Genomic DNA, 56,135 nt, shown 5'->3' with positions numbered 1-56,135 from the left:
GACCCATGTAGCGACTGCCTCTCAGGCAGGTCATGCGACAAAAATCATTTCTGCGCCGGTTGCGTTTTCAGCATTGATTGCTGCTAGCGTCGGATTTGCAGTTCTGGCGACTGCTTTTTATTACACGCCTTTTCACTCTGGCTTGCATGAGGACGGCCCGGTTGAGAAAGTCTCGGCCGCGCTTTGGGCGTTGTGTGCCATCATGGTGTTCTATTTTGCCACGCTGCCTGGACTGCGAAAGCACTGGCAGGTTCCGATGTTGTTCTCGCTATTGTGCGCCCGTGAGTTGGATTTCGACAAGCGGTTCCTAAGCGAAGGCATTTTACAGCTACGCCTCTACTCGGGGGATGCGCCGCTTTGGGAGAAGGCCATCGGAGCTACTGTCATTCTCTTGGTGCTGATCGTTCTGTGGCGATTGCTACGGGTAAACGTGCCCATTCTGATGTCGGGTCTGCGGCATCTGAGTGCTTGGGCGTGGGGGGGCGTATTCGCTGTTGGTTCCATCGTTGTGGCCAAGAGCATCGACGGCATCGGGCGTAAATTTGCGGATTTCGGTGTGACGCTCGACCCGCAGCTTATAGAGACCGCGATGGTCTATGAGGAGCTGCTGGAGCTCTTCGCAGCGGCAATCGTGGCATGGTCAATCTGTCTCGTTGGGGCGCAAATTTGGCGAGATAAGAAAGCATGATCACGCCTTGTTGTCGGTGAAACTTTGTCTAGACTGCCCGCATATTTCGACAGCAGAAAGATAGCGACATGCCCGTATTACGTGAAACCAAGTTCTCGGGTGAGATTACTTGGTTGGGTATGGTTCCCGCAAATGCCGGTATTCAAGCCGAGGCCCGCGACATGTTGGACTTCGGTTTCAGCGGTGTCGCGGGTGAGCGGCACGAAGGAGCCCAGCGGCCGTCCTGTGTGCGGGTGAAAAATCTCTACACACCAGGCACCGAAATTCGTAACACCCGTCAGGTGACCATTGTCTCGGAGGAAGAGCTTGCTTTGATCGCCGCGGATATGGGCCTAGCGCAGCTTGATCCGCGACATCTGGGAGCGACCATCGTGTTGCGTGGCATCCCCGACTTTACACATGTGCCGCCAGCGGCCCGACTGCAGGGGGCTGATGGGGTGACGCTTACGGTTGATATCGAGAATCGTCCTTGTGTCCTGCCGGGCCGGGAGATTGAGAAAGATCACACCGGGTTTGGGCCAAAGTTCAAGACCGCAGCCGAGAATCGGCGCGGTGTCACCGCATGGGTTGAACGTCCCGGACAGCTGAAACGCGGTGATAGTCTGCGCCTGTTTGTGCCCGATCAACCAGCCTGGGTCGGCGAGCACTGAAGACCCGGCATGGCATCTCGGCCTGTTTCGATAGTTTCGGGAAAAGGGTCCGCGACGTTCTGGATCGCAATTATGTCGGAAACCAATGGCGCGGTTTGTTTCAGACTCGCTAATCGTAGAGTCATTCTCGGTGTCCGCCACCGGGCCCTGCAACTCCACATCTAGGAAACTAGGCTATGAGCTATAAGAGTGACATTGAGATCGCCCGCGCGGCGAACAAGCTCCCGATTCAGGAAATCGGCGCCAAATTGGGTATGAAAACCGAAGACCTTCTGCCCTATGGCCACGACAAGGCGAAGGTGAGCCAAGAGTTCATCAACTCCGTGCAGGGCAATCAGGATGGCAAGCTGGTCCTCGTGACCGCGATCAACCCGACGCCAGCAGGCGAGGGCAAGACCACCACCACCGTGGGTTTGGGGGATGGCCTGAACCGTATCGGTAAGAACGCAATGATCTGCATCCGGGAAGCGTCCCTCGGGCCGAACTTCGGCATGAAGGGCGGCGCAGCTGGTGGTGGCTACGCGCAGGTTGTGCCCATGGAGGAAATGAACCTCCACTTTACCGGTGATTTCCACGCAATCACCTCGGCGCACTCGCTGCTGTCGGCCATGATCGACAACCATATCTACTGGGGCAACGAGCAGGACATCGACATCCGCCGCGTTGCCTGGCGTCGTGTGGTCGATATGAACGACCGCGCCCTGCGCCAGATCACCGCGTCGCTCGGCGGTGTGTCCAACGGCTTCCCACGCGAAACCGGGTTTGACATCACCGTGGCCTCTGAGGTTATGGCGATCCTCTGCCTGGCAAACGACCTGAAGGATCTTGAAAAGCGTCTCGGCGACATCATCGTGGCCTATCGCCGCGACAAGACCCCGGTCTACTGCCGCGACATCAAGGCCGAAGGCGCGATGACCGTTCTCTTGAAGGACGCTATGCAGCCGAACCTCGTGCAGACCTTGGAAAACAACCCCGCCTTTGTACACGGCGGCCCGTTTGCCAACATCGCACACGGTTGTAACTCTGTCATCGCGACCAAGACCGCGCTGAAAGTCGCCGACTATGTTGTCACCGAGGCAGGCTTTGGTGCCGATCTTGGCGCTGAGAAGTTCATGAACATCAAGTGCCGCAAAGCGGGCATCGCTCCATCTGCGGTGGTGGTTGTCGCAACTGTACGCGCAATGAAAATGAACGGTGGCGTGGCCAAAGCCGACCTTGGTGCGGAAAACGTCGATGCGGTCAAGAACGGCTGCGCGAACCTTGGCCGCCATATCGAGAACGTCAAATCCTTTGGCGTGCCGGCGGTTGTCGCGATCAACCACTTCGTCACCGACACCGACGCAGAAATCAACGCGGTGAAGGAATATGTGGCCTCCCACGGCGTTGAGGCGGTTCTGTCCCGTCACTGGGAACTGGGCTCTGAGGGCTCTGCACCGCTGGCGGAAAAGGTCGTGGAACTGGTCGAAGGCGGCTCCGCCAACTTCGGTCCGCTCTATCCGGACGAAATGCCGCTCTTCGAGAAGATCGAAACCATCGCCAAGCGCATTTATCGCGCCGACGAGGTTCTGGCTGATGCCAAGATCCGCAACCAACTGAAAGAATGGGAAGAGGCGGGCTACGGTCACCTGCCGGTCTGTATGGCGAAGACCCAGTACTCTTTCTCGACTGATCCGAACCTGCGCGGCGCACCCACTGGTCACTCTGTTCCGGTGCGTGAGGTACGTCTTTCGGCAGGTGCTGGCTTCATCGTGGTTGTCTGCGGCGAGATCATGACCATGCCGGGTCTGCCACGCACCCCGGCGGCGGAAAGCATCCGCCTAAACGAAGAAGGTCTGATCGAAGGCTTGTTCTAAGGCTCGAAATGGGCAATCTGCGGCCCGGGGCAAATGCCTCGGGCCGCAGGAGTTTTGAAAGAGAGATGACCCACCGCAAACCGCCGCAAGACTGCGCCGACATGTCCGAACTGCGTCAGGCGATCGATGCCATCGACGTAGAGTTGGTAAAACTGCTTCGGGATCGCGCCGATTACATTGATCGCGCCGTGACACTGAAACAGGCAAATGGATGGCCTGCGCGTATCCAGTCCCGGGTGGAGGAAGTCATCGCCAATGCGTGTCGCGTGGCCGAGGCCGAGGGCCTCGATCCTCAGCTGGTCGAATGCATTTGGCGCGATATGGTGGATTGGTCGATTTCGCGTGAGGCGCGTGAAATCCCAGAGACTTGAGCTGACCCACCCCTGAGGTCGGCACCCTGAGAAGGATTGATACAATGGCAGCAGAAATCATCGACGGTAAGGCCTTTGCGGCCAAGGTCCGCGGTCAGGTGGCCGAACATGTGACCCGCCTGAAAGAAGAGCACGGCATCACCCCCGGTCTTGCTGTTGTGCTGGTGGGTGAAGATCCCGCCTCTCAGGTCTACGTGCGATCGAAGGGAAAACAGACCGTTGAGGTCGGTATGAACTCTTACGAGCACAAGCTGGATGCCGACACCTCAGAGGCTGATCTGCTGGCACTGATCGGCCAGCTCAACAATGACGCGTCAGTGCATGGTATTCTGGTTCAATTGCCGCTGCCTAAACATCTGGACGAGGACCTGGTGATCAACTCCATCGCGCCGGAAAAGGACGTCGATGGCTTCCACATTTCAAACGTAGGCCTGTTGGGCACCGGGCAGAAATCCATGGTGCCCTGTACACCGCTTGGGTGTCTGATGATGTTGCGTGACCATCATGGGTCTCTGTCTGGCATGGATGCGGTTGTTATTGGGCGTTCCAACATTGTCGGTAAACCAATGGCGCAGCTTTTGCTGGGCGACAGCTGCACCGTAACGATTGCTCATTCGCGCACCAAGGATTTGCCGGATGTGGTGCGTCGCGCGGATATCGTTGTGGCCGCCGTGGGCCGACCCGAGATGGTGCCGGGCGATTGGATCAAGGAAGGTGCGACTGTTATCGACGTGGGCATCAACCGGATTGATGCGCCTGAGAAAGGCGAGGGCAAGACCCGGCTTGTCGGGGATGTGCACTACGAAAGCGCAGCCGCTCGTGCCGGGGCGATCACCCCGGTTCCCGGTGGCGTTGGTCCGATGACCATCGCGTGTCTGCTGGCCAATACGGTGACTGCGTGCTGCCGCGCGAACAACCTCGCGGAGCCTGAAGGGCTGACGGCATAAATCGGAGCCAGATCGCTCAACGCTAAACTCCCGCCGGATGCACCGAGCGGGAGTTTTTTTGTTCAAATGGGAGCGTAGACGGATGGCTAATCAGAGTGCGACGGGGACCATAGTGCCTTGCAGTATGGCGATGAGTTTCTCCTCCTCGTCCGTAACCGCGTGGACTTCGGCGGTTACGACAATCAATCGACGACCCGGTTTTATCACACGGCCCGTCGCGCGCAGGTAATCCCCAGCGCCGGGCGCAAGTAAGTTGATCTTGATCTCGGCTGTCATGACCTCGTGATCATTGGGCATTCTTGTAAGCGCGGCGTAGCCTGCGGCAGTGTCGCCAAGCGCAAACGTGAGCGCAGCATGGGCGACTCCGTGTTGTTGGCGACTGCCGGGCAGAACCGGCGCAGTGATTTGCACCTCACCCTCTGTGACGCGCGTTAGGTCTGCACCAAAGGTTTGCATCATGCTCTGTTTGGCGAAGCTCTGACGGATACGTGTTTCCATTTCCTGCCCCTGTGTTTTCAACTGCTGATCTTATCGATCAAAGAGCAGGAGGTGGCGCATAACGTTGCGACCACCCTGCGTGCACATGAAAAGGCTTACTTCACGATCACTTCATCCTTGACGAACATATTCGCCCAGGCGCGATCTATCAGTTCCGGCGACATCTGATAGGGGATGCCCTCAAATTCACAGATCGAAATCATCTGGTCGATCAGGAACACAGGCTGATAGTTCGCATAGACATTGTTGATGGTTGGATACTTGCTCTTGAGGAGATGCACCAAGGTGGCCTCGTCCAGCGGCATGCCTTTCTTGCGGGCCACCATCGCAAAGATCTTGAGAAAGTTTTCCTGATCCGGGCCGTCGATTTTGATTTTGAAGAAGATCCGGCGCAGGGCCGCTTGGTCAAAGATCTCGTTGGGATGGAAGTTGGTTGAGAAGATCACCAATGTATCAAAGGGGACTTCGAACTTTTCGCCCGATTGCAGAGCAAGAATATCCTTATTTTCTTCGAGCGGCACAATCCAGCGGTTAACCAGCGCTTGCGGGCTTTCGGCCTGACGGCCAAGGTCGTCGACGATAAAAATACCGCCAGTGGATTTGAGTTGCAGCGGTGCCTGATAGGTCCGTGCGGTCGGGTTATAGACGAGATCCAACATCGACAGGGATAGCTCACCACCGGTGACCACCGTGGGACGCTCACAGCAGACATAGCGTTCGTCAAAGCGGCGGCGCTTTCGCAGGGCGTTGGGGTCTTCGGGTTCGGCTTCGACCTCGGTGTGGACAATCGGATCGTAGACCGTGATGACCTGACCTGCGTATTCAATGGCGCGCGGGACATAGACCCGATCGCCGAGCGCGTCGCGAATACCGTTGGAGATAGAGGATTTCCCGTTGCCGGGCGGGCCATACATCAGGATGGAGCGACCCGCGCTGACGGCGGGGCCGAGGTGATCCAGCAGGCTATCCGGCAGGATCAAGTGGCCCATCGCGGATGTAAGCTGCTGGCGTGTCACCATAATGTTGCGGATCGACTGGCGTTTGACCTGCTCACGGTAGACATCCAAGGGGACCGGCATTGCGCCAAAATACTCCGACTGTGACAAAGCATCCAGCGCGCGCGCCTTGCCTGCGTCGGTCAGTTGATAACCCATCTCATTACCAGAGTTGGCGTTGAGCGTACCTGTGGCTTCGAGGAGCTTTTGCTCACGCGCCATGTCCACGAGTTCCTGCGTGACCGAGGTGGGCAGGCAGATCGCGCTCGCCAGTTCTGTTACCATGTCAATGTTCTTGCGGAACATCGTCTTAAGCAGGATATCCCGCATCATCACCAGTGGCAGGCGCATTTCTGCCAGGCCTTTGGGGGCAGGGGGCGACATGACGGTCAGATTCTGCATGTTCATTGGGCGAGCCTCTTTCGCGCGATCAGGACGGCGCAGCCGTCGTTCAGGTCTTGGAAAGAGAATATTCAATACTGTGGCAAGACCACGGCAGGCCTGCAGCATTTCCGCGAAGGACCGAGGTGATTTTCAGGAAATTTCCGCCACATGCGCAGGGTGCGGAGGCAGGTCTAGATCGTCACGAATGCAGCAAGGCAGAGGTAGATCGCAAGCGTTGCACCGAGGCACAGACCCATCGGAAATTTGACGCCGACGTTCCAGCTTTGCCAGTCGGGCGCGAGGCGTCGTAGCGGGGTGTGGCGGGCGAGGCGATGTGCCAAGAAGCCCGACAAAAGCGCGGCGGCAAAGATGATGATGATCAGTTTAAGATCGGAAAATGCCACGTAAGGCGCTGCTGCACCAGCAAATTTCGCGTCCCCCGCACCAACAAGGCCGCTGGCATAGAAAAGATATCCAATAGCGATACCCGCAGGAAGATGCAGCAATTGCCAGCCGTAATCTGCCCACGTTGGCATCACGAGTAAGCCAAGGAAGATGTAGATCAGCGCAAGCGTGTCCACCGTCCAATTGGGGATGCGCATGCTCCGCAGATCCGTGAGGGCCACCACGTAGCACAACGGCAAAACAAAAGGCAGGAACCACAAAGCAGCCTGAGGTGGGAAATGCATCTGCTCAGGCTCCGATCAGCCGTTTTCAAGCGCTTCCAAGGCGCGTGCGGCGGCATCGAAATGCTGCGGGTGGGTCTCAATCGCTTCGCGCAACAGGCCCTCGCCTGTGCTGACATCCCCCTGTTTCACCGCAGAAAGCGCCATTGTGTGCAACAGCTGTGCACGTTCTGTCTGCGTCATGCTGATAACGGGCAGGCTGTAATTGCGCTGTGCACCCCGTGCGAGCACGAGGTTGTTTTTTGCTGTGAACAGATTTGGGTCCTGACGCAGCGCTTCGCCAAAGAGCCGCTCTGCACCGCTGTAATCGCCGCGTGTGAGCTTGGAATAACCCCAGTTGTTAAACACGCCTGCAGGCTTGGTCGTCAGGCCGACCGCAGTGTCATAAAAGCTGTCGGCCGCTTTCCAATTCTGTTCGGAATCGGCGATCATCGCTTCGAGACGGTAGCGTTTGAAGGTCTCATGCGTCGGTGGCACAGTATCGAGCACCTTGCGAGCCTTCTCCCATTCATTGTTGCGAATGAGCGCATCGGCCAGTTCCACACTGTCGGCGCTTTGCGCGTCAGGCAGGTCGACAACGCGTTGCCACGCGGCTGCGGCCTCGGTGTAGCGTTTGGCCCGAATGAGCGAAGCGGCAAGACCACGGTTCAGATCAACCCGCTCAGGCGACTGCTTTACGCTGCGTTGAAAATAGGAGACGGCCTCGTTCGGATCAGCGCTGTTCAGCACCACACTGTTGAGGTTGCTTTCATCGACGACATTGACGTCCTGAAGCGCGCGATCGACGGCTTCTTTGTCAATTTCCTTGCTGCAAGACGCAAGGGCCAGCGCCCCGATCAGCCCTGCGGACAATAGAACCATGTGGCGCATTTTGCTGCGTCCTCTTCTGCTCTGCCTCTGGCGTTACGGTGTCGTTTCGATGCGGTATACGCCGCCACCTTTTCGCACCAGTTTATCTTGTTCGCCTGTGGCAACACTATGCCCTGTGTTGTCAAGATTTTCGAGTGCGATGCGCAAATTATCGCGGATTGCGTCACTTTGGCCATTGTCCAGCGCATAGGCGCGGCGCAGTATCTGTTCGGCCTCGGCGTATTTGCGTTGTTCCAGCAAGACCGTGCCCAGATTATTGAGTGCTTCGGGCCATTGTGGCTCTTTGTCAACCGCTTGACGCAGCAGGGTTTCTGCCTGCCCAAGCCGTCCCAGGCCGAGACTGGCTGAGCCAAGCCCCGAGAGAACTTCTGCGGTGAGACCCTCTTCTAATGCGGCACGGTTGAACGCGTCCATGGCGAGTTCATATTGACCCGCGGCAAGCAATCTATGGCCGACTTCCAAACCGCTGACAGTGTCGCCACGCCGGTCAACACCGGGCGCCCATACGCCATCGGGGCCAACGGGAGAAAGTCGTTCACCTTGTCCCGACACACAAGCCGCCACCAGCGCGACGGCACTGATGGCGGCTGTGGGTGAAACAAGGCGAATGAGGTAATGGCGCCTGTTTCGAAAGTTCATTGTGCGAGGCCTATTTTCCTATGTTTCCCAGCCCCTGGACAGAAGGTGCAATCAAGATTGCCAGCAGAGGCGGAACCGTAAGGCCCATTGTGGCAAGGGTCATTTTCGTTGGCAACTTGTTTGCGGCCTCCTCGGCGCGCATCACGCGCTTGTCACGCATTTCCCCGGCATAGACCCGAAGGGCATCCGCGATCGATGTACCAAAGGCCGCCGACTGGATCATGACAGTGACAAAGGATGCCACATCCTGCACGCCACAACGGGTGCCCATGTCTCGCAGCACCTTATCCTTTTCCTTACCGGCCTTCATTTCGTAAGCGACAATCTCGAACTCTTCTGCCAGTTCGGGATAGGATGCACGCAGTTCCTTACCGACGCGCACAATGGCCTGATCAAGCGATTGCCCGGCTTCGACACAGACCAACATCATATCGAGTGCGTCAGGGAAGGCGCGGGTAATGGCTTGTTTGCGTTCCTCAATGCGCCGCGTGATCCAGTAGCGTGGCAGGTAGTAGCAGGCTGCACCCGGGCCGAGCACACGCATCGCCATTTGGTTCGTGGTATAGTCCACATCTGCATTCATCACATAGACGAAGAACAACCCAAGGCCCAAACCGCTTAGACCCAACGCAAACTGCAGGAAGTGGAACAGGCGCACCGCATCCTTGGATTGATAGCCGGCCTGACGCAGTTTCAGCTGCATCGCTGACAGTTCTTCGGCGTCTTGTGGTTCCAGAAAGTTTGCGAACTTCTGGAGCTGTTCGTTGCGGCTTGCCTGGCGCAGGCGCTCGTTCTGAGGTTTGGCGCTATGGTTGGATGCCAGATCCCGCTGTAGTTTCTTGAGCGGATCTTCTGGTTGGTTGAGGGCGAAAACAACCGCGACGATGATCAAAACCAAACCGATAAAGCCAACGGCCAGAAGCGGCCCGAAATCGCCAAGGTAGTGGATCAACAAGTCCTGCACATAGGTCAACGGGTTCATAGCTGCCTCCTCAGACCTGAATATCTGTCAGCTTGCGCATCACAAAGATGTTCGCTGTGAGCATGCCGCCCACAATGAAACAAGCTGGCATAAACCACGGATGGTCGAGCACCGAGTCGTAGTAATTCGGATCCATCACCAATGTGCCGCCAAGAGTAAACAGCGGGAAACCCGACAAGAACTTGCCCGACCACTGTGCTTCGGCAGTGATCGCTCTGACACGGCGGAACAGACGGAACCGGGCGCGGATCACTTTGGCCAGTCCGGCCAAAACCTCGGCGAGGTTACCACCCGATTGCTGTTGAATGGTCACGGCCACGGCGAGGAACCGCAAGTCCTGCATATCTAGACGTTCGGCCATTTCCTTGAGGGCTTCACCCACGTCACGACCATAGGAGCATTCATCTGCGATGATCCCGAACTCTGTCGCCAAGGGGTCGTCGACTTCTTTGGCCACGATCTGCACCGCCGACGAAAACGGATGCCCAACCCGCAGTGAGCGGACCATGAGTTCCACCCCATCCGGGAGTTGTTCTTCCAATTTGGCCATGCGTTTTTTGGCTTTGGAATTTACCCAGAAGAACACCGCACCAACGCCGATGATGACCGATCCAAGCACTTTGACTGGCAATGCGGCCTGTGTGCCGATGCTCAATCCCACAAAGGCAACCGCGCACAAGACACCCATGATCATGATCAACTGAACAGGTGTAAACGCGATGGCCGCCTTTTGCGCTTTTTCTGCCAGCAGCGAATAAAGCGGGATGGACTGTGAGTTCAGGTGCTGCTGCATTTCCTTACGGAGTTGCTCCAACACTTGTTCGCGGTTGCCACCTTTTTCCAGCATCTCCAGACGGCGATTCACCCGGCTGTTGAGGCTGATGGATTTGCCGAACATGACCAGGTAGATGCCCTCGACAAGCACCAGAACGCCGATAAAGATCAGCCCATAGATGAGTGGCTCAATCCCAAACTCCATCAGCGTGTCTCCATCACGGTTGGCTCATAGATCGACGACGGCAGGTCGTAACCCCAGAGGCGGAAGCGCTCGGAGAAGTGGCTGCGCACACCTGTCGCGGTGAAATGGCCGATAATCTTATTGTCTGGTGTCAAACCAACGCGCTGGAACCGAAAGATCTCTTGCATGGAGATCACATCCCCCTCCATCCCGGTAATTTCGGTGATCGAGGTCATCCGACGCGACCCATCCTGCAGACGCGAGGCCTGCACAATCAGGTTCACAGCCGATGCAATCTGGCTGCGCACGGCTTTGATCGGCATTTCGATCCCGGCCATGGCGATCATGTTTTCCAGACGCGAAATACCATCGCGGGCAGAGTTGGCGTGGATCGTGGTCATGGATCCGTCGTGGCCGGTGTTCATGGCCTGCAACATGTCGATTACCTCAGCGCCACGGGTCTCACCCACGATGATCCGGTCCGGGCGCATCCTGAGAGCGTTCTTCAGACAGTCGCGCGGGGATACTTCACCCTTGCCTTCGACGTTGGGTGGACGGCTTTCCATCCGGCCCACATGGGTCTGTTGCAATTGAAGTTCCGCTGTATCCTCAATCGTCAGGATACGTTCCGCGTTATCGATAAAGCTCGACAGTGCGTTGAGTGTTGTCGTTTTACCCGAGCCGGTACCGCCAGAGACAATGACGTTCAGGCGGGTCGACACGGCCGCCTGCAGGTAGGCCGCCATTTCTTCTGTAAAGGCACCGAAGTTGACCAGATCATCAATCTTCAGCTTGTCCTTTTTGAATTTCCGGATCGAAACCAGCGAGCCATCCACCGCAATAGGCGGAACCATGGCGTTAAAACGTGAGCCATCCTGAAGACGAGCGTCAACGTAGGGGTTGGACTCATCGACACGACGACCCACGGCTGAGACGATCTTGTCGATGATCCGCATCAGGTGCTTTTCATCCTTGAAGGTGATGTCGCTGAGTTCCAGCTTGCCACCACGTTCGATGAAAATCTGTTGCGGACCGTTCACCAGAATATCAGAGACGGTATCGTCTTTCAGGAGGGCCTCAAGCGGGCCCAGGCCTGTCACCTCATCATAGAGTTCTTTGATAAGCTGTTGGCGGTCCTCGCGGTTGAGGACAATGCTCTTTTCCTGCAGGACCTCACCAGAAATCGAAGCGATCTCTCCGCGCAGTTCCGCCTCAGAAGCTTTTTCAAGTGCTGCGAGGTTCAGGTTTTCCAGCAATTCCCGGTGCAGATCGATCTTGATCTCACTTAGCCGCTCTTTGCGCTTGCGGTCACGATCCTGCGGGGCAGGGGCGGCGGCTGTGCGCTGATCCGGGCGGCGCAGGATCGTTTTGACCCCTGCTGCCGGGGCGCTAGGGCTTGCAGCCGGTTTTGCGCTCGCGGCCGGGGCTGCAGCGGCAGGGGCGGGGCTTTGCTTCTTGTACTTGGAAAACATGTCGATACCTTCAGGTGCGCACGCGTGGCGGCTTAGGCGGCTTCAGCTTCTGCACGTCCCAGTTCATGCAAGTTTTTCGCCAACTTGGCGATTTCCTTGCGCAATGGGTTCTTGGGCGCAGAGATCGCCAGCGGTTGCCCGTGATCACAGCTGTGCAGAATGGTTTTTCCCCCATCCGGCAGTTGCACGTCGATAGAGATGCCAAGACTTTCAGCGAGGCGTTTAACCCGGCTTTTGCCGTTCAGGTCGGTGAATTTCGGAGCGCGGTTGAGCAAGAAACGCAGTTTCTCAAACGGCAGATCCTCAGATTGAAGAGCCCGTTTGACCCGAAGTGCATTTTGCGCCGAACGCATATCCAACTCGATCATGGCAAAGTAGACATGCGCGAGGTTCAGCACCGTTTCAGTCCACTGCACCATCGTGTGCGGCATGTCGATCACCACGAAATCGAAGTGGCTGCGCGCCATTTCAACCACGCGCAAAATATCTTCGGGCGTGATGAACTCCAGTGGCACCATGTCGGCGGGAGACGTCAAAACCTGCAGCTTATCCTGAAATGACATCAGAGACTGACCAAAGATATCTTCATCCATGGCTTCGGTTTCGCTCAGCATCTCCATGACCGCTTCGCGGCGCGGCAGGTCAAGGTATGTCGAAACCGAGCCTGTTTGCAGATCCAGATCGAGCAGGCACACAGATGGGCGCTCGGTGGTGTTGAGCTCGGCCAACTCCCACGCAAGGTTCACGGCAAATGTCGATGCTCCGGTACCCCCCGCAAGGCCCTGTGTAACAATCACCGCGCCTTCGCGTTGGCTGTCAGCATGTAGCTTGTGCGCGCGTTGCGGTGCCGCCGCAGGGGCGGCGCTTTCGGTGGGTTCACGCAGGCGGTCAATTGCCGCCGCGAGTTCCTGTTCCGGGAGCGGGTAGGGAATGAACTCATCTGCGCCCTGACGCAACAACTTGTGCAGCGCTGCGGGGGTGACGTCCTCGGCGACAAGGATCACCTTGATGTTTCGCGATTTCGCTTGAGTGATGATTTCAGTCATCAACGGCAGGTTTTCTTCATCCTCCGCATCGATGGCAAGAGCCACGAACTCCAGGGCTTCAGCCTCGGATTGGTAGAAGAAAGCCAGCGCTTCGGTAAAGCCAAGGTCGCCCCAAGCTTCGCCCATTGCAGATTCCATATCCTCAATCAGAAGATCGAAGTTCTGAACGTCCCGACTGATTGTACAGGCTGCGATCGGCACAGCCTCCGTTTGCGAAATCCCACTTGTCATCGCCAGTATCCCCACATTGTTTGGTCCCGGCACCCAGCCGATGTTGGACCAGCGCCGGTTCCATCACAAGGTACACGGCGCCTATGGGATCAGTGTCGTTCTCAATGTGGGCGAGATTGGGGCCAAAAAACTCCGATTGTTGGGAATGTTAATCATGCCTAACAATTTATTACCATCTGGCGGAGTGGCCGGCTGCTCGCCCAGATCGGGCGAGCAGAAACAAAACAGAATCAGTTTTCCGACAGTTCAGTTTTTGCAGAGAGCGAGGTGGGGGCCACAGCGCTTTCGACGTAATCGCGATAGATGATGGCGGCGTATTTACCATCCAGCTCATTGACGCGGGCGGCAACGAAACCGCTGACCTCGGTGACCGTCCGCCGGTTGCGGCGTTCGCGTTGATCGGTCAGCACCAAGGGCTGAGTTTCACCAAAAGAGGCGACCGCTTCAAGCCGATTGCGAGCGATTCCGCGTGCAACCAGGTAGTTGACCGCCGCGCGCGCCCGGCGCAGGCCAAGCCGCTTGTTGTAGGATTGGCTACCGACGGCGTCTGTATGGCCGTAAACCCGGAAGCGCACTTCTGGAAACTGGCGAATCCAATCAGCCTGCGCATCCAGAACCTGACGTGCATTCCCATCCAAGCGGGCGCTGTCAAAATCAAAGTTGATCGTTGTCGGTACTTCGTTTGCAAACCGGGTCGCCAACTGGATCCGGTAGCTGCGATCCCCAGAGAGCACCGCCGTGTTGTTTTCGTTCGCCGCGCCAAGGTACTGCGAGCCGTGAGGCGCACCCGCTTCTTGGTAGGCGCAGGCCCCGGTGATCAGGGCCAATCCGAAAATTGCTGCGTGTTTCAACATCTGCGCCACCGTGTGTCAGGGTCAGTCAAGAAGATAGCCATAAGAGCCGTTGAAGTCTTGGTTGGCAACCTCCCCAGCCGCGCCCGATTGCGCGCGCTCGGTACGTCCAAACAAGAACAGGTTCTTTTCGCTTGGCGGACGAATGCGATCGGTTGGCAGGGCCAGTGCTTCGCCACGGGTCGGCGTTACAAGATGTGCCGAAACGATGATGACCAGCTCACTTTGATTGCGTTCGTAATCCGCGCTGCGAAACAGAGCCCCAAGTACCGGCACATCACCAAGCCAAGGGACTTGTGCAGCACCGTCGCGGAATTCATCCTCGATGAGGCCCGCGATGGCAAAGCTCTCGCCGTCACGCAGTTCCACCGTTGTCGCCGTTTCGCGGCGGGAGAAGGCGTTAATCGAGAAGCCATCAAACGTCGCTGAATTGGTGGGGTCGATGGCCGATACGGCTGCTTTGAGTTCGAGATTGATCAAATCTCCGTCGACAACACGCGGGATAAAGTTCAACTCGATACCAAAGGGTTTGAATTCAACGGTTACAACGCCTTCTTCCTGAGCAACGGGAACTGGATATTCCCCGCCCGCGAGGAAGCTGGCTTCTTGTCCGGAGAGTGCAGACAGATTGGGTTCAGCCAATGTGCGCACAAGGCCTTTTTGTTCAAGTGCTTCGAGCAGGACGTTGAACTGTACCGCGCCAATGTCGAAACCAAAAATGGCAGCTCCCAAGGTATCACTATTGAGGCGAGCGGAATTCGTGCCCGCAGATGGTCCAAACACATTCCCGCCTTCGGGCCTGTTGAGGAATGTACCGGTGGAAATACTGCCATCCGAAGATCCGATCAGCATGGAACCACCAAGCGACTTGCTCACAGAGCGTTCCATCTCGGCAAAGCGGACCTTCAGCATCACCTGCTGGATACCGCCTACAGTCATAAGGTTGCTGACACGATCCGGCGCATAGCGTTCCGCCAGATCAAGCGCCCGCTGGAGGCGCTGCGCACTTGATACCGTGCCTGACAGAACGATGCCGTCATTGGCCGTGCGAACCTCAATCTTCTCGTTCGGAAGAATTTGCTGCAAGCGCTGTTTGAATTCACTCACATCTGCCGCGACGCGTACATCCACGTTGGTGATCAGCCCGCCAGATCCATCCAGAAGCGTGAGCGTGGTCATGCCCGGAGACTTGCCCAGCACATAGATTGTACGATCCGACAGGGAAGAGATATCCGCGATGCCCGGATTGGCGATGCTGAGTTCCGCAAAGGGCACATCCGCCTCAACCACCACAGCGCGGTTCATCGGCACATCAAGAACGGCGTTTGTGCCCTTCTTCAACACACTGATCCCCTGCGCCATGACCGGAGAGGGGGCATAAGATAATAAAAGGGTCAGCCCAGTAAGGGCCGCCGCACAATAACGTCTAACTGACATGTGACCTGCCTTTCCGATCACGCCTCTGAAGTGGGGTCTTAGCGCCCCGAATTTGCGCCTAATGTGCGCGAGTTCTTGTTTCATTGCAAGAATCAATGACTTCGATGTGTTTATTAACAAATTGGGTGAGGGTGAGCGGACACAACGCAACAGGCCCGCAAGATCGTTTCGATCTGCGGGCCCGCTATAAATGTATGTTCCTATTCGGGAATTTTAATCTGTGCAGGGGATCGGAATTTCGATCACTTCTGCGCCGCGTCGGTTGCGGATGGTACAAACCCTGTTCTCTTTAACAGGTTCAGGCGCTTCGACATCACCCAGTCCAAACAACGACCGTTGATCAACTTCGACCAAAGAGGCGATGGTGTCATCCTGTGCGCCAACCAATGCAAGCGACAAACGGCCAGTGGATTGAGCCTGGGCGAGCCGTGCCACTTCTTCGGGCTGGGCTTTCACGGTAACCGTGCGTGCGATGATGGCACTGCTGAAGTCGCCGCCCGACATCTGATCAACTGCGATCAATTCGATATTGCTTTGGATCAGGCGGGTGACTTCACCGCTACGCTCTTGGCCGCTGCGCGCAGGCGGCTGGCCACTCCAATAAACATCCACCCGATCACCGGGTCGCAGGAAACCGGAGACACCGCTGGCAACGTCAACACGAATGGCGAAGGCGCGCATGCCCTTCTCCAGTCGGGAGGTGATCCCAGCATCTTCACCGGGAGCGGTAATCTTCACAGCCAAGAGGGGCTCGTTCTTTTCCATCGTACGCAGCACGTAGCGTGCATCTTTCGGGCTATCCGATGGAAAGAGGTCGCTCTCTTCGCTGAATATCCCCTCGGGAAGGGCGTTCTCCGGCCATGCAACCGCGCGCACATTCTCTTTGGTGAGCTCTTCACCATAGGTCAGCGTTTTATTGGCTACAAATACATTGACGGTCGGAACTGCAGCTTCGCGGTTCGACCGTTCGTGTGCCAACGCATTCTGGTAGGCTTCGATATAGTTCTTTGCCATCATGACGGCGCCGCCGGCCAAGGCGACACCCACGACGAGCACAAGTCCGAATACGGCTCTCATGTTGGTCCCTTTCAGTGATGCTCAGGGCGTAAATGCACCGAGGGCGGGAGGTGATTAGGTACTGTACGGTTCTCTGACGCGACGCCTGGTTTCAGTAGCAACTGAGACGCCCAATTGGGCACAGTGCATTGCAGTTCGAGAAACATATTTCGTTCAGTTTTCGTTCAAGGCCTTACTCTGGCGATCACTGTGTGAATGTCCTGCGCCAAGTTGCTGAGGGCTGTGGAAACCTCACCATTCATAAGCGTCGCGGCCAGTACACAGAGTGCGGCGATCATAGCCGCCAGAACGACCCAATCGACCGTGACAGCTCCGTCTTCGCTGTCTCTGAATGTTTTCAGTGTCTTCATGGGTGTACTCCATCAAAAGTACCTTGAGGTGGGTTCTGGGCCATTCAAGCGATCGGCCCAGAACACTATTCTTAGGGATTTTATCCCGTTCGCAAACTTGTGCGATTGACCTTAGTAGCTGGTGGAGCCGTTGTCGGTCAGGAACGTGCCGGTCGCGGTGGTCGCATTTTCGATGCTGCCGGAGATCTGGCTGTAAACCAGAGTGCCGAGTACGGCGACAGCAGCGGTCAGCACAACCCAGTCAACAGTCACGGCGCCGGATTCGTCATTGCGGAAGTTTTTGAAGAATTTGATCATGGTTCGTCCCTCCTGAGGATCGGTAAATGTTGGCATCCAGCGGGGCGTTTCGTTCATCTGCTCTCTCACCTTCAGATGATGTCCCGCTTTGGATGAGCCTGTTATCCCGAGTGAGGGTGGCAGGAATTGGGCCGAAACCCGGAAATTCGCCGTTAAGATTAAAAAAAGGTTAGCAAGATGGGTAAGGTTATATTCTTAAATGATATTTTAGGTATCTTTTGCGCGTTGACCCTGCGCAAACGCGTCAATTGGGGTGCAAATGTGGCGAAATGGGCCAAATCTGCACCGTTGGTCTGGATTTTCGGGGTCTGATCGCAGAAGATTTCCGCAGATAACAGGCAGTGAGCGGGCGGAATGAGAGTGAAACGGGGGCTGGCGATGTTCTGCGGTCTCGTGATCGCGGTTGCGGGACATGCGCAAGAGAGCCCTGCGCCTTTTGCGGATTTTGAGGCCAAGCGTGTGCGACCGCCCACCCCTGGCACGCATAAGCGCATTACCGTGCAGATTGACCCGCAAGCCTCCCCCTCGTCGCAGGGTACTTCTGATGTCGAAGCCGCCGAGGATGGTTCGATTGATGTGCCCAAGCCGCCAGCGCGGTATGAGTGGTTCTGGGAAGAGGTTGGCTCTGATCTGGCCGGTGCATCCCCCGGGCGTCTTCAGGACGGGCTGGCAGTACTCGAAACCCGTAGTGATATATCGACGCCACGCCTGCAAGATTTGCAGGACATGATTGCGGCCTACGGTGTTCAGATGTTGACCTCAACCATCGGCACAGAGGTTTCGCCTGCGCTGGTACTGGCCGTTATGGCAGTGGAGTCCGGCGGTAAGCCTGATGCAATCAGCCGGGTCGGAGCGCAGGGCCTGATGCAGTTGATGCCCGATACTGCATCGCAATACGGTGTTGTCGACGCATTTGATCCTCAGCAGAACATTGCCGGAGGCGTGAAGTTCCTGAATCAGTTGGCGAGCGACTTTTCAGGCGATCCGATATTGGTGTTGGCAGGATACAATGCAGGCGCAGGTGCTGTACGCGAGCATGGCGGGGTGCCTCCGTTTGCTGAGACACGGGACTATGTCCCGAAGGTGCTGGCTGCGTATCGCATTGCGCGGAATCTTTGTACGACACCACCGATCATGATCTCTGACGGCTGCGTGTTCGAAGCAATGAAATAGAGCAACGGCACAGTCACCAATCCTAATTTGCAAGCTGCGCAATGCGGTCACTTGGGTGACCGGATCGGATCGCGTTGCGATCCGACCGGGGCGGTGGCGCGGAGGGCATTTGCCCTCCGCGCCACCGCCCACCTCCTCGAAGAGGGAGGTGAAGAATTTAGTTGACGATTGTTGCCGCAGTTGCGGCGCGCAGTTCGTCTTCGGTGACACCTTCGGCCACCTCCACGATCTTCAATCCACCTTCTACAACATCCAAAACGCCGAGGTTGGTGATGATGCGGTCCACCACGCCCTTGCCCGTCAGGGGTAGGGTGCACTCTTTCAAGAGCTTGGATTCGCCGTGTTTGTTGGCATGGTCCATCACCACGATCACGCGCCCTACACCGGCCACCAGATCCATAGCACCGCCCATGCCTTTGATGAGCTTGCCGGGGATCATCCAGTTCGCCAGATCTCCGTTTTCCGCGACTTCCATTGCACCAAGGATCGCGGCAGCGATCTTGCCACCGCGGATCATGCCAAAGGAGGTCGCACTGTCGAAATAGGCCGTACGGCGCAGTTCCGTGATGGTCTGCTTGCCAGCGTTGATGAGGTCCGGATCTTCTTCGCCCTCAAAGGGGAAAGGACCCATGCCCAGCATGCCGTTCTCCGATTGGAGCGTGATGTCCTTGTCGCCCACATAGTTGGCCACCAGCGTCGGGATGCCGATGCCGAGGTTCACATACATGCCGTCTTCGAGTTCCTGTGCCGCGCGTGCGGCCATCTGGTTGCGGTCCCAAGCCATGGATCAAGCCTCCTCACGCGGGCGGGTGGTCACTTTTTCGATGCGTTTTTCATGCTCGCCTTGGATCAGACGGTGCACGTAAACGCCGGGCAGGTGGATGTGATCGGGGTCCAGGCTGCCAGTGGGCACGATCTCTTCTACCTCGACCACGCAGACCTTGCCGCACATGGCCGCAGGCGGGTTGAAGTTGCGGGCAGTCTTGCGGAACACGAGGTTGCCGGTCTCATCGGCTTTCCAAGCCTTCACAATCGACAGATCCGCGAAGATACCGCGCTCAAGGATGTATTCCTCGCCGTCGAACACCTTTACCTCTTTGCCTTCGGCAATCTGGGTGCCAACGCCGGTCTTTGTATAAAAACCGGGGATACCGCAGCCGCCAGCGCGCATGCGCTCCGCGAGGGTGCCTTGCGGGTTGAACTCCAGCTCCAACTCGCCAGACAGGTACTGACGCATAAATTCCGCGTTTTCGCCCACGTAGGACGACATCATCTTCTTGACCTGTTTGGTCTGCAGTAGGATGCCGATGCCAAAGTCATCGACGCCCGCATTGTTGGACGCAAAGGTCAGATCCTTGGTGCCCGCCTGTTTGATCGCCTCAAGCAGCAGTTCGGGAATGCCGCAGAGGCCAAAGCCGCCGGCTGCGATGGTCATGCCGTCGAACAGCACCCCGTCCAGGGCCTCGGCGGCAGAGCCGTATACCTTCTTCATGGAACTCTCCCTTCCATTTCCTCTGGGTCAAGCTAATCACCCCAGTCGCAATGTCGAGTCAACGAATACGGAACGTTCTGCGTATTTCTACCGATGGCGAAACGGGACCGGGTGGCCCCGCGCCTCCGGCGGGAGGTATTTGATAAAAAGGTGAATGGATCAGCCGGGCAGGGCTTCGGTACTGTATTGCGCGGCGAATTCGGGGCTGGGGGCGATGGGGGTTATGACATCAATCAGAACGCCATTGGGATCTTTGACGATGAAATGACGCTGACCAAAATCCTCGTCGCAGAGCGGTTTCACCACCTCTAGGCCGCGGCCCGTCAGGCGGGTGTACTCCGCGCGTGCATCCTCGACCTCGAAATTCAGCAACAGATGGCTGGTCAGGCCCCGCCCGGTTTCGGGGATTGTCTCATGCCCGCCGTCGAGAATGGCGAGGTTCACGCTTGGATCGGCATCGCATTGCAGGTGGACATACCAGTCCGATGTAAAGGCGGGCGAGAAGCCAAAGTTCTGTTGGTAGAATTGCGCCGTGGCCTCGACGCTCCGCGTCTGGATGACCGGGTAGAATTGAGTGGGTTTCATTTGTCTCTCTCCGTGAGTAACATACAGGCAGTATGTTTTTAATAAATAAACAGGCTGCATGTATGCAAGAGAAAAGTAAATCCACCCCGAATGCGAAACGCCGCGCGCTGATGCGGGCGCGATTGATGGCGGCGGCGCGCGCGCTTTTTGTGGAAAAAGGCTATGCCGAGGCCAGCACACCAGAAATCGTGCGCGCGGCCGGGGCAACGCGCGGCGCGCTCTACCACCACTTTGAGGACAAGCAGGCCCTGTTCCGGGCGGTGGTGGAAGCCGAGGCAGAGGCCGTCAGCACCGCCATCGACACCGCCGGGACGCAGGCGGATGAAACGCAGGCATTGGCTGCGGGGAGCCGCGCGTTCTTTGCCGCGATGCAAAGCGAAGGGCGTGCACAGCTTTTGTTGATCGATGGCCCGGCGGTGCTGGGTGCGATGGAGATGGACAGGATTGATGCCGGCGGTGGCAGGGCGGCATTGCGAGCAGGGCTTGCCGCGGCACAGCCTTCACTGTCCGACCCGGAGTTGGAGGCTCGCGCGCTGGTTCTGTCTGCAGCGTTTGACCGCGCCGCTCTTGCGATCGCACAAGGGCAGGGGCGCGCGGACATCTTTGAGGACGCGATGTCTGCGCTTTTGCGCACTACACTGATGTAAAACGCCAAACGCCAAACGCCGCGCGTCAGCGCGGCGTTTGGCCCAACGGGAGGGCCTGCATATTCATGCAGGTGCGACGGGCGAGAGCGCCCCCGCCTCGCGGTTACTCGCCTGACGCTTTGGCCGCTTTCTTTTTTGCGGGTGCTTTTTTCTTCGCAGTGGTCGTTTTGGTCGCCGCTTTTTTCGCCGGGGCTTTCTTCTTGCCGGACTTGGCAGCCTTCTCGTTCAATAGCTCGACTGCCATGTCCATGGTCACATCCTTGGCCTCGGTGTCCTTGGGCAATGTGGCGTTCACCTTGCCCCATTTGACATAGGGCCCGTAGCGCCCATCCATGATGTTCACCGGCGCCTTGTCGTCGGGATGCTCGCCCAGCTCGCGCAGCGGTTTGGCCGCGGCAGATCGGCCCCGACCGGGATTGGCGCGTTTTTCCGCCAGCAGTTCCACCGCGCGGTTCATACCGATTTCAAAGACGTCGAGCGTTTCCTTGAGGTTCACATAGACGGGTTTTTCCTCGTCCGGGCGCTGATGCATGATGTAGGGGCCAAAACGACCGAGGTTCGAGGACACTGCGCCCCCGTCCGGATGTGCGCCGATTTCGCGCGGCAGCGTCAACAAGGTCACCGCCTGCTCTAGCGTGATATCGTTGGGCCCCCAGCCCGGCAGGTAGTCCTTGCCCTGTTTCGGCAGCGATGAGCGTGGCGGTTTCTTGTTTTCAGGCGTCGCCTCGCCGCGCTGCACATACGGGCCGAAGCGACCGGATTTCAGATGGATCTCATCGCCATCATCCTCGCCCAGAATGCGCTCGTAGCCTTCGGCGCCTTCACCAGAGATCGGGCGGGTGTAGTTGCACTCGGGGTAGTTGCCACAGCCCACAAAACCCCCGGTGCGCGAGGATTTCAGGTGTAGCTGCCCCGCGCCGCATTTCGGGCAGAGGCGCGGGTCGCCGCCATCTTCGCGCGGCGGATAGAGCTGGGGGGCAAGCGCCTCGTCCAGGATGTCCAGCACCTCGGAGATGCGCAGATCGGATGTCTCGGCAATCGCCGCCGAGAAATCGCGCCAGAAGCTATCCAGAAGTTCCTTATAGTCCTTGCCGCCTGCACTCACATCATCGAGCTGGTTCTCCAGCGCCGCGGTGAAGTCATACTCCACGTAGCGCTTAAAGAAGTTCAGCAAAAAGATGGTCACGATCCGCCCCTTGTCCTCGGGGAACAGGCGGTTTTTATCCTTGCGGACATATTCGCGGTCCTGGATCGTGGTGATGACGCTGGCATAGGTCGAGGGGCGGCCAATGCCCAATTCTTCCATGCGTTTGACCAGCGTGGCCTCGGTGTAGCGCGGCGGCGGTTGAGTGTGGTGTTGCAGCGCCAATGTCGCGCCATCCTGCGACAGGACAGAGCCGTCTTTGCCCGCTTTTTCAGCCTGCGCTGCAAGCGATCCTGCAAATTTCAGCGCCTCGCCCTGCATGATCTGGGGCAGGCGCTTGTCGTCCTCGTCCACCACATCGTCGCGGCCTTCTTCGTAGACGCGCATGAAACCGTCAAACAGCACCACCTGACCGGTGGCACGCAGCACTACCTGTTTGTCGTCAGAGCCGATATCGACCGTGGTGCGCTCCAACCGGGCACCGGCCATCTGGCAGGCCAATGTGCGCTTCCAGATCAGATCATAAAGCTTGCGCTGATCGTCCTCGGTCACTTTCAGGCTCGCGGCGTCGCGGCTCATGTCGGTGGGGCGGATACATTCGTGCGCCTCTTGAGCGTTCTTGGCTTTGTTTTTATAGATGCGCGGCTCGCCCGGCACATAGTCCTTGCCGTAGCGTTTTGCGATTTCGTCACGCGCGGCAGTCACGGCCTCTGGGGCCATGTCGATACCGTCTGTCCGCATATAGGTGATCAGACCGGCCTCATAGAGGCGCTGCGCTGCGTTCATACATTGCTTTGCACCCATGCCGAATTTACGGCTCGCTTCCTGTTGCAGGGTCGAGGTCATGAACGGCGCAGAGGGGTTGCGCGCAGCGGGTTTGGCCTCGACCGACAGCACCGACATCTTGCGGCTTGTAACAGCCTGCACCGCAAGTTCGGCTGCAGTGGAATTGGCGAGGCTGAATTTATCGAGCTTCTCGCCGCCCAGAACTGTCAGGCGCGCCTCAAAAGACTGACCGCGCGGGGTGGTGAGATTTGCACGTACCGACCAGTATTCCTGAGGGTTAAACGCCTCAATCTCCATTTCACGTTCGACGATCAGGCGCAGGCAGACAGATTGCACGCGCCCGGCAGAACGCGCGCCGGGCAGTTTGCGCCACAGCACGGGTGACAAGTTGAAACCCACCAGATAGTCGAGTGCCCGGCGGGCCAGATAGGCCTCCACCAGCGGCATATCCACATCGCGGGGATTTTTCATCGCCTCAGCGACGGCATCCTTGGTGATCGCGTTAAAGGTCACGCGTTTGACATCGGTGTCTTTCTTGATCGACCGGCGCTTGGTCAGCGCTTCTTGCAGGTGCCAGCTGATCGCCTCGCCTTCGCGATCGGGGTCAGTCGCGAGGATCAGTGCGTTGTCATTTTTGAGCGCCTCGGCAATGGCGCGCACATGTTTCTTAGAGTCGTTGCCGACCTCCCAGGTCATGGCAAAATCATCATCCGGTTCGACCGATCCGTTCTTGGCGGGCAGGTCGCGCACATGTCCGTAGGATGCCAAAACCGTGTAGTCGGAGCCCAGATACTTGTTGATCGTTTTGGCTTTGGCCGGGGATTCGACGACGACGACTGGCATAAAATTGGGCACCTTTCCATACGGGTTCAATCGGCTCTATGGCCGGGCAAAATGTGTCGCGCAAGGGGAGAATGTCAATCCACGCGAAGAAAACAGCCTGTGTAGCCATGGCTGATGATGATGTGTTGCAGGGGTGGATTCAGCGTTTTTTGATGATCACGCCGCCCGGCCCACGACCAATTTCGCCAGAGAGTTCAAGGTCGGTCAGCACGGTACGTATCTTTCGAGCGGGGGTATCGAGATCATCGATCAGCTGTCCTTCCGGGGTGGGGGCGACGGCAAGGCGGTCTAGGATTTGTTGGTGTAGCGCGGCGGTCTGACGCAGGCTGCGTCGCTCTGGTGGCGGCGACGGGAGGTCGTTGGCGTGCGGACGCCGAACGGCGCGTTCCATCTGCATCGGCGGCAATGCGTCAATGATATCACGGGCATCGCGCACTAAGGTTGCACCGTCTCGGATCAGGAGATTGCCACCACTGGCGCGCCCATCGCAGGGGTGGCCGGGTACGGCCATCACATCACGCCCCAGATCCAAAGCGTCTCTGGCGGTGATCAGGCTTCCGGATTTTATCGCGGCCTCTACCACGATTGTCGCAAGGCCTAGCCCTGCGATGATACGATTGCGAGGTGGGAAATGTCGGGCCTGCGGTTGCAGCCCCATCGGCTGTTCTGAAAGACGCAGGCCTTGCTCTGCGAGTGCTGTGGCAAGGCGTGCATTTTCACTTGGATATATAATGTCTACGCCGCCGCCCTGAACCGCAATCGTTCCACTGCCAAGTGCCCCCTCATGGGCGCTGGCATCAATGCCTCGGGCAAGGCCGGATACAACGAGGTAGCCCGCTTCTCCGAGATCCCGCGCCAGCCCATAGGCCATGCGCCGCCCCAGTGAAGAGGCGTTCCGCGCACCTACAATCGAAATCGCGGGCCGTGCCAGAAGCGACAGATCGCCGATCGCCCATAGTGCCGGGGGAGGGTTGGGGATGTTGGCAAGCAGGTTGGGATAATTGGCATCTCCATAGCACAAAAGCCGCGCGTTGGCGGCTTTTGCGTTCTCAAACTCGGCGTCCAATGCATCTTTTGAGTATGTTTTATACCCTTTGACGCCTGAAGTCGCTGCCACTTCAGGCAGCTTTTCAAGCACGTTCTGTGCTGAACCATACTCGGCCAGAAGCCGGTAGAAGGTCACGGTCCCGATGCCTCGGGAGCGCAACAGGCGAAGCCAGGAAAACCTTTGATCTTCCGTGGTGGGTGGGAGTGGGGGGTGAGTGGAAGAATATGCTTCTCCGGTCATGCCCTCGCCTCGCCTTGTTGCAATATTAGGATTAAGGCCTGAGAGGTTAACAGGTGGTGAACATCGCGAAAGTTTATCGAGATTTTTCGGTACTTTTGGCTATGTCATTGAAAACAAAGGGTCGTGAAATATTGCACGATGATGGGTGACCGCGATTTGCCGTAAGGTTCATGGTAAACACAGGCCGGTTTTCGGACTCAATAGGGCCAAAAAACCGTGATTTGTTAAAGAGCCGTGAGCGCAGGGACTTCCCTTGGGTCACCTAGAGGGCTGAAAAGAAAAGACGACTCGCCCAGATCGGGTGAGTCGTCTTATGCGTGTGCTGTTTTTGAGGGCAGGCGGTCAGGTTGCCGAACCCCCAACCGTCAAGCCGCCCATCAAGACACTGGGTTGACCCACGCCAACCGGCACCCATTGGCCCTGTTTGCCGCAGTTGCCCATGCCGGGATCTAGCGCCATGTCGTTGCCAAGGCCTCGGATCTTCTGCAAGGCAGTTGCCCCATCGCCGATCAAAGTGGCCCCCTTGACCGGTGCTCCGACCTTGCCGTCTTTGACGCGGTAGGCTTCTGTGCAGGAGAAGACAAACTTGCCATTGGTGATATCCACCTGTCCGCCGCCGAATCCCACGGCCCAAATCCCGTCCTTGATGTCCTTGACCAGATCTTCAGGCACGGCATCACCGCCGAGCATATATGTATTGGTCATGCGCGGCATCGGGGCGTGAGCATAGCTCTGACGGCGTCCGTTGCCGGTTGGCTCAACTCCCATGAGGCGCGCGTTCTGGCGATCCTGCATGTAGCCCACGAGGATGCCATCCTCGATCAATATGGTTTTCTGGCTTGGCGTGCCTTCATCGTCGACAGTGATAGAGCCGCGCCGGTCCGGAATGGCGCCATCGTCCAACACTGTGACACCGGGCGCTGCGATGCGTTGGCCCATGAGCCCGGCAAAAGCGGACGATCCTTTGCGATTAAAGTCACCCTCAAGCCCATGACCGATGGCCTCATGAAGCAGGATTCCCGGCCAGCCGGGGCCAAGCACCACATCCATTTCCCCGGCAGGGGCAGGCTCGGCCTCTAGGTTGACCAAGGCGATGCGCAGGGCTTCGCGGGCTTTGGCCTGCCAGTCTTGCGGTTCGATCAGCCCATCGAGCCCAACACGCCCGCCGCCCCCGGCGCTGCCGCTTTCACGCCGCCCGGCATCTTCCACAATTACTGAGACATTCACGCGCGTCATCGGGCGCACGTCGCGCACGCGGGTGCCATCAGAGCGCAGAATTTCGATTTCCTGCAGGGACGCGGCAAGCGTTGCCGATACCTGAACCACACGCGAATCCAGTTCGCGGGCAAAGCTGTCAATCTCGCGCAGCGTCTCTACTTTGACCGGGAATGCTTGTGCTGCGATTGGGTCGAGATCGCCATATAGCTTTTGATTGGTCGCCTGCGGGGCAGGGGCCATGGTGCCGCCACCGTCCCCCACGGCAAGCCTTGCGGTTTCGGCTGCGCGCTGCAATGCAGATATGGACATGGTGGTCGAATGAGCGTACCCGGCCACCTCACCACGTACGGCGCGCAGGCCAAATCCTTCTGCTGCATCGTAGCTGGCGGTGCGCAGACGGCCATCATCAAACACCAGCGCTTCGGATTTTGTACGCTCGGCAAAGATCTCACCATCGTCGGCGCCAGCCAGTGCTTGGCGCAACAACGGCAGAGCCTCATCCTCGGGGAGGGTGGTTTCAAACGGGGAAAATGCGGTTGTATCCATCAAATCGGCCTCGATTTTTTTGATCTAAGTCAAGAAAGAGACGCTATGACGCGCGCTACCCTCTTTATAACCTCCCGAGAATATGATTTTTAACGGCAACAAAGACAACGGGCGCGGTAGAGTTTTTCGAAACGATTCCGCGACCCCAATCCATGCAACGATCAAGCGATCAGGAAACGACATGAAGAATGCTTTGACGCTTTCGGGCTTTATCGCCGCCCTTTCTAGCCTTCCAGCCATGGCGCAAGAAGGTCTGGAAACCATTGGTAAGCCGACTGACGGTAACCTCGGTTTTCAGCCGGCGGCGTCCGAACTTGCAGAAGGCATTCACCAGCTGGATCACATGATTCTCATCATCATCACCGCGATCTGTGTGTTCGTGGGTGGTCTGCTGCTCTACGCAATCTTGCGGTTTAACCGTCGTGCCAACCCAAATGCGGCGAGCTTTACCCACAACACCCCGATTGAAATTGCATGGACCGTGGTTCCGATTCTGGTGCTGATCGTCATCGGTTCCTTCAGCTTGCCTGAATTGTTCCGCCAGCAGGAAATCCCAGAAGGTGACGTGACCATCAAGGTCACCGGTTACCAGTGGTACTGGGGCTATGAATATGTCGATCACGAGTTCGCGTTTGACAGCTATCTGATTGGTCACCCGGCGACGCTTGACGAAAGCGCACGCCCAGCGGATGCAGATGTGACTCCCTTCGTTTACAACGACGCGATGAAGCTGAAACTGGAAGAAGCGGGTTATGCGGGCGATGAATTCCTGCTGGCAACCAACACCGCAGTGGTTGTTCCTGTGAACAAAACCATCGTGATGCAGGTCACCGCCGCAGACGTGATTCACTCCTGGGCGCTGCCTGCATTTGGTGTGAAACAAGATGGCGTGCCCGGTCGTCTGGCAGAGCTGTGGTTCAAACCCACCAAAGAAGGCATCTACTTCGGTCAGTGTTCCGAGCTGTGCGGCAAAGACCACGCCTACATGCCGATCACTGTCAAAGTCGTGAGCGAAGAAGCCTATGAAGAATGGCTCAACGGTGCCATTGAGGAATACGCAGGGCTGCCACAGTCCTACGATGTTGCCTCCAACTGATCACGTTCATCCGGTAGATACGCTGCACCCGATCAGGTGCTAAGGCGGCGTATCTTCGGCCTAGACAAAGAACGACCACGCCCAACTGCGTGGTCGTCACTGACCTGAGAAGAGCCTGAAACATGACTGACGCCAGCATTAACGCAAGCATGACCCGCGAAGAGGACGCCTCCTTTGGCGATTACTTTGCGCTGCTGAAGCCTCGGGTGATGTCGCTGGTGGTGTTTACCGCGTTCGTTGGCCTGATGGCAGCACCGATGGGGGTACACCCCGTTGTTGGGTTCGCGGCTATCTTGTTCATTGCGATCGGTGGCGGTGCCTCAGGCGCGCTCAACATGTGGTGGGATGCCGACATCGATCAGGTGATGAAACGCACCAAATCGCGCCCCATCCCTGCGGGTAAGGTCGATAAAGGCGAAGCGCTGAGCCTCGGGCTCGCACTGTCTGGCATGTCTGTGATCATGCTGGCGCTGGCGACCAATGTATTTGCAGGCGCGTTTCTCGCCTTTACCATCTTCTTTTACGTGGTGGTTTACACCATGTGGCTCAAGCGCGCGACGCCTCAGAATATCGTGATCGGTGGTGCGGCAGGGGCCTTTCCGCCGGTGATCGGCTGGATTGCTGCAACCGGCAGCATGTCGATCGAGCCGTGGCTGATGTTTGCGTTGACCTTCCTTTGGACGCCGCCGCATTTTTGGGCCTTGGCCCTCTTCATGCGCAATGACTACGATATGGCGGATGTGCCGATGCTGACCGTGACCCACGGACGCCGTTCCACCCGCAAGCATATCCTTGTCTATACGGTAATTCTCGCGATCTTTGCGCTCGCCACGGCCTTTACCGGCGTAGGCGGACCGATCTATCTGGCCGTCGCGCTGGTTCTTAATGCGCTGTTCCTGAAGGGCGCTGTTCAAATCTGGCGCCGTGATGAAGACATCTGTGAGATGGATAACTTCAAGGTTGAGCGCTCTTTCTTCAAGCTGTCGCTGCTCTACCTGTTCCTCCACTTTGGCGCGATCCTGATGGAAGCGCTGTTGAAACCCTATGGACTAGGAGGCTGGTAATATGAGCCTGCGCAAAGAACACGAAATCCACAGCCGCCGCAGAGGCCGCAACGTGGGTGTTGGCCTGCTGCTTGCGGGATTCGTCGTGCTGGTGTTGGCGTTGACCATGGTCAAGGTAACCTCGGCAGGCTTCACCTTCCCAGAATTTGAAGGCACGGAGTAACCCCATGGCAATGAGCGGTCCTAAAAAAACAGTGATCCAACTCGTTGGTGTGGTCGCACTGATGGGTGGTCTGGCGTGGGCCTCAGTGCCGTTTTACGACTGGTTTTGTCGTGTCACGGGATTTGGCGGCGTCACCCAGGTGGCCGATGCTGGCTCCGATCAGGTGCTGAACAAGACGATCAAAGTACGGTTTGATGCCTCAAAAGACCGAGGCATGCCATGGGAATTCAAACCCGTAGAGCGCATCATGGAGTTGAAGATCGGGGAGACCGGTCTTGCATTCTACGAAGCTTACAACCCTACGGATCGTCCGGTTGCGGGGCAGGCGTCGTATAACGTTGCGCCGTATTCAGCTGGTTACTACTTTGAAAAAATTCAGTGTTTCTGCTTTAATGAGCAGGTGCTGCAACCGGGGGAGCGGGTTATGATGCCCGTGACCTTCTTCGTGGACCCCGAGATCGTCGAGGACCCGGAGGCAAAATATGTGCATACGATCACCTTGTCGTATACATTTCATGAGATCGATCTGCCCGAGGGCTATGCTGCCCTCGACACCGGGGACACATCCGGGGCAGAGACGGAACTGAACTAAGGCCGCTTTGGTGAGGGACACTTAAATGGCGCATGCAAAAAATCACGACTTCCACATTCTGCCGCCTTCAATTTGGCCGCTGCTGAGCTCCGTTGGCGCCTTCGTCATGTTGTTTGGCGCTGTGCTTTGGATGCACGACGTCACCGCGTGGCTGTTCTGGGCCGGCCTCGTTGCGGTGCTCTATTCTGCCTTTTGCTGGTGGTCTGAGACCGTCGCTGAGAACAAGGCGGGAGATCACACACCAGTTGTTCTGATCGGCCTGCGCTACGGGTTCATTCTCTTCGTTATGTCCGAAGTCATGTTCTTCTTCGCGTGGTTCTGGTCCTTCTTTAAACACGCCATGTATCCCATGGAGCGTTATGTCGGCAGCGAATATGTCGCGCCTGACATTTACCCGGTCGATGCCTTCCATCTGCCGCTGATCAACACATTGGTGCTGCTGCTGTCCGGGTGTGCCGTGACATGGGCGCACCACGCGCTTGTGCATGAAAACGATCGCAAAGGTCTGATCAACGGTCTCGCCATCGGTATCGCGCTTGGTATCTTCTTCACCGCATTGCAGGGCTACGAGTATGTACACCTGCTGCACAAGGGTTGGGAGTTCGGCGGTGACGAATTCTACTCCAACTTCTTCATGGCGACCGGCTTCCACGGCTTCCACGTTATTTTGGGTACCATCTTCCTCATCGTCTGTCTGATCCGCGCAATGAAGGGTGATTTCACCCCGAAGCAGCACGCCGGATTTGAGATGGCGGCATGGTACTGGCACTTCGTTGATGTTGTCTGGCTGTTCCTCTTCGTGGCCGTCTACATCTGGGGCACCGCCGGTCTGGCGCACTGATCTCAATGTAGCGGGTACATGATTGCGGTTTTCCTTTCGGCAATCAGCACGTATCTAACGGGGCGCGCGGGGATCACCTCGCGCGCCTCTTGCATATCTCAGGGGTGAAAATGGCAATCGGGTCAGGAGGGGTCGTTTGATGCGGCGCGTGATCTTTCTCGCAGTGGTCGGGGGCTTGGGCCTCGTGGCGCTCGTGTCGCTGGGTATCTGGCAGATGCAGCGGCTGACGTGGAAAGAAAACATCCTCTCCACCATCGAGACGCGCATTGCAGCCGCGCCGGTGCCCTTGCCGGACGCCCCCACGATCGAGGCGGACCGGTATCGCGCCGTGACGATCTCCGGTGAGATCGAGCCCGAAGAATTGCATGTCTTCTGGGTCACCGAAGCGCAGGGGGCGGGCTACCGCGTGATTTCCCCCTTCGTGACCGACACCGGCCGCCGTATCCTTGTGGATCGCGGCTACATCCGGGCCAAGGATAAGGATGATACGCGCCCCACTGGGGCAGCAGACCTTACAGGAAATCTGCTTTGGCCGGATGAAGGCGACTGGACCACCCCGACGCCAGAAGAGGACACCAATATCCTCTATGCCCGCGACATTGATTATATGTCCGACCGTCTGAACACCGAACCGCTGTTGGTCGTGGTGCGTGCGGGGGCCGAAAATCCCACGCCGCTGCCGGTTTCTACCGAAGGCATCCCGAACAACCACCTGCAATATGTCATCACATGGTTCTCGCTCGCCCTGATCTGGGCGGCCATGACCGCCGCCTTTCTCTTGCGTACGCGCGCCAAAACCTGACAGGAACTGACGCCATGAAATATATCTCCACCCGCGGCCAAGCGCCTGAACTCACCTTCGAAGAAGCGATGCTGACGGGGCTTGCCCGTGACGGCGGACTTTATGTCCCGGCAGAGATCCCAACGCTCTCTGCTGAGGAAATTGCGGGTTTTGCAGGGCTTCCTTATGAGGAAGTCGCCTATCGCGTGATGTGGCCCTATGTGTCCGGCTCTTTCAGCGAAGACGAGTTCAAGGGCATCATCGCCCGCGCCTATGCAGGGTTTGAACATGCCGCCCGCGCGCCGCTGAAACAGATGGCCTCGAACCATTTCCTGCTGGAGCTGTTCCACGGCCCGACGCTGGCGTTCAAGGATTTCGCCATGCAGCTCATTGGTCAGCTGTTTCAGGTCGCGCTCAAGCGTCGGGGCGACAGCGTGACCATCGTCGGCGCGACCTCTGGCGATACGGGGTCGGCGGCGATCGAGGCGTTTCGGGGTCTGGATGCGGTCAACGTCTTTATCATGTACCCGCATGGCCGCGTGTCGGAAGTGCAGCGCCGCCAGATGACCACGCCGGATGACGCCAATGTCCACGCACTCGCCGTGGATGGCGATTTCGACGATTGTCAGGCTGCGGTCAAAGACATGTTCAACGATTTCGATTTCCGCGATTCGGTGCATCTGGCGGGGGTGAACTCGATCAACTTCGCCCGCGTGCTGGCGCAGGTGGTCTACTATTTCACCGCCGCCGTGGCGCTTGGTGCGCCGCATCGCAAGGTGTCCTTCACCGTGCCCACCGGCAACTTCGGTGACATTTTTGCAGGCTTCATTGCGCGTCAAATGGGCCTGCCGATCGAACAGCTCGTGGTGGCCACCAATCAGAACGACATCCTGCATCGCTGCCTCTCGGGCGAGGGGTATTTCAAAGGCGAAACCATCCCGTCGATTTCGCCCTCGATGGATATTCAGGTGTCTTCGAACTTCGAGCGGGCCTTGTTTTACGCCTACGATCAGGACGGTGCGGCCGTAGCGCAGTTGATGGACGAGCTGAAAACCGGTGGTGGCTTCAACGTGAGCCAAGGCGCAATGCAGGCGCTGAGCGAGATCTACACCTCCGGCCGCGCCTCCGAGGAGGAGACCTCCGCGACCATCAAATCGGAACTGGCCGCCTCGGGCGAGCTGTTGTGCCCCCATGGTGCGGTGGGTGTGAAGGTCGCCAATGAGCACCTTCAGGACGGTGTGCCCATGGTCACGCTCGCCACCGCGCATCCGGCGAAATTCCCGGCAGCGGTTGAAGATGCCTCTGGCGTGCATCCGCCTCTTCCCCCCCGCATGGCAGATCTGTATGAAAGGTCGGAACGGGTGACCCGGATCGCCAATGATCTTGGCACCATCGAAGATCACATCAGAAAGCACATCGCCAATTGACCGTTAAACAAGACACCCTGCCAAACGGGTTTCGTATCGTCACTGAGTATATGCCGGGGCTGCAATCCGCAGCCCTTGGTATCTGGGTTTCGGCAGGGGGCCGCCACGAGCGGCTCGAACAGAATGGGGTGGCCCATTTCCTTGAACATATGGCGTTCAAGGGCACGAAGCGGCGCACCGCACTGCAGATTGCCGAGGCCATTGAGGACGTGGGCGGCTATATCAACGCCTATACCAGTCGCGAGGTCACGGCCTATTACGCGCGCGTGCTGAAGGACGATGTGGACCTCGCGCTCGACGTGATTGGGGATATCGTTCTGAACTCGGTCTTTGATGAGCGCGAGATCGAAGTTGAGCGCGGCGTGATTCTGCAAGAGATCGGTCAGGCGCTGGACACGCCGGACGACATTATCTTCGACTGGCTACAAGAAGAAAGCTACCGCGATCAGGCCATTGGCCGCTCGATCCTCGGTCCCGCCGAACGGGTGCGCAGCTTTACCAAGGAAGACCTGCGCCGTTTTGTGGCCGAACACTACGGCCCCGGCCAGATGATCCTGTCGGCAGCCGGTGCGGTCGATCACGATCGGCTGGTCAAGGCCGCGACAGAGATGTTTGGCGATCTGGAACCCAAACAGCAGGACGTTGTGGAGACCGCCAGCTTTGTCGGCGGTGAGGCCCGGCGCGACAAGGCGCTGGAGCAAGCTCATGTGGCGCTGGCCTTTGAAAGCCCCAGCTACCGCGCTGACGATATCTATATCGCGCAGATCTATGCGGCGGCCCTTGGTGGCGGCATGTCCTCGCGGCTGTTTCAGGAAGTGCGCGAGAAGCGGGGCCTGTGCTACACAATCTTCTCTCAGGCGGGCGCCTATGAGGACACGGGCATGATGACCGTTTACGCGGGGACCTCCGGCGAACAAGTAGCCGATCTGGTGGGTATCACCGTCGACGAACTCAAACGCTCCGCTGATGATATGTCGGATGCCGAGGTTGAGCGCGCACGTGCGCAAATGAAGGCGGGCATGCTGATGGGGCTGGAGAGCCCTTCGAACCGTGCCGAACGTCTGGCACGACTGGTGCAGATCTGGGACCGCGTGCCCAGCCTTGAGGCCACAGTCGAGAAAATCGACGCGGTGACCACTGCGGACGTACGCGCCATGGCGGCACAGATCGCGCGCGAAGCGCCTGCGGCCCTTGCTCTTTATGGTCCTGTCGCAGATGCGCCGAGCCTTGAGGAGATCGCCCGGAGGCGCGCTGCCTGATGCTTCTGGCCCGTCGGACGGTGAAACTGGAGACGGAGCGTCTGACGCTCCGCCCGCCGGTGCACGCGGATTTCCGGTACTGGGCCTTTCTGCGTCAGCAGAGCAAAGATCATCTGATTCCGTGGGAACCGGCTTGGTCGCCCGATCACCTCAGCCGCAAATCCTTTACCAACCGGGTCTACTGGGCCAAGCGGTCAATTGCGCAAGGGTCGGCCCTGCCGCTGTTCCTGATCCGGCGCGAGGACGATCATCTGGTTGGGGCCATCACGCTGGATAATATCCGGCGCGGTCCTGCGATGGCAGGCACCATCGGGTATTGGACTGGCGCGCAATTTTCCCGCCGGGGGTACATGCGCGAAGCCATCGGCGCGGTGGTACACCATGCTTTCACCCGTCTAGACCTGAGCCGGATCGAGGCCGCCTGCCTGCCGGAAAACGCCGCCTCTCGTGGGCTCTTGGAGCGTTCCGGTTTCAAATACGAAGGTGTGGCGCAGTCTTATTTGCAGATCAATGGCCGCTGGCGCACCCATGTGCTTTATGCCGCACTGCGCAATGACAGGCGTGGCAAAACGATGGTGGGGCAAGCCTGATCGGCCGTTGCGAAGACGACAGAAGACCGGAGCAACCGGGCTTGCCTTTATGGCGTGGATTTCGGATGCATTGCTTATGACATTGAAATCCGCTGATCCCGCTTTCCTTGATGCTCTGTCTGCCCGCTTGCCTGCGGATACGCTGCGTAGACCTGATGCGCGTTATCTCGAAGAACCTCGTGGGCGCTACAGCGGGCAGGCTGCAGCCGTTGCCCTGCCGCGTAATACTCAAGAGGTCGCAGAGATAATCCAAGCCGCCCATGTGGCGCGTGTTGGCGTGGTACCCTACGGTGGCGGGACTGGTCTTGTGGGCGGGCAAGTGATGCCGGAAGGCACTACACCAATCCTTCTATCACTCGAACGGATGCGCAAAATTCGTGCGGTGTATCCGCAAGAAAACGTGCTGATTGCAGAGGCTGGGGCGGTGCTCGCGGAGGTGCAGGCAGCTGCAACGGGTGCCGGGCGTCTGTTTCCGCTTTCGCTTGCTGCAGAAGGCACCGCCCAGATTGGCGGCAATCTTTCAACCAATGCGGGCGGCGTGAATGTGCTGCGGTATGGCAATACGCGTGATCTTTGCCTTGGGCTGGAGGCCGTGCTGCCTACAGGAGAGGTCTGGCATGGTCTGTCGCGGCTCAGAAAAGACAACACCGGTTACGATCTGAAAAACCTGTTGATTGGCGCGGAGGGCACCTTGGGGGTGATCACGGCCGCCGCGCTGAAACTCTCTCCCATTCCCGCCAATGCTGGCACCGCTATTTTCACCGTGCGCGACCCTGCCGCTGCAGTGGAGTTGCTGGCAATGGTGCGCGACGCGGTGGGTGAGGGGGTGAGCGCGTTTGAGCTAATTCACCGTCAGGGTTTGGACTTTCTGGCTGAGAAGCTCCCCGAACTGCGTCAACCCTTTGATCCCCGCCCCGAGTGGTGCGTTTTGATTGAGCTGGGTCTGGGTAAGGGGCAAGATGCCGAAGACGCACTCGCTGACCTCTTTGGGCACGCGATGGAGGCGGAGCTTGCAGAGGATGGTGTTATCGCACAATCCGAAGCTCAACGTCAGTCGCTTTGGGCCGTGCGGGAACATATTCCCGAAGCGAACCGTCTGATCGGGTCTGTGTCGAGCCATGACATCTCGGTGCCGATATCGCGGATACCAGAGTTCATTCCCGCCGGCTGGAAAGCCATCTATGAACTGGATTCTTCTCTTAGAATCAATTGCTTTGGTCATTTGGGAGACGGTAACTTGCATTACAACGTCTTTCCCGGTGCCCGGCGGTCACGTGCGGAATACGAGGCGCTGCGCGGGGAGGTCAAACGTATCATCCACGATCTGGTCTATGATTATGGCGGGTCCATGAGTGCAGAACATGGGATCGGGCGTATGAAGGTCGGTGATCTTGAACGCTATGGTGACCCCGTTAAGCTCGCGGCGATGCGGGCCATCAAACAGGCGCTTGATCCACATGGCATCATGAACCCCGGCGCTGTGATGCGATAGCGCCCAGACTTACGATTATCACGGATATGTGATGCCCCCTGCATTGCAGCCTTGCCCACTGAAGACCCAGATAGAGCACGCAGTATTTAATTAGTTCAATGTGTTGAGGTCTAAAATGTCCCTATTGCAAGCCGCGAGTGTTTTGGTGCTCGCATTTTACATCTTGTCCCTCTTGGCAGGGTCAAGACTGGCCTCAAAGGCTGCGGGACGTTCTGTATGGCTCTTTGGGGCGGCGCGAGGGCGGGATCGCATCGCTGCTTTGGGGTTTCGTGCCAGCTTTGCCTTGGCGCTGTTGGGGCCTGTGATCTGGGCGTTGATGCCAGATCTTTCTGCACTCAGCCTCGGCGGGTGGAGCGGATATCCTTGGTTGACCTTCATCGGGCATATGTTGGCCATTTGTGGTGCCGGGTTTGCGTTTGCCGCACAGATGGCGATGGGCGCATCGTGGCGTGTTGGTGTCTCCAACGATGCCGTCGGAGAGTTGGTGAGCGCCGGTTTGTTCACCCTGTCGCGCAATCCGACTTTTGTAGGTCAGGCGGCGCTTTTGATTGGCGTGGCATTGGCGGTGCCGACACTGGCAGGCGTGTTCGGTGTAATGCTGTTCATCGCCTCAGCGCAGATGCAGATCCGCAGTGAAGAGGCGGCATTGCTCAAGGCCCATGGAGAGGCATTCATGCGATACACAGCGAATGTGCCGCGCTGGCTGCGCCTGCCCTGAAGAGGCCAAAAGCAGAGGAGCCCGAAGGCTCCTCTCGATCCGTGAGTGATGTGGTGCGGTCAGAAGGCACTAGCTGCCCGGCATGATGACCTTGTCGATTACGTGGATGATGCCGTTTGCGGCTTCAATATCAGCCTGAATCACCTTTGCCTCATCCACCATGGCACCGCCATCGATGTCGACAGTGATCTCAGCGCCCTGCACGGTGGCGGCTTTCATGCCGTCCGTCAGATCCGAGGACATCACCTTGCCCGGCACCACATGGTAGGTGAGGATGGAAATGAGCTGCTCCTTGTTTTCAGGTTTCAGCAGTTCCTCGACGGTGCCCTCCGGCAGGGCTTCAAAGGCGGCGTCGGTCGGGGCAAACACGGTGAACGGGCCATCGCCTTTCAGTGTCTCCACCAGATCGGCAGCGGAAACAGCAGCAACCAATGTGTCGAAATTGTCATTGCCTGATGCGATATCAACGATGTCTTTGGAATGGCCGTCGGCGAAGGCAGCGGTGGCGACGGCAAAGCTGGCGACGGTACCGAGTGCAAACTTGCGGAACATGGGGTAACTCCTCTTGTCTCTATCACGTTGGACGCCGCGGCCGCGGCATCTGTGTAGGACAACGAAACAGCGCCGTTTCTGGATCTGGCGGATCTTTGCCAGTGTTGGTTTGACACAAAGAAAAAGCCCCCTAAGCCGGGAGCTTTTTGGAAATCCAATCACGCTTGCGTGTGAAGCTGTGATCTGGCGTGAGTAATCTGGGCGAGATTTTCGCCTTACAGACCCTCAAATTCACAAAGAACATGCACATCCATCCCGAGGCTTTCGAGATGTTTGCGACCGCCAAGTTCCGGCAGATCGATGATGAACGAGCAGGAAATGATCTCGCCGCCGAGTTTCTCGATCAGCTTGATCCCTGCACCTGCCGTACCACCGGTGGCAAGCAGGTCATCCACCACGAGGATTTTCTCGCCGGGCTGGATGGCGTCCTTGTGCAGTTCTACGACCGCCTCGCCGTATTCCAGTTTGTATTCCTGAGAAATGGTTGCGCCGGGCAATTTGCCTTTCTTGCGCACGGGCACAAAACCGGTGCCCAGCTGATGCGCAATGGCGCCGCCCAGAATAAAGCCGCGCGCCTCAAGCCCTACGACCTTGTCGATACGCTGCCCCGCATAGGGGTGCAGCATCTGATCCACGGCCATGCGAAATCCACGCGGGTCGGCAAACAGCGTGGTCACATCGCGGAACATGATCCCCTCATGAGGGAAATCGACGATGGTGCGGATGTAGTCTTTGACGGTCTTGGAGGTGCTCATGGGGGTGGGGTCCCTGATCTGGCTTCGCAATCTCGGACAAGGCGGAGACATCAGCCCCGACCGAACCATGGCGGTGTGGCTGATGCAGGGCGTTCATGCAAGCTTCATCTGCATAAAACGACCCTCAGAGAACCCGTCCCGCCACCGCATCCAGTTTAGCAAGAAGTGCTGGGTCGCGTTTTTCCTTGGCCGTCATTATCGCATATTCCAGCGCGCGGTCGCAGCCATGGGGGCAGGGGGCGCGCGTGGTGCCAAGGCGGGCGGGCAGGCCTTTTATCAGGGCACGTCCCTTTTCGGAATTGCCTTTGAGCGTGGCGATAACGGCCGTTACATCGACCTCGCCATGATCCGGGTGCCAGCTGTCGTAGTCGGTAACCATCGCAACAGATGCATAACACAGCTCCGCCTCGCGGGCGAGTTTCGCTTCTGGCATATTGGTCATACCAATCACATCCGCGCCCCATTGTTCGCGGTACATCTTGGATTCCGCCAGCGTCGAGAACTGCGGTCCTTCCATCGCCAGATATGTGCCGCCACGGTGCACATTGATCTGTGCGGCGCGGGCTGCGTCCTCAACGGCGTCGCTCAGGCGTGGGCATGTGGGATGTGCAAGCGCGACATGGGCCACGCAGCCAGACGAGAAAAAGCTCTTCTCGCGTGCAAAGGTCCGGTCAATGAACTGGTCGACGACGACAAAATCGCCGGGAGCCATTTCCTCGCGGAAGGACCCACAGGCAGAAACAGAGATCACATCTGTTGCGCCCAGACGTTTCAGCGCATCAATATTGGCGCGATAAGGCACATCGGTCGGGGCGTGAACATGGCCGCGACCGTGCCGGGGTAAAAATGCCATCTTCACGCCATCCAGGCGCCCGGTCAGGATCTGATCCGAAGGTGCCCCCCAAGGGGTCTCAACGGTTGTCCAGGTGGCATCGTCCAGCCCGTCGATATCATAGATGCCTGAGCCGCCGATCACAGCGATCATGGTTTCGGTCATTTGGATCTCTCCTGCGGTGTCTGTGCAGACCTATGGCTGAGAGCTATGTGATCTGGCAAGGTTTTGTGCTCTTGCAGGCAGTCTTTTTCGCAGGCGGTGTACCCAGTTCAATGGGAACTGAGGTGAGGTCGTAAAGGTCCCGCCGGACGATCATATCTTTCCCACCTGCGCGCGCGGGGGTAGGGTCTGGCCATGACAGCTTCTCCTCGATTCATTCACCTGCGTACCCACACCGAATACTCTCTGCTGGAGGGGGCCGTTCGGCTGAAGAAACTGCCGGATCTGTGCACATCCAATCAGATGCCCGCAATCGCAGTCACCGATACCAATTCGATGTTCGCAGCACTGGAATTTTCCGTGACGCTCTCGGGGGCAGGGATTCAGCCCATCATTGGCTGTCAGGTCGATCTGACCTTTGAAAAGAGCGATCCCGGCGAAAAGCCGAAATTTCCCGCACCCGTGGTTCTGTTGGCGCAGAATGAGGCGGGCTATGAGCATTTGATGCGGCTGTCCTCGTGCCTCTATGTGAACAACGGCGGGCAGTTGCCGCAGGTCTCGCTTGAGGAGCTTGAGGCCAATTCCGCTGGTTTAATCTGCCTCACTGGCGGGCCGGAGGGGCCGATTGGCAAACTGCTGCAGCAGGGACAACGCCCCGCCGCTGAGGCATTGATGCAGCGCCTGAAAGAGATGTTCCCGAACCGCCTTTATGTAGAGCTGCAGCGCCATCCGGGCGAGGACGGCCAACCCGAGGCGGAAACGCTGACCGAGCGGGGCCATGTGGAGATGGCCTACGCGATGGATCTGCCCTTGGTGGCGACCAATGACGTCTATTTTCCCAAAACCGAGATGTACGAGGCGCATGATGCGCTGATCTGTATTGCCGAAGGGGCCTATGTCGATCAGGCGGAACCACGTCGCCGTCTGACCGCACAACATTATTTCAAAAGCCAAGAGGAGATGATCGCGCTCTTTGCAGATCTTCCGGAAGCGATTGAAAATACGGTGGAAATCGCGCAACGCTGCGCTTTTATGGCCTATCGCCGTGATCCGATTTTGCCGAAGTTTGCCGATGACGAGGTGGATGAATTGAGGCGCCAGGCCAATGAGGGCCTGCAGCAGCGCCTCGCGGTGATCCCTCATGCGGTGCCAGTTGAGAAATATCAGGAGCGGCTGGATTTTGAGCTGGGTATCATTGAGAGCATGGGATTCCCTGGCTATTTCCTGATCGTTGCAGACTTTATCAAATGGGGCAAGGAGCAGGGTATCCCGGTGGGGCCGGGGCGGGGTTCTGGTGCGGGTTCGCTGGTGGCGTATGCGCTGACCATTACCGACCTTGATCCGCTGCGCTACAGCCTGCTGTTTGAACGCTTCTTGAACCCGGAACGGGTTTCCATGCCCGACTTCGATATCGACTTCTGCATGGATCGCCGCGAGGAGGTGATCAAATACGTGCAGCAGAAGTACGGTCGCGACAAGGTGGGGCAGATCATCACCTTTGGTGCGCTCTTGTCCAAGGCTGCGGTGCGCGACATTGGCCGGGTACTGCAGATGCCCTTTGGTCAGGTGGATCGCCTCTCAAAGATGATCCCGGTCGAAGGCGTCAAACCCGTCTCCATTGAAAAAGCCCTGCAGGATGAGCCGCGGCTGGCGGAACAGGCGCGCAATGAACCGGTAGTGGACCGGCTGCTTACCTATGGTCAGCAGGTCGAGGGTCTGCTGCGCAATGCCTCCACCCACGCGGCAGGGGTTGTGATCGGCGACCGGCCTCTGGATGCGCTGGTGCCGCTCTATCAGGATCCGCGTTCCGACATGCCCGCGACCCAGTTCAATATGAAATGGGTGGAGCAGGCTGGACTGGTGAAGTTCGACTTCCTAGGCCTCAAGACCCTGACCGTGATTGAAAACGCGATGAAGCTGATTTTCAAATCGGGACGGGATCTGCATATCGGCGCCGACGGGACCGAGCTTTATGAACCCGCAGAGGGGGCGGAAAACCAGATCAACCTGATCCCACTGGATGATGAGGTGACCTATAACCTCTATTCGCGCGCGAAGACGGTGGCGGTGTTTCAGGTGGAATCCACCGGCATGATGGATGCGCTAAAGCGCATGAAACCCACCTGTATCGAGGACATCGTGGCGCTTGTGGCGCTTTATCGTCCCGGCCCGATGGAGAATATTCCAGTCTATTGCGAGGTCAAAAATGGCCTGCGCAAGATCACCTCGGTGCATCCTCTGATCGACCATATCCTTGAGGAGACTCAAGGTATTATCGTTTATCAGGAACAGGTGATGCAGATCGCGCAGGTCATGGCGGGCTATAGCCTTGGCGGTGCGGACCTGTTGCGTCGAGCGATGGGTAAAAAGATCAAAGAGGCGATGGACGCCGAGCGCCCGAAATTTGAGAAGGGTGCGGCGGAAAACGGCGTCGACAAGAAAAAGGCCTCGGAGGTTTTCGACCTTCTGGAGAAGTTCGCCAACTACGGCTTTAACAAATCGCACGCGGCAGCCTATGCGGTGGTGTCCTATCAAACCGCGTGGTTGAAAGCGAACCACCCGGTGGAGTTCATGGCTGGCGTCATGAACTGCGATATTCACCTCACGGAAAAGCTCGCGATCTACTTTGAGGAAGTGAAGAAAGGGCTTCAGCTTCCGTATGCAGCGCCAGACATCAACCGCTCGCTTGCGACCTTTGACGTGGTCGACGGGGAACTGATCTATGCGCTGGGCGCGCTCAAGAACGTCGGCGTCGATGCCATGAACCTGATCGTGACAGCGCGGGGCGATCAGCCATTTGTGACGCTTTATGATTTTGCCCGTCGGGTGGATCTGAAACGTGTGGGTAAGCGCCCGCTAGAGATGCTCGCGCGTGCCGGGGCGTTTGACGTGCTGGACAGCAACCGCCGCCGTGTGTTTGAGAGCCTTGAGGGGCTGGTGCAATATTCTGCCGCCATTCAGGAGCAGAAGAATTCCAACCAAGTCTCCTTGTTCGGCGAGGCGGGCGATGACTTGCCGGAGCCGCGTATGGCGGGAGTCCCCGATTGGCTGCCAGCCGAACGTCTGAGCGAGGAGTTCAAGGCGGTTGGTTTTTATCTGACCGGGCACCCGCTGGATGACTACATGCCTGCGCTCAAACGCAAAGACGTGATGACGCTGGACGAGGTGATGGCGAAAGCGGAGCGCGGCCCCTTCATGGCGAAGATGGCGGGCGTTGTGGCGGGGCGGCAGGAGCGTAAATCCGCACGCGGCAATCGCTTTGCCTTCGCGCAGCTATCCGACACCACGGGCGCTTATGAGGTGACGATTTTCTCTGATGTGCTGGAGAAAAGCCGCGATCATCTGGAAACCGGATCGAAAGTGGTGATCACGGCCGAGGCCACTATGGAAAGCGATCAGCTGAAGCTGTTGATGCGCTCGGCAGGGCCCGTGGACTCTGCGATTGCCGATGCGGGTCGATCCAGTCTGCGAGTCTACCTGGAGAGTGCCTCGGCGGTGGCGACGGTGGCGACGGTGCTGGAGGATGCGAAGAAGGCTGCAAAGAATGCCAGCCCCGGTGAGATCTACGTCTATTTGCAGGACCCGAACCTGCCGGGAGATGTGGAAATGGATCTTGGCCAGCTGTTCCCGATCAATCCGCAAATCAAAGGCGCGCTCAAAAGCCTTGAGGGTGTGATGGATGTGGAGGAGATTTGAGGCCGCTGTTCTGCGCAGACCAAGCTCTGCGTTTATTTGCGAGTGACCTGCCTCTGTTGCGATTTTTGGGACAGTCATGGGGAATGCGCGGAATTGTCGCGACCGGCGTCGGGGTGTCCGTCCTGCGGGAATCGTTAAGACAGCAAGTATGCGCGTCTTTGGCGCTATAGTGCGGTGACGGATTCTCATCATCGTAGGGCGTATGAGCCCCCAGCTCTTTGCGCGTCCAAGGTCTGATCGCGCGGGCTGCTTTGATAGAAAACACAGCGTTAGAAATTAATGAGGGCGCGAGGTTCAGATAAACCTCAGCGCCCTCATCGCATCACTCTGGATCAGGCTTAAAGGCCGAGTTTGTTCTTTGCGGCGTTCACGTCGGACTGGAACACATAGCCACGCTTGAAACTGCTGTTGGAGGAGGTCACCGGCCACCATTCAGAGTCGCCGGGCCAGCTGCGGTACATCACACCCCAACCATTCACAACGTGTTGAATGCAAAGGGGTTCTGAGGAAGAGCTGCCTGCGCCACTGCCGTCTGGATAGAACCATGTGAGGTCCTGACAAAGGGTGCCATCGGCAGAGACGCTCCATGTGCCCGCAGCCATATTTTCAGACTGCTCAGAGCACCAGGCACGCGCCTGATTGTTCGGGGAGAAATAGATCCCACCCTGACAGTCTTGTCCCCAGATGTCGGTTTTGCCTGAGTAGGTTGCGATCACTTTGCCAGCAGGTGCGGGGCGCGCATTTCTGGGCTTCGGATCAGCTGCAGCGGCCACAGGCAGGCTCGCTACGAGCGAAATGGACAGTAGAGTTTTGATCGTCGGGACCATGGGTCATGTCTCCTTGCGCGTCAAAATGAGCAGACGGGTCAATTTATATAAAATCTTGTCCAAACTTTGAACCGCAAGGCAAGAGCTATCGCAGACGCGAAAGGGGCCGCTGGGATCATGCGCCAGAGCCGCCGCGAACCCTTTGGCACTTAGTAGTGGGGCGGGCGCTCGTCGCCAAAAATCGCGCCACCGCTGCCTTCGGCCTCGCGCTGGGCCTCGCGCTCCATCAGCATCTGCACGCGCCGCTTCAGGAGGTCGATGTCCGACTGTTGGCTGGTCACGATCTCGTTCAGTTCATCGACGGTGCGGGTCAGATAGGCGATCTGTTCTTCGAGATGTTGCATGGGGCATGGCTCCTGTGTTGCGGACTGATGTAACGCGGGCGCGGGCAGGCGTCCATGGGGCGTGCGCAGGGCGTCGCACCTTGCTCACTGAGGCCCCTTGGGCTAGACGCAAGCGCGAGAAACCACCCGCAAGGAGGCCACAATGGCCAAAGCCAAGAAACAGCCCCGTCCCAAGGCAATTACGCCCAAGGGATTCCGTGACTATTTCGGCGAAGAGGTGACCCAGCGCACGCATATGCTGGCCACCATTGCGGAGGTTTACCATCATTACGGCTTCGAGGCGCTTGAATCCTCTGCCGTGGAAACGGTCGAGGCGCTGGGCAAGTTCCTGCCCGATGTGGATCGCCCGAACGCCGGTGTTTTTGCGTGGCAAGAGGCCGACGAGAACGACCCCGAGGGCAAGCCGGGCGACTGGATGGCGTTGCGCTATGACCTGACCGCCCCCTTGGCCCGCGTTTATGCACAGCACCGCAACGACCTGCCCAACCCTTATCGTCGTTTTGCGATGGGACCTGTGTGGCGCAACGAGAAACCGGGCCCCGGTCGCTATCGCCAGTTCTATCAATGCGATGCGGATACGGTTGGTACGGCCTCCATGGCGGCGGATGCAGAGATCTGTATGATGCTGTCGGATACGCTTGAAAAGGTTGGCATTCCGCGTGGCGACTATCTGGTGCGCGTCAACAACCGCAAGGTTCTGAACGGTGTGCTGGAGGCGATGGGCCTTGCCGAGGAAGATCCCAAGCGCGACGACGTCCTGCGCACCATCGACAAGTTCGACAAGGTGGGCGAGAGCGGCGTGCGCGAGCTTCTGGGCAAGGGGCGGCTTGATGCCTCTGGCGCTTATATCGATGGCGTGGGGCTTGAGGGCCAGCAGGCAGAGCCTGTGCTGGCGTTCCTGACGTCCAAGGGCGACACCGTGGCAGAGACCATGACAAACCTGCGCGCCGCCGTGGGCGACAGCAAGGTTGGCCAAGAGGGCATTGCCGAACTGGAGCTGATGGGCGCGCTCTTTGCCGCTGCGGGTTATGGCGACGACCGCATCCTGATCGACCCGTCGATCGTACGCGGGCTTGGCTATTACACCGGCCCTGTGTTCGAGGCCGAGCTGACCTTTGAAATCTTTGATGAAAAGGGCCGCAAACGCCAGTTCGGATCGGTTGCGGGCGGTGGGCGCTACGACGGTCTGGTGAAACGCTTCACTGGTCAAGAGGTGCCTGCGGTGGGTCTGTCCATCGGGGTTGATCGCCTGTTGGCGGCGCTGCGCGAAAAGGGCCGCCTGGCCGCGACCCCCACCGGCCCGGTGGTGGTGACGGTGATGGACCGCGACCGCATGGCCGACTATCAGGCCATGGTCGCCGAACTGCGTCAGGCGGGCATCCGCGCCGAGGTCTATCTTGGCAACCCCAAGAACTTTGGCAACCAATTGAAATACGCGGACAAACGCCATTCGCCTGTGGCTGTGATCGAAGGTGGCGACGAAAAGGAACGCGGTGTGATCCAGATCAAGGATCTGATCCTCGGTGCCAAGATCGCTGAAAGCGCCACCTTGGAAGAGTGGAAGGAACGCCCGAGCCAGTTCGAAGTGCCCCGCACGGAGTTGGTCGCGAAGGTGCGTGACATCCTCGCCAGCCAAGCCAAAGATCAGGAGGGCTGAACATGCCCAATCGTTCTCAGATCGAAGCCCGCGCGGCGCTGTTGCGTCAGCGCTTTGAAGTGGCGGGCGGCGTTGTCGTCGACCCGCCGCTGTTGCAACCTGCTGATATCCTGTTGGATCTCTATGGCGAGGATATCCGTGCGCGCGCCTACGTGACCTCAGACGCGCTGCGGGGCGAGCAGATGCTGCGCCCGGATTTCACCCTGCCAATGGTGCAGATGCATATGAAGGGTGGTGCGGAACCTGCGCGCTATACCTATGCGGGGCAGGTGTTTCGGCGTCAGGAACACGACCCGGACCGGGCCAATGAATTTGTGCAGGTGGGCTATGAGGTCTTTGACCGCACCGACCCGGCGGATGCGGATGCCGAGGTCTTTGCGCTGTTTCAACTGCAATTGCGTGGATTGGCATTGCGCGTGGCAACTGGTGACATTGGTATCCTCTTGGCTGCGGTCGAGGGGCTCAACACCACGGAGGTCCGCAAATCGGCCCTGCGGCGGCATATCTGGCGTCCGCGCCGGTTCCGCGCGCTCTTGGATCGCTTTGCCGGGCGTACGCCAATGTCGGAGAGCCGCAAGAAGCTGTTGTCGACCACAGGCCCGCTGACCGGCACCGCACCGGAGATCGGCAAGCGCCGCGTTGCCGAGATTGACGCGCGGGTTGAAACCCTGCGTGCGGATGCGGCAGCGCCACCCATCTCAGAACATGAGATGGAAGCGCTGGAGGCCTTGCTGGCAGTGCGCGAAACGGTGCCTTATGCGCTGGAACAGATGCGCGATATTGCGGTCGATCTGCCGGCGATTCTGCCGGCCCTGGATCGACTGGAGGCCCGCACATCTGCGATGAAGGCGCGCGGGATCGCGATTGATCAGCTCGACTTCGAGGCCTCATATGGCCGCACCTCTATGGAGTACTACGACGGCTTTGTGTTTGGTTTTTACGCCGAACGCCGTCCGGACCTGCCCCCCATCGCAACGGGAGGGCGTTATGACGCACTGACGCGCTATCTGGGGCAGGGGGATGAAATCCCAGCGGTGGGTGGTGTGATCCGCCCCGACCTGATCCTGACGCTTGAAGGGGAGGTTCGGTCATGAGTATCAAACTGGGTGTGCCGTCCAAGGGGCGGCTGATGGAGAAGACCTTCGACTGGTTTGCAAAACGCGGCATCACCCTGTCGCGCACCGGATCTGATCGCGAATACGCAGGTGCGGTTGAGGGCGTCGAAGGGGTGGATCTGGTGCTGCTGTCGGCCGGAGAAATTCCGCGTGAACTGGCGGCGGGTCGCATTCACCTAGGCGTGACCGGCACCGACTTGGTTCATGAAAAACTGCCGCGTTGGGAGCAGCAGGTTGAAGAACTCGAGCCGATGGGCTTTGGCGAGGCCGATCTGATCCTCGCGGTGCCGCAGTTCTGGATCGACGTGGACACGCTTGAAGACCTCGACGCTGTTGCCGCCGCGTTCCGGCGTACCCATGGCCACAGATTGCGGATCGCGACCAAATACCACCGTCTCATTCGTGAGTTCCTGGCGGATGCAGGTGTTGCGGATTACCAACTGATCGACAGTCAGGGTGCAACCGAAGGCACGGTGAAAAACGAGACTGCCGAAATGGTGGCCGATATTACCTCCACCGGAGAGACCCTGCGCGCCAATCACCTGAAAATCCTGTCAGATGGCCTGGTGCTGCGCAGCCAGGCAACGCTGTGGCGCAGCCGCGTAGCGAAATGCACGTCAGAGGAAAAATCTGCGCTCAAGACGCTACTGGTTAAGATTGATAACTAATGGTGGATGCGAGGCTCTGCCTCGCGCTCCGGGATATTTGGGTTAGAAGAGGAAGGGCCGCGGGGATCGCGGCCTTTTGGTTCTTCTAACTTGAAATATCCTGGGGTGAACTGGCCATCAGGCCAGGAGGGGCAAAGCCCCTATTTTTCTTCGGCGTCAGACCACACCGATTTCAGCCAATGCCTGAGAGAGTTCCGCAGGCAATGGCTCTTCGCTCTCACGCCCTGTCGGGAGGTCAGATGGAGTATCTTCAGGCTTCAGGTAGCGCCATCCCTGGAAGGGGCGTTTCGGTGCCGTATGTGTCCGGTGGATTTCGGGATCAAGGACGATCGCACAACGTCGGATCTCGTCATCGCCGAACACTTCGTCCATTCGTAGAATGCGCTGACGGCATTGGATCAACCCTTTGATGACCCAATAGATCGACCCACCTTGCAGGATTTCCGGCTCACGTTTGGGCCACATGCGTGTAACGTGACGGGGCAGCCCATCTTGCCAGCGTTTGGCATAGACCGTTTGCCAGTCCACCAAACCCTCTACGCTTTCCGTGCCTACGGAGAGCTTAACGAGGTTTATATGTTTATCCACAAGATGTCCCCAGAGTCGCCCAGACGTTCGGCTTGATATTGTAGCCTGAGTGCGGAGAACGACAAGCGCTGGGTGTTGAGACTGGCACCCTTGTGACACGCGTCTGCTATCGGAGCCGTGAGAGGCGAGGTCGCAACCCGCGCTCTTTGGCGCTGTGTTGTACCGATGAGCAATCTCCCCCGATGCTATTGATCAGCGCGGGGGAGATTGAAGTGATCAGGTTTCTTCGTCTTCAGACGCGACATCGGCGAGTTCGTCGAGGGAGACGTTGTCCTCTTCATCGTCGTCGTCCAGCACGTCATCGCCGAGATCCATATCAACGGCATCATCATCATCGTCGAGGACCGCATCGTCAGAATCGTTGTTCTGCTTCGCCTTCAGGCTTGCGGCATCTTCGGCGTCGGCTTCGATCATACGGCTCTTGGTGGTGTCAATTTCGACAGCTTCGCCGGTGTAGGGGCTGATGATCGGGTTCTTGTTCAGGTCGTAGAACCGTTTGCCAGTGGTCGGGCAGACGCGTTTCGTACCCCATTCTTCCTTGGGCATGTGGATTCCCTTATAAAATAGCATGAGTCGGTGAGACGATTCAGGTGCCTTGCCATATGCCGCCTACCCTGTCAAAGCCTTTGCTCGCCTGTGGCGTATGAGGAGGAACGTGATGCCGGAACTGAGCCTCGCGGGTGAACCGGAAGTACGAGTGACTTTGCGCAGGTCTGCGCAGGCTCGCCGCATGTCTCTGCGGATCTCTTCGCTCGATGGGCGGGTGACCCTGACGCTGCCGAAACGGGTCTCCGAGCGGGAGGGGCGGGCATTTCTGCTGGAAAAGGAAGAATGGATCCGAGGTCATCTGGCGAAACAGCCAGAGCGGATTGATGTAGGCCTTGGGGCGACCCTGCCCGTTGAGGGGCGAGAGGTGTCCATCCGTGTAGGTACAGGACGCCGTGTGATGCGCGAAAACGATATGCTGTTGGTGCCGGAGCCCGCACCTGCGCGGCGGCTGCAGCGATACTTACGGGAATTGGCACGGGATCGGCTGGCTGCAGCGTCAGATCTTTATGCGGCCCGGCTCGGGTGCAGGTACACGAGTCTCACTCTGCGTGATACGCGGTCTCGCTGGGGGTCCTGTTCATCGACCGGGGGCTTGATGTATTCTTGGCGGCTCATTCTCGCCCCGCCCGAAATACTGAACTATGTCGCAGCGCATGAAGTTGCACATCTGCAAGAGATGAACCACTCACGCGCATTCTGGGCTGTCGTTGAGAAAATACATGGCGATTACCGTGCGCAGCGCCGCTGGTTGCAGGGCGAAGGCAATGCGCTGCACCGTTATCGTTTCGATGAGGCTGCCGAGGGGGATTGATCTTCCGATGATTTGTGATCACATGCTGCGTCATGGATAAGCTGCTGACGGGCAATCGGCCCACTGCTGAAAATACGGGTTCCGCCCATGATCGCGTCTATCGCGCCTTACGAACCCGTATCATGCACGGGGCGATTGCACCGGGGGCGGCGCTGACCCTGCGCGGTATTGGCAAGGACTATGATGTCTCGATGACGCCTGCGCGAGAGGCCGTACGGCGTTTGGTGGCAGAAGGGGCGCTCTTTTTGTCGTCGTCCGGGCGTGTGTCAACTCCGGAGTTGTCCAATGAGCGGATCGAAGAACTGGCCGCCCTGCGCGCTCTGATTGAGGTGGAACTGGCCTCGCGTGCGCTACCGCGGGCGCATATGGCGTTGATAGACCGGTTGCAGGCGATCAATGGCACCGTGGCGGAGATGATCTCCAAACGCGACGCGGTGGGGTATATTCGGACCAATCTCGAATTTCACCGTACGCTCTATCTGCGTGCGCAGGCGCCTGCGATGCTGGCGATGGCGGAAACGGTCTGGTTGCAGTTGGGACCGACCATGCGGGCGCTTTATGGACGGTTGGGGCGAACCGAGCCACCGCAGAACCACAAGTTGATCATTGCCGCCTTAAAAGCGGGCGATGAGCCGGGGCTCAGGCTTGCGGTGCGCACCGATGTGACTCAAGGGCTTCGGCTGCTGGCAGGATAGCTTTGGTGCGCAGTGGCGTTCTTTTGAGATGTCCAACGCGTTCTCGCATAGGCAACGCGGCGCTGCCGAACTGTGTCTTGTGAAGATCGCGTGATCTGTGCAGTCTCCGGTCAGGAGCAGCGAGTGAGGATATGATGCGCGCCAACCCACTGAGACAAAGCCTGCTGCCCGCCGTGCGCAGCTTGTTTGAGGCAGATCCCGATTTGCGTGTGGTCTACGGCTATGATCCGCAACAGATTTCAGATGTTCCGTCGCTCCTTGCCACTGTTCTTGCTTCCTGCATGCCAGAGACAGCACTCCGAGATCTGGTGCGCCGCACAGCGGCAGAGATCTTTGCGTGCTCGCCAGATTTGGTGGAGGTTGTGCTCGACGATCTTCTTGCCACGACCGCGCGGGATGAGGCCCCCGGAGGTGCTGCGCCGGTACTGCATATGGCGCATGGGTTTCAGGCGCTCTTGTCTTACCGTCTGACCCGCGCGTTGTGGACCGCTGGACGTGAGCCGCTGGCGCTGGGTTTGAAGTTACAATTCACCCGCGCGCTTTCGGTCGAGATCTGGCCACAAGCTACGATAGGTCGCGGGGTTTGGGTGGATCATGGGCTGGGGCTGGTGATCGGCCAGACCGCTGTGATCGAGGATGATGTATCGCTTTGGCATGGCGTGACCTTGGGCTCGAATTTTGTCGACATGGGAGACGCCCGTCACCCGATTTTGCGGCGCGGTGTCGTCGTCGGAGCGGGGGCGACGATCCTTGGGCCGGTGGAAATCGGCGCAGGCGCGACCATCGCTGCCGGAGCGGTGGTGACGCGCGATGTGCCTGCGGGTCATGTGGTCACCGGGCCGCGCGCGCAAGATCGCGGGGCGGCGCGGTTTGCTGGCTTCACATCATTAGAACAGCTTAGAGGAGAGGGTGCATGAGTTCGCTTGGTCTAGATCACCCGTTGGTGTGCGTGCGCGACTTGTCGATGATGCGCGAAATCTACTGCAGCCTTGGGTTTTTGATGAAACCGCCGGGAATGCACCCATGGGGCACCTCTACGGCGTTGGTCATTTTTCGCGATCAACTGCTCGAATTGGTGGGAGTTCAGGATGAAAGCCTGCTCGACACATATGCTGCGGGTGAATTCCGTTTCGGGCGTCACGTGCAGCATTGGCTGGCAGAGCGCGACGGGGTTTGTCTCTCTGCGCTAAACTCCCGTGATGCGGCGGCGGACGAAGCGCGCGTCGTGGCGCAGGGAGGCACCTGTGAGGGCACCATAGAGTTTGGCCGCGATGTGATGCGCGATGACGGCGCACCGGACCGCACCAAAACCACGCTCAAGATATTCACGCGGGCAGGGCTACCCCGGCTCAGCATGTTCGCCTGCCAGCAACACCGCCGCGACCTGATTGAATTTCCGGACTGGATGGACCATCCCAATGGAGCCCACGGTTTCGCTTCTGCGACCATCTTGGCCGAACCTGACGCCCAGCCCGCGGTGCGTGATTGGCTGGCGGTTTTGCATGGCGCGGATGCCGTTCGAGACACCGACTGGGGCTTTGCGGTCGCGACTGCGAACGGTGATTGGCGCGTTGTCAGCCGCGCCACTGCGCCCCTGCTCTTTGGTGCGCTGCCGGATGAACTAGCTCCAGATGGTGCGCCATCTGTCATCTCGCTGGATATCCGGTGTGAGTCGCTGTCCCGGTTGCGCCCCTTTATTACGGCCGCGAATTTTACCTCTCGTGAGGTTGACGGTGCGCTGGTCCTCAGCGACGTCACGCGTCTGGGCGGCATCCTGCTGAGCTTTCAAGAAATACCAAAGACCTGAGAGATACCATGTTCGACACTTCGCATATCAATGACGCCATCGCCTTGCGCCGCGACCTTCACCGCCACCCGGAACTGGGGTTTGAGGAGCACCGCACCTCTGAGAAAATCGCAACGCTTTTGGGGGAATGGGGGTGGCGAGTGCATCGCGGATTCGCCGGCACCGGCGTGGTTGCCCAAATGGGGCAGGGCGCGCCGGTGATTGGTCTGCGCGCCGATATCGATGCACTGCCCATGGATGAGGCCACGGGGCTGGATTATGCGTCTGCCACACCGGGCAAGATGCATGCCTGCGGACATGATGGGCACACCGCGATGCTGCTGCTGGCAGCGCGAAAGATCGCTGAGGAAGGTGTCAAACAAGGCACCGTGACACTGATTTTCCAACCCGCCGAAGAAAACGACGGCGGCGCGCGGGTGATGATCGAACAGGGTTTGTTTCGTGAATTTCCGGTCGATCAGGTCTATGGCATTCACAACTGGCCGGGGCTTGCACCGGGGCGCATGGTGGCGCGCGACGACAAGATGATGGCGGCCTTTGCGGTCTTTGAAATTGAGGTGTCCGGACGTGGCGGGCACGGGGCGATGCCAGAACAGTCGGACGGGGTAATTGCAGCTGCGGCGGCTATGGCGTCGGCTTTGCAGGAAATACCGGCGCGGTCCCTCTCTCCGCTGGAGCCGGGTGTGGTGTCGGTGACGCAAATCCACTCGGGCTCCGCATGGAATGTTTGCCCGGACCGGGCGGTTTTGCGCGGTACAGCACGCTGGTTTGATCCTGATGCGGGCGACACCATTGAGGCCCGCGTGAAAGAGGTCGCAAATGCCTGTGCCGCCGCGCAGGGCTGCGCGGCGCGTATCGACTATCAGCGCCGCTATCCGGCGACGATCAATTCCGCCGCTGAGGCCGCTGTGGCGCGTGACGTTGCCGCCGAGATGGGGCTTAATACCGCAATTGCGGCCCCCAGCATGGCATCAGAAGATTTTGCCTTTATGCTCAATGAAGTGCCCGGAGCCTATATCTGGCTTGGGGCTGCGCGTGAGGGTGAAAATCCGGGGCTGCATTCGGCGAAGTTCGATTTCAACGATGCGGTGCTTCCCGTTGGTGCAGAGTTCTGGGTGCGTCTGGTGCGGCGTGTCTTGGCGGCCTGATGGACGCGCTAGAGACCAAATTCCTGCGCGAATTCCTCGCGGTGGCGCATGAAGGCTCGATCCGTCGCGCGGCGGATCGGCTGAATGTTGTCCCATCGGCAATTTCGCGCAAAATCGCCGAGGCTGAGGCGCGGCTTGGGGTCACCCTGTTTGAGCGCAGCTCCAAAGGCGTCGCTTTGACCGAAGCCGGAGAGCTGCTGCGCGAACACGCCCAGCATATGCGCGACGAGCAGACCTATCTTCTGGACCAGATCGGTCATTTTCGTGATGGTCGCAGCCAGATCGTGCGGATCGCAACCGGTGAGGGCTTTGCTGCGGACCTGATGGAGAACGGCCTGCTGGGCCTGACACGCGCGCATCCCGAACTGCGTTTCGTCATTGATCATGCGGGCACGGATGAGCTGCAGCGCAAGGTCATAGAAGGCGAAAGCGATATCGGTATCGCCTATAATCCGCTGATGACGGAGGCCACGCGGTCGCTGGCCCATTCGCGGCAATCCCTTTGTGCAATTGTGCCGCGCAACTCGCCGCTCGCAGAACGAACAAGTGTGAGCCTGGCCGAGGTGCTGGAGCATCCGGTGGCGATGCTCAATGCAGGCTATGCGATCCGTCACCTCGTCGGGCAGGCGGCAGCAGATCGCGGGCTGGCGCTGCGGGTACAGGTGGAGACGGCCTCAATCCCGCTGTTGATCCGTTATGTCTGCGCGGGCGTCGGGGTGAGCTTTCTGCCGCGCTTTTCCGCAACCAGTCAGGCCGAACGCGGCGATCTGGCGGTGCTTGATATTGAGGAAACCTCGCTTCAGCAGGTCAGTACGCACCTGATGGTGCGCGCCCGACGCCGCCTGCCAAGGTCCGTTTCGCTGGTGGCGCGACACCTTGCCGAAAATATGCTGGCGTTTCGCAACTGACGGGTTCCTGCGTTGCCACCAAGGCAACGCACTGTGCGCGAATGCCACTCTTCCTGTGATCACCCTGACTGCGGTTTCCTGATGTGAAGGGCCCGGTATGGGCGCAACACAACAGGAAGCAGACACATATGGCAGCGACGAACGGCACGCGGGCAGGGGTTATCGGCCTTGGCGCAATGGGATTGGGGATGGCCACCAGCCTCCTGAAAGCAGGATTCACGGTGGTGGGATTTGACCCTGCAGATCCAGCGCGCGAACGCGCCACCGATGCGGGGGTTACCACTGTCGAGACCACCGATGCAGTCTTTGCGGATGCAGATGTGATCGTATTGTCCCTGCCAACCGCGCAGCATGTTCAGACGGTTGTTCAATCGGCTCTGGGCGCAAATCTGTTGGCACAGGGACAGGCCGCGAAGATCATCATCGATACCTCCACCTCTGAGGCGGCGACCAGCCGTGCGCTATCTGCGGAATTGTCGGCGGCTGGCCACGGTTTTTTGGACGCACCCGTCAGTGGTGGCCCCGCTGGCGCGGCCTCCAGTCAGCTTTCGGTCATGCTTGGTGGTGAGGCGCAATGGGTCCAGGCGGCGATGCCCGCGTTAGAGGCCATGGCCGCAAAGATCATGCATGTCGGCCCCAGTGGCGCGGGCAATGTCGCCAAGCTCGTGAACAATATGCTGGTCGCCAATCACATGGTCACCACACTGGAAGCCCTGCGTCTGGGAGAGGCTGCAGGCGTCCACGCAGAAGAGATGCTGAAAGTTGTAAATGCCGCCACGGGCCGCAGCGCGATCTCGGAAATCCACTACCCGAACTGGGTGCTGCCACGCAGTTTTGACAGCGGGTTCTCCACTGGCTTGATGCGTAAGGATCTGCGACTGGCCCGCGAATTGGCGGTGGAGGCTGGGGTGGCAACGCCCGTGGCCGACCTTGCTGCAACGCTTTGGGCCGAAGGTCACTCCGGCCTGAAGGACAGCGATGATTTTATGCTCATGGGGGACCCAGAGGTCGATCGCCTGAGCGCGAAGGAGAAGAATTGATGACACAGGACATGATCGATACGTCAGTCCGCGTTGCGGACCTGTTGCGCGAACTGACCGGCTCGGCGGAGGTGCAATCCTATGTGGGCGGCGACCTTGTACCCGGAGCGGGCGCAGAGTTGGAACTGACCGACCCCGCCACTGGTGCGGTTTTTGCCCGCTACCGTGATGCAGGCGCTGAGGTTGTGGCACGCGCAGCAGAGGCCGCCAAAGCTGCGCAAAAGGAATGGTACGCCAAGACCGCGTCAGAACGCGGGCGCATCCTGTTTGAGATCGGACGCCAGATCCGCCAGCACGCCACGGCCCTCTCGGAGCTTGAGGCTCTGTCGTCCGGGCGGCCAGTGCGCGACACCGGCGGTGAGCCTGCGCGTATGGCAGAGATGTTTGAGTATTATGCTGGCTGGTGTGACAAAATCACCGGCGATGTGATCCCAGTCCCCTCAAGCCATCTGAACTACACTCGCCAAGAGCCGCTTGGCGTGGTGGCGCAGATCACACCGTGGAACGCCCCGCTTTTTACCTGCTGCTGGCAGGTCGCCCCTGCGATTTGTGCAGGCAACGCGGTGATGATCAAACCCTCAGAACTGACGCCGCTGACCTCGGTGGTGATCGGCATCCTGTGCGAAAAAGCTGGCGCTCCCAAGGGACTAGTCAATGTGATCGCAGGCGATGGGCCGGGATCGGGGCAGGCGATGATCGACAATCCCGAGACTGCTTTGGTGGTCTTTGTAGGATCTGCTGAGGCAGGCAGTAAGATCGCGGCTGCGGCCGCCAAACGTCTGATCCCCTCGGTGCTGGAGCTAGGTGGCAAGTCGGCCAATATCGTCTTTGACGATGCCGATATCGACCGAGCCGTGGTGGGTGCGCAGGCGGCGATCTTTGCCTCCTGTGGGCAAAGCTGCGTCGCAGGTTCGCGCCTCTTGGTGCACCGCTCGGTGCAGGCCGAGGTGGTTG

At 58.5% G+C, this 56,135-nt stretch carries 57 protein-coding genes (2 of these 57 running past the window's edge); 30 read left to right on the top strand and 27 right to left on the bottom strand.

The features are described 5' to 3' along the window. The 5 genes from K529_RS11265 to folD all read left to right on the top strand — a co-directional run. Positions 1-688, top strand: partial view of a hypothetical protein gene (locus tag K529_RS11265; protein WP_227512318.1) — the 3' portion only. The gene continues 14 nt to the left of window position 1, outside the view; the window shows 688 of its 702 coding nt (coding positions 15-702); its start codon lies off the left edge, out of view; the stop codon is at positions 686-688. Between the two features lie 68 nt (positions 689-756). After that, positions 757-1,338: an MOSC domain-containing protein gene (locus K529_RS11260; protein WP_005628017.1), complete on the top strand. Its 582-nt coding sequence runs from the start codon at positions 757-759 to the stop codon at positions 1,336-1,338. 176 nt (positions 1,339-1,514) lie between these two features. Further along, positions 1,515-3,191, top strand: a complete 1,677-nt coding sequence (locus K529_RS11255) for a formate--tetrahydrofolate ligase (RefSeq protein ID WP_005628019.1) — start codon at positions 1,515-1,517, stop codon at positions 3,189-3,191. Between the two features lie 65 nt (positions 3,192-3,256). Further along, positions 3,257-3,562 (top strand): chorismate mutase, encoded by a 306-nt coding sequence (locus tag K529_RS11250; RefSeq protein WP_198528091.1) that lies wholly within the window; start codon positions 3,257-3,259, stop codon positions 3,560-3,562. A 44-nt stretch (positions 3,563-3,606) separates the two neighbouring features. After that, positions 3,607-4,509 (top strand): bifunctional methylenetetrahydrofolate dehydrogenase/methenyltetrahydrofolate cyclohydrolase FolD, encoded by a 903-nt coding sequence (gene folD / locus K529_RS11245; RefSeq protein ID WP_005628026.1) that lies wholly within the window; start codon positions 3,607-3,609, stop codon positions 4,507-4,509. 90 nt (positions 4,510-4,599) lie between these two features. Here folD and K529_RS11240 read toward each other — a convergent pair whose 3' ends face one another. The 14 genes from K529_RS11240 to K529_RS11175 form a co-directional block, all read right to left on the bottom strand. Beyond that, complete coding sequence (locus tag K529_RS11240) at positions 4,600-5,007, bottom strand: PaaI family thioesterase (protein WP_005628029.1); 408 nt, start codon at positions 5,005-5,007, stop codon at positions 4,600-4,602. Between the two features lie 95 nt (positions 5,008-5,102). Continuing rightward, the gene (locus K529_RS11235; protein ID WP_005628033.1) at positions 5,103-6,410 is read right to left on the bottom strand and encodes an ATP-binding protein; all 1,308 of its coding nucleotides are present in this window, start codon (positions 6,408-6,410) and stop codon (positions 5,103-5,105) included. Positions 6,411-6,577: 167 nt separating this feature from the next. Further along, on the bottom strand, positions 6,578-7,075 hold the full coding sequence (locus tag K529_RS11230; RefSeq protein WP_005628036.1) for a prepilin peptidase: 498 nt from the start codon (positions 7,073-7,075) through the stop codon (positions 6,578-6,580). 15 nt (positions 7,076-7,090) lie between these two features. Beyond that, positions 7,091-7,942: a tetratricopeptide repeat protein gene (locus K529_RS11225; RefSeq protein WP_005628038.1), complete on the bottom strand. Its 852-nt coding sequence runs from the start codon at positions 7,940-7,942 to the stop codon at positions 7,091-7,093. A 33-nt stretch (positions 7,943-7,975) separates the two neighbouring features. Continuing rightward, positions 7,976-8,581: a tetratricopeptide repeat protein gene (locus K529_RS11220; protein WP_005628040.1), complete on the bottom strand. Its 606-nt coding sequence runs from the start codon at positions 8,579-8,581 to the stop codon at positions 7,976-7,978. Between the two features lie 10 nt (positions 8,582-8,591). After that, positions 8,592-9,563: a type II secretion system F family protein gene (locus K529_RS11215; protein WP_005628042.1), complete on the bottom strand. Its 972-nt coding sequence runs from the start codon at positions 9,561-9,563 to the stop codon at positions 8,592-8,594. A gap of 10 nt (positions 9,564-9,573) precedes the next feature. Continuing rightward, positions 9,574-10,542 (bottom strand): type II secretion system F family protein, encoded by a 969-nt coding sequence (locus K529_RS11210; protein WP_005628044.1) that lies wholly within the window; start codon positions 10,540-10,542, stop codon positions 9,574-9,576. Next, on the bottom strand, positions 10,542-11,993 hold the full coding sequence (locus K529_RS11205) for a CpaF family protein (RefSeq protein ID WP_009178017.1): 1,452 nt from the start codon (positions 11,991-11,993) through the stop codon (positions 10,542-10,544). Before K529_RS11205 ends, K529_RS11210 begins: the two co-directional genes overlap by 1 nt. Positions 11,994-12,025: 32 nt before the next feature. Continuing rightward, on the bottom strand, positions 12,026-13,270 hold the full coding sequence (locus tag K529_RS11200; protein WP_005607467.1) for an AAA family ATPase: 1,245 nt from the start codon (positions 13,268-13,270) through the stop codon (positions 12,026-12,028). Positions 13,271-13,500: 230 nt separating this feature from the next. Continuing rightward, positions 13,501-14,124, bottom strand: coding sequence for an OmpA family protein (locus K529_RS11195; RefSeq protein ID WP_005607464.1), 624 nt, complete (start codon positions 14,122-14,124; stop codon positions 13,501-13,503). A 21-nt stretch (positions 14,125-14,145) separates the two neighbouring features. Next, a complete protein-coding gene (locus tag K529_RS11190; protein WP_040641221.1) occupies positions 14,146-15,558 on the bottom strand; it encodes a type II and III secretion system protein family protein in 1,413 nt (470 codons plus the stop codon). Between the two features lie 213 nt (positions 15,559-15,771). After that, a complete protein-coding gene (gene cpaB / locus K529_RS11185) occupies positions 15,772-16,635 on the bottom strand; it encodes a Flp pilus assembly protein CpaB (protein WP_005607460.1) in 864 nt (287 codons plus the stop codon). Between the two features lie 164 nt (positions 16,636-16,799). After that, on the bottom strand, positions 16,800-16,985 hold the full coding sequence (locus K529_RS11180; RefSeq protein ID WP_005607458.1) for a Flp family type IVb pilin: 186 nt from the start codon (positions 16,983-16,985) through the stop codon (positions 16,800-16,802). Between the two features lie 111 nt (positions 16,986-17,096). After that, positions 17,097-17,282, bottom strand: a complete 186-nt coding sequence (locus tag K529_RS11175; protein ID WP_040641223.1) for a Flp family type IVb pilin — start codon at positions 17,280-17,282, stop codon at positions 17,097-17,099. 354 nt (positions 17,283-17,636) lie between these two features. Between K529_RS11175 and K529_RS11170 the strand changes: the two genes are divergently transcribed. Further along, positions 17,637-18,455 (top strand): lytic transglycosylase domain-containing protein, encoded by an 819-nt coding sequence (locus tag K529_RS11170; protein WP_040641220.1) that lies wholly within the window; start codon positions 17,637-17,639, stop codon positions 18,453-18,455. A gap of 157 nt (positions 18,456-18,612) precedes the next feature. Here K529_RS11170 and K529_RS11165 read toward each other — a convergent pair whose 3' ends face one another. From K529_RS11165 to K529_RS11155, 3 genes are all read right to left on the bottom strand, one after another. Then, positions 18,613-19,239: a 3-oxoacid CoA-transferase subunit B gene (locus tag K529_RS11165; protein WP_005639216.1), complete on the bottom strand. Its 627-nt coding sequence runs from the start codon at positions 19,237-19,239 to the stop codon at positions 18,613-18,615. Between the two features lie 3 nt (positions 19,240-19,242). Next, positions 19,243-19,947, bottom strand: coding sequence for a CoA transferase subunit A (locus K529_RS11160; RefSeq protein ID WP_005639212.1), 705 nt, complete (start codon positions 19,945-19,947; stop codon positions 19,243-19,245). A gap of 159 nt (positions 19,948-20,106) precedes the next feature. Continuing rightward, on the bottom strand, positions 20,107-20,532 hold the full coding sequence (locus K529_RS11155) for a VOC family protein (RefSeq protein ID WP_005639209.1): 426 nt from the start codon (positions 20,530-20,532) through the stop codon (positions 20,107-20,109). 62 nt (positions 20,533-20,594) lie between these two features. On the opposite strand from K529_RS11155, the gene K529_RS11150 reads away from it, so the two are divergent. Then, positions 20,595-21,179 (top strand): TetR/AcrR family transcriptional regulator, encoded by a 585-nt coding sequence (locus K529_RS11150; protein WP_046002097.1) that lies wholly within the window; start codon positions 20,595-20,597, stop codon positions 21,177-21,179. A gap of 103 nt (positions 21,180-21,282) precedes the next feature. Here K529_RS11150 and topA read toward each other — a convergent pair whose 3' ends face one another. From topA to tldD, 3 genes are all read right to left on the bottom strand, one after another. Next, positions 21,283-23,952: a type I DNA topoisomerase gene (gene topA, locus K529_RS11145; protein WP_005619805.1), complete on the bottom strand. Its 2,670-nt coding sequence runs from the start codon at positions 23,950-23,952 to the stop codon at positions 21,283-21,285. 139 nt (positions 23,953-24,091) lie between these two features. After that, positions 24,092-25,240: a DNA-processing protein DprA gene (gene dprA / locus K529_RS11140; RefSeq protein ID WP_005619804.1), complete on the bottom strand. Its 1,149-nt coding sequence runs from the start codon at positions 25,238-25,240 to the stop codon at positions 24,092-24,094. Positions 25,241-25,582: 342 nt separating this feature from the next. After that, positions 25,583-27,004, bottom strand: a complete 1,422-nt coding sequence (tldD, locus tag K529_RS11135; protein ID WP_005619802.1) for a metalloprotease TldD — start codon at positions 27,002-27,004, stop codon at positions 25,583-25,585. Positions 27,005-27,185: 181 nt separating this feature from the next. Here tldD and coxB point away from each other — a divergent pair, with 181 nt between their 5' ends. From coxB to K529_RS11080, 11 genes are all read left to right on the top strand, one after another. Next, the gene (coxB, locus tag K529_RS11130) at positions 27,186-28,100 is read left to right on the top strand and encodes a cytochrome c oxidase subunit II (RefSeq protein ID WP_005619800.1); all 915 of its coding nucleotides are present in this window, start codon (positions 27,186-27,188) and stop codon (positions 28,098-28,100) included. A gap of 122 nt (positions 28,101-28,222) precedes the next feature. Beyond that, a complete protein-coding gene (cyoE, locus tag K529_RS11125) occupies positions 28,223-29,164 on the top strand; it encodes a heme o synthase (RefSeq protein ID WP_005619799.1) in 942 nt (313 codons plus the stop codon). A 1-nt stretch (position 29,165) separates the two neighbouring features. Beyond that, the gene (locus tag K529_RS11120) at positions 29,166-29,327 is read left to right on the top strand and encodes a hypothetical protein (RefSeq protein WP_005619797.1); all 162 of its coding nucleotides are present in this window, start codon (positions 29,166-29,168) and stop codon (positions 29,325-29,327) included. Positions 29,328-29,331: 4 nt separating this feature from the next. Continuing rightward, positions 29,332-29,919: a cytochrome c oxidase assembly protein gene (locus K529_RS11115; RefSeq protein WP_005619794.1), complete on the top strand. Its 588-nt coding sequence runs from the start codon at positions 29,332-29,334 to the stop codon at positions 29,917-29,919. A 25-nt stretch (positions 29,920-29,944) separates the two neighbouring features. Continuing rightward, entirely contained in the window at positions 29,945-30,760 is an 816-nt protein-coding gene (locus K529_RS11110; protein ID WP_005619791.1) for a cytochrome c oxidase subunit 3, read from the top strand. A gap of 139 nt (positions 30,761-30,899) precedes the next feature. Further along, positions 30,900-31,562 (top strand): SURF1 family protein, encoded by a 663-nt coding sequence (locus tag K529_RS11105; protein ID WP_005619788.1) that lies wholly within the window; start codon positions 30,900-30,902, stop codon positions 31,560-31,562. Positions 31,563-31,576: 14 nt separating this feature from the next. Then, the gene (thrC, locus tag K529_RS11100; protein ID WP_005619785.1) at positions 31,577-32,968 is read left to right on the top strand and encodes a threonine synthase; all 1,392 of its coding nucleotides are present in this window, start codon (positions 31,577-31,579) and stop codon (positions 32,966-32,968) included. Beyond that, positions 32,965-34,227, top strand: a complete 1,263-nt coding sequence (locus K529_RS11095) for a M16 family metallopeptidase (protein WP_005619782.1) — start codon at positions 32,965-32,967, stop codon at positions 34,225-34,227. Before thrC ends, K529_RS11095 begins: the two co-directional genes overlap by 4 nt. Further along, positions 34,227-34,817, top strand: a complete 591-nt coding sequence (locus K529_RS11090; protein ID WP_005619779.1) for a GNAT family N-acetyltransferase — start codon at positions 34,227-34,229, stop codon at positions 34,815-34,817. Before K529_RS11095 ends, K529_RS11090 begins: the two co-directional genes overlap by 1 nt. 76 nt (positions 34,818-34,893) lie before the next feature. Further along, positions 34,894-36,309 carry an FAD-binding oxidoreductase gene (locus K529_RS11085; RefSeq protein WP_198528093.1) on the top strand — a complete coding sequence of 472 codons (1,416 nt, stop codon included), beginning with the start codon at positions 34,894-34,896 and terminating at the stop codon, positions 36,307-36,309. A 115-nt stretch (positions 36,310-36,424) separates the two neighbouring features. After that, on the top strand, positions 36,425-37,027 hold the full coding sequence (locus tag K529_RS11080) for a methyltransferase family protein (RefSeq protein ID WP_005619774.1): 603 nt from the start codon (positions 36,425-36,427) through the stop codon (positions 37,025-37,027). Between the two features lie 69 nt (positions 37,028-37,096). Here K529_RS11080 and K529_RS11075 read toward each other — a convergent pair whose 3' ends face one another. From K529_RS11075 to K529_RS11065, 3 genes are all read right to left on the bottom strand, one after another. Next, complete coding sequence (locus K529_RS11075; protein WP_005619772.1) at positions 37,097-37,579, bottom strand: fasciclin domain-containing protein; 483 nt, start codon at positions 37,577-37,579, stop codon at positions 37,097-37,099. Between the two features lie 215 nt (positions 37,580-37,794). Then, positions 37,795-38,334 carry an adenine phosphoribosyltransferase gene (locus K529_RS11070; RefSeq protein WP_005619769.1) on the bottom strand — a complete coding sequence of 180 codons (540 nt, stop codon included), beginning with the start codon at positions 38,332-38,334 and terminating at the stop codon, positions 37,795-37,797. Positions 38,335-38,458: 124 nt separating this feature from the next. Further along, entirely contained in the window at positions 38,459-39,331 is an 873-nt protein-coding gene (locus K529_RS11065) for an S-methyl-5'-thioadenosine phosphorylase (RefSeq protein WP_005619767.1), read from the bottom strand. Positions 39,332-39,523: 192 nt separating this feature from the next. On the opposite strand from K529_RS11065, the gene dnaE reads away from it, so the two are divergent. Beyond that, on the top strand, positions 39,524-43,024 hold the full coding sequence (gene dnaE / locus K529_RS11060) for a DNA polymerase III subunit alpha (RefSeq protein WP_005619766.1): 3,501 nt from the start codon (positions 39,524-39,526) through the stop codon (positions 43,022-43,024). A gap of 338 nt (positions 43,025-43,362) precedes the next feature. Here dnaE and K529_RS11055 read toward each other — a convergent pair whose 3' ends face one another. Together K529_RS11055 and K529_RS11050 are read right to left on the bottom strand one after the other, a co-directional pair. After that, entirely contained in the window at positions 43,363-43,851 is a 489-nt protein-coding gene (locus K529_RS11055; protein WP_005619765.1) for a DUF995 domain-containing protein, read from the bottom strand. Between the two features lie 149 nt (positions 43,852-44,000). Continuing rightward, the gene (locus K529_RS11050) at positions 44,001-44,195 is read right to left on the bottom strand and encodes a SlyX family protein (RefSeq protein WP_005619763.1); all 195 of its coding nucleotides are present in this window, start codon (positions 44,193-44,195) and stop codon (positions 44,001-44,003) included. 142 nt (positions 44,196-44,337) lie between these two features. On the opposite strand from K529_RS11050, the gene hisS reads away from it, so the two are divergent. Genes hisS through hisG form a run of 3 tightly spaced genes read left to right on the top strand, consistent with a single transcriptional unit; the run spans position 44,338 to position 47,635 of the window. Further along, a complete protein-coding gene (gene hisS / locus K529_RS11045) occupies positions 44,338-45,852 on the top strand; it encodes a histidine--tRNA ligase (protein ID WP_046002096.1) in 1,515 nt (504 codons plus the stop codon). Between the two features lie 2 nt (positions 45,853-45,854). Continuing rightward, a complete protein-coding gene (locus K529_RS11040; RefSeq protein WP_005649801.1) occupies positions 45,855-46,946 on the top strand; it encodes an ATP phosphoribosyltransferase regulatory subunit in 1,092 nt (363 codons plus the stop codon). After that, on the top strand, positions 46,943-47,635 hold the full coding sequence (gene hisG / locus K529_RS11035) for an ATP phosphoribosyltransferase (protein ID WP_005649804.1): 693 nt from the start codon (positions 46,943-46,945) through the stop codon (positions 47,633-47,635). Before K529_RS11040 ends, hisG begins: the two co-directional genes overlap by 4 nt. A gap of 156 nt (positions 47,636-47,791) precedes the next feature. Here hisG and K529_RS11030 read toward each other — a convergent pair whose 3' ends face one another. Both K529_RS11030 and K529_RS11025 read right to left on the bottom strand, forming a co-directional pair. Continuing rightward, a complete protein-coding gene (locus tag K529_RS11030; RefSeq protein ID WP_040643302.1) occupies positions 47,792-48,223 on the bottom strand; it encodes a DUF1489 family protein in 432 nt (143 codons plus the stop codon). 216 nt (positions 48,224-48,439) lie between these two features. Further along, the gene (locus K529_RS11025) at positions 48,440-48,769 is read right to left on the bottom strand and encodes a TIGR02300 family protein (protein WP_005649809.1); all 330 of its coding nucleotides are present in this window, start codon (positions 48,767-48,769) and stop codon (positions 48,440-48,442) included. A 112-nt stretch (positions 48,770-48,881) separates the two neighbouring features. On the opposite strand from K529_RS11025, the gene K529_RS11020 reads away from it, so the two are divergent. From K529_RS11020 to K529_RS10985, 8 genes are all read left to right on the top strand, one after another. After that, positions 48,882-49,583 (top strand): M48 family metallopeptidase, encoded by a 702-nt coding sequence (locus tag K529_RS11020; RefSeq protein ID WP_005649811.1) that lies wholly within the window; start codon positions 48,882-48,884, stop codon positions 49,581-49,583. A 32-nt stretch (positions 49,584-49,615) separates the two neighbouring features. Beyond that, positions 49,616-50,278 carry a GntR family transcriptional regulator gene (locus K529_RS11015; protein WP_005649814.1) on the top strand — a complete coding sequence of 221 codons (663 nt, stop codon included), beginning with the start codon at positions 49,616-49,618 and terminating at the stop codon, positions 50,276-50,278. 131 nt (positions 50,279-50,409) lie between these two features. Continuing rightward, positions 50,410-51,195: a serine O-acetyltransferase gene (locus K529_RS11010; RefSeq protein WP_227512319.1), complete on the top strand. Its 786-nt coding sequence runs from the start codon at positions 50,410-50,412 to the stop codon at positions 51,193-51,195. Continuing rightward, positions 51,192-52,085 carry a VOC family protein gene (locus tag K529_RS11005; RefSeq protein WP_005662069.1) on the top strand — a complete coding sequence of 298 codons (894 nt, stop codon included), beginning with the start codon at positions 51,192-51,194 and terminating at the stop codon, positions 52,083-52,085. Before K529_RS11010 ends, K529_RS11005 begins: the two co-directional genes overlap by 4 nt. A gap of 8 nt (positions 52,086-52,093) precedes the next feature. Continuing rightward, positions 52,094-53,233 (top strand): amidohydrolase, encoded by a 1,140-nt coding sequence (locus K529_RS11000; RefSeq protein ID WP_005662066.1) that lies wholly within the window; start codon positions 52,094-52,096, stop codon positions 53,231-53,233. Continuing rightward, positions 53,233-54,141 carry a LysR family transcriptional regulator gene (locus tag K529_RS10995; RefSeq protein ID WP_005662064.1) on the top strand — a complete coding sequence of 303 codons (909 nt, stop codon included), beginning with the start codon at positions 53,233-53,235 and terminating at the stop codon, positions 54,139-54,141. The genes K529_RS11000 and K529_RS10995 overlap by 1 nt, the downstream gene beginning before the upstream one ends. 128 nt (positions 54,142-54,269) lie before the next feature. Then, positions 54,270-55,181: an NAD(P)-dependent oxidoreductase gene (locus K529_RS10990; RefSeq protein WP_005662062.1), complete on the top strand. Its 912-nt coding sequence runs from the start codon at positions 54,270-54,272 to the stop codon at positions 55,179-55,181. Then, on the top strand, positions 55,181-56,135 hold the 5' portion of the coding sequence (locus K529_RS10985) for an aldehyde dehydrogenase family protein (protein WP_046002095.1). It continues 581 nt past the right edge of the window; only the first 955 of its 1,536 coding nucleotides appear in the window; its start codon is at positions 55,181-55,183; its stop codon lies beyond the right edge, outside the window. The genes K529_RS10990 and K529_RS10985 overlap by 1 nt, the downstream gene beginning before the upstream one ends.

Source organism: Tritonibacter mobilis F1926, assembly GCF_000376545.2.
Lineage (GTDB): Bacteria > Pseudomonadota > Alphaproteobacteria > Rhodobacterales > Rhodobacteraceae > Epibacterium > Epibacterium mobile.
This window is presented reverse-complemented; position numbering and strand designations above follow the sequence as displayed.

What these genes read in the sequence shown, in the direction of transcription:
- K529_RS11260 (WP_005628017.1), top strand. Translation starts at nt 757, where the DNA reads ATGCCCGTATTACGTGAAACCAAGTTCTCGGGTGAGATTACTTGGTTG.
- K529_RS11255 (WP_005628019.1), top strand. Translation starts at nt 1,515, where the DNA reads ATGAGCTATAAGAGTGACATTGAGATCGCCCGCGCGGCGAACAAGCTC.
- K529_RS11250 (WP_198528091.1), top strand. Translation starts at nt 3,257, where the DNA reads ATGACCCACCGCAAACCGCCGCAAGACTGCGCCGACATGTCCGAACTG.
- folD (WP_005628026.1), top strand. Translation starts at nt 3,607, where the DNA reads ATGGCAGCAGAAATCATCGACGGTAAGGCCTTTGCGGCCAAGGTCCGC.
- K529_RS11240 (WP_005628029.1), bottom strand. Translation starts at nt 5,007, where the DNA reads ATGGAAACACGTATCCGTCAGAGCTTCGCCAAACAGAGCATGATGCAA.
- K529_RS11235 (WP_005628033.1), bottom strand. Translation starts at nt 6,410, where the DNA reads ATGAACATGCAGAATCTGACCGTCATGTCGCCCCCTGCCCCCAAAGGC.
- K529_RS11230 (WP_005628036.1), bottom strand. Translation starts at nt 7,075, where the DNA reads ATGCATTTCCCACCTCAGGCTGCTTTGTGGTTCCTGCCTTTTGTTTTG.
- K529_RS11225 (WP_005628038.1), bottom strand. Translation starts at nt 7,942, where the DNA reads ATGCGCCACATGGTTCTATTGTCCGCAGGGCTGATCGGGGCGCTGGCC.
- K529_RS11220 (WP_005628040.1), bottom strand. Translation starts at nt 8,581, where the DNA reads ATGAACTTTCGAAACAGGCGCCATTACCTCATTCGCCTTGTTTCACCC.
- K529_RS11215 (WP_005628042.1), bottom strand. Translation starts at nt 9,563, where the DNA reads ATGAACCCGTTGACCTATGTGCAGGACTTGTTGATCCACTACCTTGGC.
- K529_RS11210 (WP_005628044.1), bottom strand. Translation starts at nt 10,542, where the DNA reads ATGGAGTTTGGGATTGAGCCACTCATCTATGGGCTGATCTTTATCGGC.
- K529_RS11205 (WP_009178017.1), bottom strand. Translation starts at nt 11,993, where the DNA reads ATGTTTTCCAAGTACAAGAAGCAAAGCCCCGCCCCTGCCGCTGCAGCC.
- K529_RS11200 (WP_005607467.1), bottom strand. Translation starts at nt 13,270, where the DNA reads ATGACAAGTGGGATTTCGCAAACGGAGGCTGTGCCGATCGCAGCCTGT.
- K529_RS11195 (WP_005607464.1), bottom strand. Translation starts at nt 14,124, where the DNA reads ATGTTGAAACACGCAGCAATTTTCGGATTGGCCCTGATCACCGGGGCC.
- K529_RS11190 (WP_040641221.1), bottom strand. Translation starts at nt 15,558, where the DNA reads ATGTCAGTTAGACGTTATTGTGCGGCGGCCCTTACTGGGCTGACCCTT.
- cpaB (WP_005607460.1), bottom strand. Translation starts at nt 16,635, where the DNA reads ATGAGAGCCGTATTCGGACTTGTGCTCGTCGTGGGTGTCGCCTTGGCC.
- K529_RS11180 (WP_005607458.1), bottom strand. Translation starts at nt 16,985, where the DNA reads ATGAAGACACTGAAAACATTCAGAGACAGCGAAGACGGAGCTGTCACG.
- K529_RS11175 (WP_040641223.1), bottom strand. Translation starts at nt 17,282, where the DNA reads ATGATCAAATTCTTCAAAAACTTCCGCAATGACGAATCCGGCGCCGTG.
- K529_RS11170 (WP_040641220.1), top strand. Translation starts at nt 17,637, where the DNA reads ATGAGAGTGAAACGGGGGCTGGCGATGTTCTGCGGTCTCGTGATCGCG.
- K529_RS11165 (WP_005639216.1), bottom strand. Translation starts at nt 19,239, where the DNA reads ATGGCTTGGGACCGCAACCAGATGGCCGCACGCGCGGCACAGGAACTC.
- K529_RS11160 (WP_005639212.1), bottom strand. Translation starts at nt 19,947, where the DNA reads ATGAAGAAGGTATACGGCTCTGCCGCCGAGGCCCTGGACGGGGTGCTG.
- K529_RS11155 (WP_005639209.1), bottom strand. Translation starts at nt 20,532, where the DNA reads ATGAAACCCACTCAATTCTACCCGGTCATCCAGACGCGGAGCGTCGAG.
- K529_RS11150 (WP_046002097.1), top strand. Translation starts at nt 20,595, where the DNA reads ATGCAAGAGAAAAGTAAATCCACCCCGAATGCGAAACGCCGCGCGCTG.
- topA (WP_005619805.1), bottom strand. Translation starts at nt 23,952, where the DNA reads ATGCCAGTCGTCGTCGTCGAATCCCCGGCCAAAGCCAAAACGATCAAC.
- dprA (WP_005619804.1), bottom strand. Translation starts at nt 25,240, where the DNA reads ATGACCGGAGAAGCATATTCTTCCACTCACCCCCCACTCCCACCCACC.
- tldD (WP_005619802.1), bottom strand. Translation starts at nt 27,004, where the DNA reads ATGGATACAACCGCATTTTCCCCGTTTGAAACCACCCTCCCCGAGGAT.
- coxB (WP_005619800.1), top strand. Translation starts at nt 27,186, where the DNA reads ATGAAGAATGCTTTGACGCTTTCGGGCTTTATCGCCGCCCTTTCTAGC.
- cyoE (WP_005619799.1), top strand. Translation starts at nt 28,223, where the DNA reads ATGACTGACGCCAGCATTAACGCAAGCATGACCCGCGAAGAGGACGCC.
- K529_RS11120 (WP_005619797.1), top strand. Translation starts at nt 29,166, where the DNA reads ATGAGCCTGCGCAAAGAACACGAAATCCACAGCCGCCGCAGAGGCCGC.
- K529_RS11115 (WP_005619794.1), top strand. Translation starts at nt 29,332, where the DNA reads ATGGCAATGAGCGGTCCTAAAAAAACAGTGATCCAACTCGTTGGTGTG.
- K529_RS11110 (WP_005619791.1), top strand. Translation starts at nt 29,945, where the DNA reads ATGGCGCATGCAAAAAATCACGACTTCCACATTCTGCCGCCTTCAATT.
- K529_RS11105 (WP_005619788.1), top strand. Translation starts at nt 30,900, where the DNA reads ATGCGGCGCGTGATCTTTCTCGCAGTGGTCGGGGGCTTGGGCCTCGTG.
- thrC (WP_005619785.1), top strand. Translation starts at nt 31,577, where the DNA reads ATGAAATATATCTCCACCCGCGGCCAAGCGCCTGAACTCACCTTCGAA.
- K529_RS11090 (WP_005619779.1), top strand. Translation starts at nt 34,227, where the DNA reads ATGCTTCTGGCCCGTCGGACGGTGAAACTGGAGACGGAGCGTCTGACG.
- K529_RS11085 (WP_198528093.1), top strand. Translation starts at nt 34,894, where the DNA reads ATGACATTGAAATCCGCTGATCCCGCTTTCCTTGATGCTCTGTCTGCC.
- K529_RS11080 (WP_005619774.1), top strand. Translation starts at nt 36,425, where the DNA reads ATGTCCCTATTGCAAGCCGCGAGTGTTTTGGTGCTCGCATTTTACATC.
- K529_RS11075 (WP_005619772.1), bottom strand. Translation starts at nt 37,579, where the DNA reads ATGTTCCGCAAGTTTGCACTCGGTACCGTCGCCAGCTTTGCCGTCGCC.
- K529_RS11070 (WP_005619769.1), bottom strand. Translation starts at nt 38,334, where the DNA reads ATGAGCACCTCCAAGACCGTCAAAGACTACATCCGCACCATCGTCGAT.
- K529_RS11065 (WP_005619767.1), bottom strand. Translation starts at nt 39,331, where the DNA reads ATGACCGAAACCATGATCGCTGTGATCGGCGGCTCAGGCATCTATGAT.
- dnaE (WP_005619766.1), top strand. Translation starts at nt 39,524, where the DNA reads ATGACAGCTTCTCCTCGATTCATTCACCTGCGTACCCACACCGAATAC.
- K529_RS11055 (WP_005619765.1), bottom strand. Translation starts at nt 43,851, where the DNA reads ATGGTCCCGACGATCAAAACTCTACTGTCCATTTCGCTCGTAGCGAGC.
- K529_RS11050 (WP_005619763.1), bottom strand. Translation starts at nt 44,195, where the DNA reads ATGCAACATCTCGAAGAACAGATCGCCTATCTGACCCGCACCGTCGAT.
- hisS (WP_046002096.1), top strand. Translation starts at nt 44,338, where the DNA reads ATGGCCAAAGCCAAGAAACAGCCCCGTCCCAAGGCAATTACGCCCAAG.
- K529_RS11040 (WP_005649801.1), top strand. Translation starts at nt 45,855, where the DNA reads ATGCCCAATCGTTCTCAGATCGAAGCCCGCGCGGCGCTGTTGCGTCAG.
- hisG (WP_005649804.1), top strand. Translation starts at nt 46,943, where the DNA reads ATGAGTATCAAACTGGGTGTGCCGTCCAAGGGGCGGCTGATGGAGAAG.
- K529_RS11025 (WP_005649809.1), bottom strand. Translation starts at nt 48,769, where the DNA reads ATGCCCAAGGAAGAATGGGGTACGAAACGCGTCTGCCCGACCACTGGC.
- K529_RS11020 (WP_005649811.1), top strand. Translation starts at nt 48,882, where the DNA reads ATGCCGGAACTGAGCCTCGCGGGTGAACCGGAAGTACGAGTGACTTTG.
- K529_RS11015 (WP_005649814.1), top strand. Translation starts at nt 49,616, where the DNA reads ATGGATAAGCTGCTGACGGGCAATCGGCCCACTGCTGAAAATACGGGT.
- K529_RS11010 (WP_227512319.1), top strand. Translation starts at nt 50,410, where the DNA reads ATGATGCGCGCCAACCCACTGAGACAAAGCCTGCTGCCCGCCGTGCGC.
- K529_RS11005 (WP_005662069.1), top strand. Translation starts at nt 51,192, where the DNA reads ATGAGTTCGCTTGGTCTAGATCACCCGTTGGTGTGCGTGCGCGACTTG.
- K529_RS11000 (WP_005662066.1), top strand. Translation starts at nt 52,094, where the DNA reads ATGTTCGACACTTCGCATATCAATGACGCCATCGCCTTGCGCCGCGAC.
- K529_RS10995 (WP_005662064.1), top strand. Translation starts at nt 53,233, where the DNA reads ATGGACGCGCTAGAGACCAAATTCCTGCGCGAATTCCTCGCGGTGGCG.
- K529_RS10990 (WP_005662062.1), top strand. Translation starts at nt 54,270, where the DNA reads ATGGCAGCGACGAACGGCACGCGGGCAGGGGTTATCGGCCTTGGCGCA.